Here is a 57671-nt window from a genome sequence, read left to right as displayed (position 1 = left end):
TGTTGTCGGGTCGGGAAGTCCGTTATTTACGCAGACGCAGACAACGACGACCAGTGGCGGCGGCGTATTCAATATAACGATTGGAGGTAGCCTGTTCCCTTCTTTTGCCGACATAGATTGGGCAGCGGGCGTACCCAAATTTATTCAAATCGAAATCGATCCCGCCGGCGGCACCAATTATACCCAATCTGGTTCAACGCAGTTGTTGAGCGTGCCTTATGCTTTCCATGCCAAATATTCCGATGGCCTTACCAGCTATTGGATAAAAGAAAATCTCGCCGCCCTGAAAGCTTCTCCGGGAAATACAGCCGGGGATATCGCATTCATGATGGGTTACAATGTTGCCGGAGACGGTGGTGGCGGCTACTTTGTCTGGAAGACCGACAATGTTTTCAAGACATCCGCCAGCGGATATTACAGCACCGCAAACGACGGGACAATCGTTCAGGCCAACGGAGGAAATGACAATGGGCGTTGGGTACGCATGTACGACGGGTTTGTAAACGTCAAGTTTTTTGGTGCTATGGGAACTTGGGGAAATTATACGCTTCAAATAAAGAGAGCGCTCGAATTCGCAGAACTTGTTGCTGTCGGTAGCCCTGACTATGTGGCGCACTTTCAAAGTTCGACGGTATTTGTACCCAACGGAAATTACATCATAGATACTATTGAACTCAAAGACGGTGTTTCTTTTATTGGCGAGAATATGGAGAAAACCAATTTTTACCCGACAAATGCGCCCGGAAGTTATGTAGTTACGATGGAGAAAGGACGTGTCAGGACCAATGTTTCTGATATGAGTTTTATTGGTTCCTATTCGGGTTCCGAAGGACAAAGTTATCCGTTTACGGGCAACAACCCAAAAGGATTGATGTACCTCGAATCACAGGTAAAGACGATTGCCGAGGGCGGTTTTAACGATGGTGGTTTATGGGCATCTTCTTTCAAAAATATCCTTATTACCAATTTCAAAAAAAACGGTATTTTCCTCAAAGGTTCCACTACGAATTATCAGCACCACAACAATTCAACGGTTTTTGAAAACATCCGCGTCTACAAAGGAGATCAGGAAGCCGATGTGAATGCGCTGCGTATCGAAGGTGCCAATTCGACTTTTACGTTTATCAATTGCCAGTTTGACGGCACCCGATACAGTGGCTACAGTAAAGGTAAAAATGTCTATCTGAAAGGTTATTATCCGGGAAACAACAGTCCTGTCCTACCGGCAAACATCAGTTTCGTGAATTGTACTTTCAACAATGCCGACTACGGAATTTACATTGACTACGCCGAAAACATCACGGTTGACAACAGCCTGTTCCGACTGTTGGGTTATGGCGTAGTCGTGGATGGAACGACGCGAAACTGTAAAGGTATCAGCGTTTTGAACAATCGGTTTTACAGCGCTTCCGGCTACGGTAATTTCAATCCCGGCGCAGGATATATCAAAGCCGGCGGCCGATGCATTCGTGTAACTAATTCCTATGTGAATATTAAGGGAAATTATGCGTTTTCAGAAGACATCTGCAGTTCTTGCGGCTTTGCCGACTTCTCGGCGGGCAATATTGGGGTAAATCTGGAAGGCAATACTTTTTCGATTCCAAAAGTCGGCCGTACCGATAACATTATGCAACAGCTCACCCAAAGTGGAACAACACTCGTGTGCGGACAAAACAAGATTTTGAGCGTTAACAATACCGGGACAATCAACACACTCGATTCGACGCTCAATACCGGGGAAACTATTACCATCAAAGCTTCTGCAGCGTTGGTATTTAGTAAATCTGGAGGAAATATCGCCTTTCCCGGATCTTTGACCACGCTTTCGCTCAACGCAGGAGAAATTGTGAAATTCATTAAAACCGATTCTGGATTCCAGTCGGTTTCCGTTATCCGAAATAACCCATAACCAATGAGAAATTTATATATCTTATTGTTGCTTCTTCTAGCAACATCCGCTTATCCACAGCTTCCGCAAGGCATCAGTTATCAAGGACTTGCCAGAAGTAGTTCTGGAACGATGTATCCGTTGGATACAATTGCCGTCAGGATTACCATTGTCAACCCGGGCTCGTCCAATGTCTATCGCGAAGTTCATCATCCTGATACCGATGCCTTGTCTATATATTCCCTCGTCATCGGCCAAGGCGTGCCCGAAACAGGTCCTGGACTTGTCCCGTTTGACCAAATCAACTGGTCTTCTCAGAATAAGGATGTAAGGGTTGAAATTGATTTCAACAACGGAAGTAATTACTCCCACACGACACAAACATCGTTGCTGACGGTTCCGTATGCGTTGCACTCGAAAACTGCCGAAAGCGTCCCGACCTATACGGTAAAAAACAATCTTACAGAATTAAAAGCAATGGCCGGAACTCTCAACGGACAAATTGTCTTCGTAAAAGGGCATACCAATCCCGGCGATGGCGGCGGCGGCTATTTTATGTGGAAGACGAACGACATTTTTAAAACATCAATGTCGGGAATTTTCAGCCAAGACAACAATGGCACAATCATCCAGGCAGTCATTAGTGGCCTAGCTAATGATAGCGGCCGTTGGGTCAGGCAATACGAAGGTTACATAAATGCGGCATATTTTGGGGCATTCGGAACTTGGGGCAATTACACCACCGCCTTGAAAAATGCCATTGATTTCGCGAAGTCAATAGTTTTCACAGGTGGCGATGGCTCAGATAATTTGTCGCATTTCCAGAGTAATACCATTTACATCCCAAATGGAAATTATATCGTTGATAAGATTACGCTACTAGACGGTGTATCGATTATCGGCGAAAGCATGGAAAACACGAACATTTATCCTTCCAATACATCCGGGACATATCTTGTAGACATGGAAATCGGGCGCGTCCGGACCAATGTTTCCAACCTGAATTTCATCGGTTCTTACAGCGGATTTACCAGTCCGAAAGGTGTTTTTTATCTCAAGGGAATACAAAAAACCGGCGGAAATGCCGTCGAAGGTTATGGCGATGGCGGTCTTTGGAATTGTACTTTCAAGAACATCCAAATCCGTTCGTTCGAAGGCACCGGCATTTATCTGGGCGGCGGAACTACTGCTTATAACACGCCCGACCAATTTGTGAATTTTGAAAACGTCCGCGTATCGAGAGGTCATCTTACCAACAACAGTTATGCACTTTTCATGGAAGGACAAAACGGCCAGTATACCTACACAAACTGTAGTTTTTATGGCGGTGGCGGAACCACATTCGCCAAAGGAAAACTTGTCTATTTAAAAGGTTATTCCCCTGGGGGTGGAGAAACCTGGGATCCAGCCGTTGTCACGTTCCTTAATTGTACTTTCTCGAATGCAGATTACGGCGCGTATCTCGAGTATGCCGAAAGCATTTCATTCGACAACTGCGCTTTTTCGAACCTTGGCTACGGTGTTTATCTCAATGGCGCCAATAAACCGAACAAGGCCGTAAACGTTCTTAACAGCCGATTTGACAATGCCGCCGGTTACGGATCCTACACGCCACCGTCTGGCTATGTGAAAGACAATGGTGCGTGCGTTTTTACAGACAATTCGGTAGTCAACGTTACGGGCAATTATGTTACAGCTGGAAGTTTTTGCGCAACATGCAACTTCGTCGCCGCCGGAACCAATAATATTGGCGTCGGAATCAGTGGCAATACATTCTCTTCGAACAGCCTAAATAAGACGTCTGGCGTACAAAAATCTGTTTCCAATGCCTTTGGAAGTCTTTCTTGTAAAAGAGGAACCCTCTTTTTCCTGAACACTTCTACCACAAACATTGACAATATATCTTCGACAGTGGGTGCTGGCGAAATACTGACTTTCGTCGTTACTGGCATTGGAAATGTCAAATTCAACAGAATAGCGGGTAACATTTATTTTCCTGGAACCTCGACAACACTAACAGTAAATACGGGAGAAGTTGTGCAGTTCCGAAGATCTGATCTCTCAGGCGTTACCAAGTATGAATTGGTTTCATTGGTAAAAAACAATCCTTAAAAAGTAAAAATTACCTAAAAACCACAAAATCCGCCCATCCGGCGGATTTTTTTGTTCCAGTATCGGCGGATTTTTTCGTATATTTCGATTCCCTACGCAAACACAACTAAAACATGGACATCAACATTTCCTCCCAAAATCGGGCGGATTATCTGTATGTTGAATCAAAAGGCGTAGTGGAATCGGCAGACGAACTCGTTGCCCACGCGAATTTGGTTTACGCAGAATTCCTCAAGTACAACCCGCAAAAAATCCTGATTTATCAGATGGAAACCGAGTTTCCGCCCGGGCTTTCGTCTTACCTGAACTTGGTCAACCATTACATCGATAATTTTGTCCCGGAAGTCCTTTCGGTGAAAGTAGCGGCGGTAATTCAGGAGAAATTCAAGGATATCGGCGACTTTTGGGAAACCGTATGCACCAACCGCGGTTTTCAATACCATGCCTTTACGGATTTCGACTTGGCCGAACGCTGGCTGTTGTCCGAATAAAAAAACTCCCGTTTATGACGGGAGTTTTCGGCTTAACTAACTTAAAAACTTATGCTTTGCCTGCGGCAATCAAATTGAGCGCTGATCCGGCTTTGAACCAGCCAATCTGGCCTTCATTATAAGTATGGTTGGCGACAATCGTATCAACCGTGCCATCTGCGTGCTTGAACTCGAGCGTCAGCGGAACGCCCGGCGCAAACGCGGTCAGGTTGGTGATACTGATGGTATCGTCTTCCTGGATTTTGTCGTAATCGGCTTCGTTGGCGAAAGTCAGCGCCAGCATGCCTTGCTTCTTGAGATTGGTTTCGTGGATGCGGGCAAACGATTTCACCAAAACGGCCTTCACGCCCAGGAAACGCGGCTCCATGGCAGCGTGCTCGCGGGACGAACCTTCGCCATAGTTGTGGTCGCCGACAACAATCGATGGAATGCCAGCCGCTTTGTAGGCGCGTTGCACCGCCGGCACGGCTTCGTAACTTCCGGTCAATTGGTTTTTCACCGAATTCGCTTTTTGGTTGAACGCGTTGATGGCACCAATGAGCATGTTGTTGGAGATATTGTCCAAATGTCCGCGGAAACGCAACCAAGGGCCAGCCATGGAAATGTGGTCTGTGGTACATTTTCCGAAGGCTTTGATAAGCAACTTCGCACCCGTGATGTTTTGGCCGTCCCAAGGCTCAAATGGCGCAAGCAACTGCAAACGCTCAGATTTAGGGTCAACGATGACATTTACGCCAGAACCATCGGCAGCAGGCGCCTGATAGCCCGGATCTTCCGCGTCGAAACCTTTCGGTGGCAACTCGTTTCCGGTTGGCTCGTCGAGTTTTACTTCAATGCCGTCTTCGTTGATGAGCGTGTCGGTCAATGGGTTGAACGTCAGATCACCGGCGATGGCCATGGCGGTCACCAATTCCGGTGAGCCTACGAAAGCCAAAGTATTCGGGTTGCCATCGGCACGTTTTGAGAAGTTTCGGTTGAATGAGTGAACGATGGTGTTGCGTTCTTCTTTTTCGGCACCTTCGCGGTCCCACATCCCGATGCACGGGCCGCAGGCATTGGCAAAAACCGTCGCGTTGATCTTATCGAAGATGTCAATGAAACCGTCGCGCTCAATGGTGTAACGGACTGTTTCGGAACCCGGCGTAATGGTGAATTTCGCCTTGGTCTTCAATTTTTTATCGGCCACTTGTTGGGCCAACGATGCCGCGCGGGCAATATCTTCGTAAGAGGAATTGGTGCAAGAACCGATAAGACCATATTCAATCTTGAGCGGCCAGTTGTTTTTGATGGCTTCTTCTTTCATCTTCGAAATCGGCGTGGCCAAATCCGGGGTGAACGGGCCGTTCAAATGCGGCTCGAGTTCAGACAGGTTGATTTCGATGACTTGGTCGAAGTATTGCTCCGGATTGGCGTACACTTCGGCATCGGCAGTCAAATATGGTGCAATCGCATCAGCGGCATCGGCCACATCGGCACGACCGGTTGAACGCAAATAGCGCGACATAGAGGCATCGTAACCGAACGTTGATGTTGTGGCGCCAACTTCGGCACCCATATTACAGATTGTTCCTTTTCCGGTGCACGACATAGACGTTGCGCCTTCGCCGAAATACTCGATGACCGCGCCGGTTCCGCCTTTTACGGTCAGGATGCCGGCCACTTTCAGGATGACATCTTTCGGTGCCGTCCAGCCAGACAATTTCCCGGTGAGTTTTACGCCGATCAAACGAGGGAATTTCAGCTCCCAAGCCATGCCCGACATTACGTCAACGGCATCTGCACCGCCAACACCGATGGCAATCATGCCCAATCCGCCGGCATTTACCGTGTGTGAATCGGTACCGATCATCATTCCGCCCGGAAACGCATAGTTTTCCAAGACGACTTGGTGGATGATGCCCGCACCCGGTTTCCAGAACCCGATGCCGTATTTGTTGGACACCGACGACAGGAAATCAAAAACTTCATTGCTGGACTTTTTCGCCGCAGCCAAATCTGTCTCGGCGTTTACTTTTGCCTGGATCAAGTGGTCGCAATGTACGGTCGTTGGTACGGCCACTTTGCTTTTTCCGGCGTGCATGAATTGCAACAATGCCATTTGCGCCGTTGCGTCCTGACAGGCCACACGGTCTGGGGCGAAATCCACATAATCCTTACCGCGCTGGAATGTTTGGGTTGGCATCCCTTCCCACAAGTGCGCATATAAAATCTTTTCGGTGAGTGTCAGCGGACGGCCGGTGAGTTCACGCGCTTTATCGACGCGGGCGGCCATGTTTCCGTAGACTTTCTTGATCATTTCAATATCAAAAGCCATATAAAAAGGTGTGTTTAATTCTTCCGCAAAATTAAGAAAATAAGATGGTTTACAACGATTTCGTGATTTCGAAAGATTATTTTTATCGAATATCAATTTTACCTACAAAATATTGAGCGATTTGCAGTTTTCGCTTAGAATATTTCATTATCGACATTTTCCCAATTGGTTTTTTGACAAATGCGAAATTCGACGGCTTGAAAATCACCGGATTTAGACGAAGAATGAATCTAAATTACATCGCGCTTGTCCATCATCGGCTTTTCGTAATAGCGGTACAACAACCAACTGAGCAGCACGGTGACCGACAGATAAATCGCCGTGAAAACAGCCGCCGCCATAACCGACAAGGTTTCCGTAGCCACATAGTGCTTCATTAGTTGCAACACGACACCATAATGCAGCAGGTAAATGGAATACGAAATCAAGCTGACGAAGGTAACGCCTTTGGCCACGGCCGTTCCCGACGACTGCCAGCCAGACAGCACCGGAAGGAACAACGCAATCGAAACTGAGGCGAGCGGCAAATACACGACGTTCCAGAAAAACGGATACTGGTCAATGAACAGCCCGAAGAAACCCACGCCGAACGTGTAGAAGCCAATCATCGACAACCCGAGAAATGCCCAGAGAAACTTCGTCTTTCGCCAATAATCGTTGAAACGGATCGACAGCCATGCCGCCAGTACGCCGATGAAAATCGAATCCAAACGATAGATGACCACAGACTTCACCGCGAGGTTCCATTGGTCTATCGTCGTGATTTGGTGTTGCGCATGATAGAAAATCTTGGTGATGAAAAACAAAAAGATCAACAACAGAATGACCGCCAGGAATTGCCTCGACTTGTCTTTGGGGCGCAACAGCAAAAAGAAAAGCAGCAATGCAAACGGCAAAATGACATACGCGAATTCCTCGACCGACAAACTCCACGACTCGGTGAAAAAAGGCAGCATCGGCGCGGCGAAATTCTGTAGGAAGAAAAAGTAACGCCATAAACCATCGGTTGAAACCGAAAGCGCGAACGCAATTGCGATGTTCACGACCAGAATCAAAAAGTAATTCGGGAATGTCCTGTACCAGCGCCGCTTGAGGAAATAAAAAACCGCGCGTAAATTAAAGTCATTCTCGGTAAACTGGCGGTAAATGATCCGGCCGATGAGAAACCCGCTGAGCACGAAAAAGATCTCGACACCCAAAAAACCGGCAAGCGCAAGCAGCGCCGTAAAGAGGTTGTTGCCATGTGGAAAAATCCAGGCGCAATGCCCGGCGAGCACGAGCAAAATGGCCGTGGCACGCATCAGGTCAAGCCCGAAGATCCGGTTTTGGTTTTTCGATGACACCATAGGAATGCGTTTGTTTGGCCCTGAAATTCAGGATTGGTTTTTCGAAATATCGGTACAGCAGCCAGCCGGAAGTAAATGTAAGCAGAAGATACGACAACGTAAAGGCGTGCAACTGCCAGATCGTAAAATCTGCGGTGTCGATGTAGTGTTTCATCAAAAACAAAATGAGGCTGTAGTGCATCAGATAAACGAAATACGACACCGAACCTAGAAATGCAACAGGTCTATCGAGCCATTGGGGCGCAGTTTTCCACTCGGAGAAGAACGGCAGGAAAAACGCCGAAGCGACTGAAATCAGCGGCAGGAACAACACATCGTAAAAGAACGGAAAATCCAGGATCGACAATTTTACAAAACCGACGAGCGCGGCCAAGGCGGCAAGAATCGACAATCCCGAAACGGCCAACACGTTCCGGTACTTCTTCCAATGCCCGATGCGGTTGAAGCGCAGCCATGCGAACAACACGCCCATCATGACGGCATCGACACGATAGATCGCAACCGAACGCAAAGACACATTCCATTCAGGCAAAGTGATGCCAGGATGATTCAAGTAAAAATGAATTTTCGCCATCATGGGCAACACCATCAGCACCAAAACCATATACAGGAACATCCGGTCGCGGTTCTTGGAGAAACCCACCAGGAGCAACAACACGAACGGAATGATGAAATAAGGGATTTCCTTGATGGCCATGCTCCAGGATTCGGGAAAAAACGGCAACATCGGCGCCGCAAAATTCTGTAGGAATACGAAATATTTCCACGGTTCACGGATGTCATATCCCAAAAAACTGAACACCGCCATGTTGACCAGCAAAACAAGCAGGTAATTGGGCATGATGCGCAACATCCGGCGGCGCATGAAGTTCTTGATGATGTTCCAGTTGTAGTCTTGGCGCAGGAATACGCGGTGCAAACTCCCGCCGATCAAAAAACCGCTCAGTACGAAAAACAATTCTACGCCGATAAACCCTGAAAAGTTCATGCCTTTGGTGAGTAGGTTTTTGCTGTTGGGATAAATCCAAAGGATGTGTGCGGCCAACACCAGCAGGATGGCACCGACGCGCATCAGGTCGAGCCCGAAAATTTTCTTTTCGTCGCGTGGCGTGGCTGTCATGAAAATAGTAAGTTTGTAGTCATGGCGAAACCAAAGATATACAAAATTTTAGGCGTTGTACTGTTGCTGGCCGTCGTGGCCGGAACAATCGGCTACTTGTCGCTGAGCAACCGCCACAAAGCCATCGTGAAGACAACCGTGCTCCACAAACTTCACCTCGTGGATGCGGAATGGCATGTCAACAACGCCGAATCGCACTACAAAATGGTCTCGCCTTCTTTTTTGATCGATGGGATTTACAAGTCGATGGAAGGACCGAAAGCGTCGAATTATGTACAACTATCGCAGGATTCCGCGTTGGTCTGGCTGACCGGTTTTCATGTTCGGGCGATGGATGCGAAGACCAAACAACCGGTTTCCAACGATTTCATCTGCCACATGAACGTGGATTTCAACGACGTAAAGTATTACACCGGTTTGGGATTGACCGACCGCATCGGGACGCAATACCCACGAATGACGTCGCTCTCGCATGGCATGGAAGATTTTTCGTTCCCGGCGGGTTACGGCGTGCCGATGAAAGGCAACGATCTGTTGTTTGTGACCACGCAGACGCTCAACCACAATTTGCCCGACATCAACTTCCAAGTGAAGCATGAAGTCACGATTGACTACGCCAAAAACGACCAACAAATAAAGCCGCTCATGTGCCGCACCGTTTTCGTGATGTTGCCGTATGACAAGCGCGATCCGTATAAAGAACCGACCGACCCGGGCGCCAACGAATGCATCCCGGTAGAAACCAAAAACCACAGTTACGACGACGGCAACGGGAATATGCTCTCCGGGCATTGGGTGATTCCGGTGGGCAAAAACACTTACCGCAGCAATATTGACAAGCAATTGCAAATTACGGACAGTTTGCGCCTGCACGCGGCAGCGGTACATGTGCATCCGTTCACGACATCGCTGACGTTGTTCGACAAGACCGCCAACAAGCCGATTTTCACCAGCCATGTGATAAACCACAAAAAAAGCATTGGGCTGGACAAGATTGAACAATTCTCTTCGGAAGACGGCATTTGGCTCTACAAAAACCACGAATACGAATTGGTGGAAACGGTCAACAACACCTCCGGCATCCAGCAAGACATGATGGGCAGCATGTTCCTGTTTTTTTACGACCGGGAATTGGACGACAAACTAAACGGCAAATAAGGTGACCGAAAAAAAACTGAAATTCCTGCGGATTGCCCTCGCTGTTTATGTGCTGAGCATCGGTGTGGCGTGGTGTTGTGCATTTGAAGAAGCCATTTTAAGGCATGAGACAAAATATAGCATCGCACGGATAGCCGGAATTACCAACACTATTTATTACCTGGCCGTGTGGCTATTGGCCTTGATTATCCTGATCCGGGCGCGCCTGAACCTCGGCAACTTGTTGTTTGCACTGTTGCTTGCAGCCAATAGTTTCGCGCCGATTGTTCCCGTCTTGTTCAGCGGAAAAATCTACTTGGCGATCGGCATTGTCAATAACTTGTTATTTTTCATGGCATTGTTCAAGACGTTCCAATACTTCCCGAAACCGGTAACACGTGAAGACATCGTCCATAAAGTCCGGTGGAAACCCTTTCGGAAATTGCTGCTGCTCGCACACCATGACAAATCGTGGTTCATTTTCCCGCTGATTCCCCTGGCACTCATGTTCACCCCATTCCAGGAAGTCATGCTGCCGCTGTTGGTGATCGTGATTATCGCCTACTTATACATCAACTTGTCTAAAAGTGAATCAGACCGAAATAAAGTCTTATGGCTGTTTTGGGGTGTGACCATCTATTTTGCATGCAGCATCCTAAACATGCTGTTCTACAATTTCCCAAATGAAGACGTTCAATTCATATCGAGTATCTTTTCGATCATATCCGTCATTGCGTTGTTGGTTGCCCTGACGATGAGTTTCTTCTTTTTTGACAGCTTCGATACGGGCGTCATCATCAAACGGACCATCATCAACAGTTTTATGCTGATCTGTATCGTATTCGTCTACAACGTCATGGAACATTATGTCCTACATTGGGTGTCACACCAACTCCATGTGTCGGACGCATTGGTATCGTCGATATTGTCAGGGATTCTGGTCATGGGATTCAGCCCGATGCACCACAAGTTGATGCATTTCCTGGAGAGGAAACTTAAGAAACATCCATAAAAAACCCGACACTTGGCCGGATTCGTTTTCGTGTATCAGAGTAATTTCCCAATAATAATTTCTTCTGAAATGTTCTCGGCGTCTGCCTTGTAGTTCTTGATGATCCGGTGGCGCAATACTCCAGTGGCCACGGCTTTCACATCTTCGATATCGGGCGAGAATTTGCCATTGAATGCCGCATGCGCTTTAGCGGCCAGAATGAGGTTTTGCGACGCACGCGGGCCGGCACCCCAATCCAGGTAATTTTTAACGTACTCGTTTGAAAGCGCATTGTCCGGACGGGTTTTGCTCACCAAGGTCACGGCGTATTCAATGACATTGTCGGCCACCGGAATGCGGCGGATCAGGTGTTGGAAGTCAATGATCTCCTGCGCGGTGAACAGCGGATTTATTTTCTCAGATGCGTCATTGGTCGTGCTTTTCACGACTTGCACTTCTTCGGCGAACGTTGGATAATCCAGCTTGATGGCGAACATGAAACGGTCGAGCTGCGCCTCAGGAAGCGGATACGTGCCTTCCTGCTCAATCGGGTTCTGCGTCGCCAATACGAAATACGGCAGCGCCAGTTTATAGTTGGTTCCGGCAATGGTCACGGCGCGTTCCTGCATGGCTTCCAGCAGGGCTGCCTGCGTTTTTGGTGGCGTACGGTTGATCTCGTCGGCCAGGATGATGTTCGCGAACAACGGCCCTTTGATGAATTTGAACTGTCGGTTTTCGTCGAGGATTTCACTGCCCAAAATGTCGGATGGCATCAAATCGGGCGTAAACTGGATGCGCTTGAAATCTAGCCCCAACGCTTGGGCAATCGTGTTCACCATCAGGGTTTTCGCCAATCCGGGAACGCCCACCAAAAGCGCGTGGCCGCCAGAAAATATGCACAACAAAATCTGGTCGACGACCTCGTTTTGCCCCACGATGATTTTGGAGATTTCCTTTTTGAGCTCGGCCCTTTTCTGGACGAGTTTTTCGATTGCTGCTACGTCAGACATTGTCTATTTTGAATTTTAAATGCTAAATTGTAAATGCACTTATTCCATTTAAAATTTAGAATTTACAATTTATAATTACTTCTTCAGCCAATTATTGGTGTACTCGCAATCCCGGTATTCTCCGTTGATCTTGACATACGTTTCCTTGATTTTCTCTTCAGACCAATCGCCGATGCGCTTGATTTGCTTTTCCTTGAGCGCCAATTCCTTGATGCGTGTGTAATCTTTGGCGTAATCTGCGGTGTGCACTTCGTGGCGCTGGGTCACGGTGAGCAATTTGTAGAATCGCTTGCCCGTCTGGTCTTGTTCGATCATGGGCATGGACACTTCATTTTCGGCCAAACCGGTCACTTGCCCGTACAATGCCGGATCCATTTTGGTGAGTTCGAAGCGCGTGTCCTGTGTTTTCGGGTTGATGAGTGCGCCGCCGTTGGCACGGGTTTCCTTTTCGTCGGATTCTGAACGCGCGGCATCGGCGAAGGAAATTTCCTTGTTGATGATTTTTGTGCGGATGTTCACCGCACGGTCGCGGGCTTCCTGCAAGGATTCGTCGGTGATTTTCGGCGTGATGAGAATGTGGCGCAAATCGATTTCGTTGCCCCGGATTTTCTCGACCAAAATGATGTGGTAACCGAATTCTGTCTCGAACGGATCAGAAATTTCGCCTTCGCCCAAACTAAACGCCACGTCCTTGAATTCCTTAACGAAAGGCGTTTTGCGGGTCATTTTGTAAAATCCGCCATTGGATTTCGAGCCCGGATCTTCCGAGTACAACACGGCCTTGCTGAAGAATGTGGATGTGCCGTCCTGGATGTCTTTCTTGAACTGCTTGAGCTTGTCGATGACTTTTTGTTTTTCCTCTTCGGTGACTTTGGGTTTGATGACGATTTGCGACACTTCTACTTCTGCCCCGAATTCCGGCAATTCGTCCTTCGGGATTTTCTTGAAGAACGTACGCACTTCTTCCGGCGTGATCTCGACCTCATCGATGATTTTGCGTTGCATCTGGTCGGTCAGCATATTGGTCTTGATGATGTCGAACAAATCCGTCCGGAATTCATCTTCATTGTTCTTCTTGAAATACTTTACGACCGCGTCCATGGATTTGAGCTGCTCGACCATGTAATCAATCTGGCGGCCCATACGCTCCCGGACTTCTTCGTCGCTTACCACGATAGAATCCTGCACGGCTTGGTGTGCGTACAATTTTTCTTCGAGCAATTTCCCGAGCATCTGGCAACGTGAAATGTCTTTGGTGGGAATGTTCTGGCTGCTCATCTCCAGATACGCCTTGTCTATGTCTGAATCCAAAATAATGTAGTCGCCGAGTGTGGCCACGACACCATCAATTTTTTGGCGTTGCTTCTGCACCGGCTTGTTCTCGGCCACCTCGTTCTGCGGCGTGACCTGCGCAACGGCCAGCGTTGAAAAACCAATCGCCACCAAGAGCATCAGCTTATTTGTAAATCTCATAATTCTCGTCTTTGATGGCATCATCTGTAATATCCTTTTCAAATTTCTTAATCAGTTCGAGTTTCCTCGTATTCAAAATCACTTCCTTGAGTGTCGGCTTGATGTATTCATAAGGACTGACCTGGTTTTGGCCGATCAATCCCGTAATCTTCACCAGATACCGGTCATTGCCCTGCGGAAATTGTATCGATTTCCCCGCAACGATATAGTCGTCACGATTGTCGGGCGTGATGAACGGCAACCGGCTGTATACTTGCGGCATGTCCGTCCAGACGGTATCATTTAACGCAAAATTCTTGAACTGCATGGTGTGCGTTTCCCAGAATTTCTTGTCGGACTTCCTGAAATCAAAAAACCGCGCCTTGATGGTTTCGTATTTCGGATTGTCCTTATCCAGCAAGATGTACCGCAACCTGACCAATGTGCCGTTGGTGCGGAAATTATCTTTGTTGGCGGCGTAATAGGCCTTCAACTCTTGTTCGGAAACCGCTGTATCGACGGTTGTCCTGACCACGTCTTCCAGATACGCCTTGGTGTACAAATCCACACGGTATTGGCGAATGAGCTGGTCATAGGCGGCTTTTTTCTCGTCGCTCAGGTTTAACTCGGCTTGCTTGATCAACAGTTTCTGCGATGCCCAGCGGTCCATGAAATTCCTGACGATGATCACGCTATCTGGTTTTGATGTTCCCGGCGGTACCAATCCTTTCAAGTCTTCCTTGTAAAGATAGAAATCGTTGACCCGCGCCACCGCATCGGCTTTGGCTTCTTGCTTTGTCCCGCAGGAAATGATTGCAAGTAAACCTATGACCGCCAACGCTTTTCGCATCAAGGGTGCAATTGCTGTTTCACTTTTTCAAAAACGTCCTGGTTGACCTTTACGCTGAATTCGCCGCGCAAATCCTTCACCCAGTTCTCCTCGAGGTATTGTTGGTAGTCGTTGATGACTTTGCCTTTCGCTTCTTCCAATGTTTTCGGGGCGGCCGGTTCTCTCTTGTTCACCAGCACGACGAAATAATACTCGCCTTCCTTGATGATGTCCGACACGCCGTTTTGCGATTTCAAACCTTTCGGCAAGGCATCGCTGCCTTCTTCAAAAACACCCGAATTGGCCATGACGTTCACCACGCCTTTGGTGTTGAGTTTTTCTTTGATGAAATCCGGCGTCTTGCCTTGCTTGAGGAATTTCTGCGCCTGCTTGATCACGTCCATTTTGGTAGATGACACAACCGTGGCATCCAGACGGTGTTTCCACATATAGTTGTTTTTGCGTGCGTCGTAGAATTTCTGCAGCCCGATCGTATCGGTTTTAGATTTCTCCCAGATTTCCTTTTCCATCAAATCGAACAGCAGCAATCCGTCGCGGTATTCATCGATGACGTAGCCGAATTCCGGAAATTCCTTTTCGAGATTGTCGTTATAGTAGGCGTTTAATTGCTGGTCGAGGAATTGGTCGTACGCCGTATCCACCAAACGCGCAATCGGTTTCACGGCCAATCCTGCTTTCTGTTGCGCTTTCAGATAGTCCATGAAATCGCTGCCATTGACGGCTTTGTCTTCAATGGTGAACAGCTTTGCAGTCGCTTTGGCGTCCGTTGACGGTTCCCAAGTGCCTTCGTAATACTTGTCGGTAACAGCTTTCTTGATGGCCGCGAAGGTTTTGTCGTCGCGCTTGATCTTGTATTTCTTGCGGAGTTTTTCGTTGATGGATTCGGCGATCAATCTAGAACGTTCGTCCTTCCCTACGCGGTTTTCGATTTCCGCTTTCGCTTCGTCCAAGGTTTTCAGCGGATAACGCTTGATGAGTTTCACGATGTGCCACCCGAACTGCGTCTCGAACGGTTCCGAATAATCGCCCGGATTCTTCAACCCGAACGCCACGTTTTCGAACGATTCTGAACTCAATTGCCCAGACCCAAATTTGTTGAGCATGCCGCCTTTCGGTGCCGATGACTTGTCATCTGAAAACTGCTTGGCCAACGTCTCGAAACTTTCGCCTTGCTTGAGTTTGGTGTAAATGTCATTGATGGTATTCTTGGCTTCGGTCTTGCCCTGGTCGCCGTCTTTCGAATTCGGCGTGATCATGATGTGCGCCACTTCTACTTCGCCGCGGTTCGGGCGCTCGTCCGTGACTTTGATCAAATGGTAACCAAAACGCGTCCGGATTGGATTTGAAATCTTGCCCACCGGCGTTTTATAGGCCGCCGATTCAAAAGCGTACACCATTCGGAATGACGTAAAATAACCCAAATCGCCTTTGTTTTCCTTGGCCGACGGATCTTGCGAATATTTTTCCGCGAGCGCTCCAAACTCTTCACCCGCCAGCGCTTTCTTGCGGATGTCGGCAATTTGATGATAGGCTTTGAGCGTGTCTGCCGGCGTAGCATTCTCATCGACCAAAATCAAGATGTGCGACGCCTTCACTTCCTTGAGCGAACGCTGATACGCTTCTTGCACCAACTCTTGCGTGACCTTGGAATCGGTCATGTAATTCTTAGCGAGTTGCGAGCGGTATTGCTTGAGTTCGGTTTGGTACTGACCGCCTTTCTCCAGGCCCAATTTGTAGGCTTTGTTGATTTTGAGCTTGTACCCGATGAACAATTCGAGGTATTGGTTAAGGTCTTTTTGCGATTCGTCTTTTACAAGGTCGAGGTTTTTCTTGTAAACCCGGGCGAATTCGTCGGTGTAGTAGGGTTTGTCTTCAATGGTGAATAAAACTTCCTTTTTTGCATTTTGCGCCTGCGACGCGATGCTCAGGGAAAGGATTGCCCCGAAGAACCAATGTTTTATTTTCATCCTAGGAATTTCGTTTTGACGCTCGTAGCTACGGGCGCGAATTACAATCAGCAAAAATAACAATTCAGAGGCATTACACAAGCCATCTACCTACTATTAACAAAAAATTATTAACAGCCGTAAACCCTTGATTGACGCGGGGTTTCGCCTATTTTTGCACCTTTTTTACGACATTGGCACCGCCGCGCTTTCGTTTGGTAATAATGTGCTATTTTTGCGCACATTTTCAAGCCAATGAGTTTTAAAGAAGAAATCAGCAAACGCCGGACTTTCGGCATCATTTCGCACCCGGATGCCGGTAAAACGACGCTCACGGAAAAACTGCTCCTGTTCGGTGGCGCTATCCAGGAAGCGGGCGCGGTAAAAAGCAACAAAATAAAGAAAGGCGCAACCTCCGACTTTATGGAAATCGAACGCCAGCGCGGCATTTCGGTGTCCACATCGGTTTTGGCCTTCAACTATAAAGGAAAGAAAATCAACATTCTCGATACGCCGGGCCACAAGGATTTTGCGGAAGATACGTTTCGCACGCTGACGGCCGTAGACAGTGTCATTGTGGTGATTGACGTCGCGAAAGGTGTCGAGGAACAAACCGAAAAACTCGTGGCCGTTTGCCGCATGCGCAACATCCCGATGATTGTTTTCATCAACAAACTCGACCGCGAAGGAAAAGACGCTTTTGATTTGATGGACGAAGTCGAGCAGAAACTCGGTCTGAAAGTTACGCCACTCAGTTTCCCGATCGGCATGGGTTACGATTTCCAGGGCATTTACAATTTGTGGGAAAAGAACATCAACCTCTTCAGCGGCGATTCGCGGAAGAACATTGAGGAAACCATTGCGTTTGACGATGTCCAAAATCCGGAACTCGAGAAAATCATCGGCGAAAAACCGGCGCAGAAACTGCGGGAAGAGCTTGAACTCATCGACGAGGTTTATCCGAAATTTGACCGCGACGCTTACCTCGAAGGCCAATTGCAACCGGTGTTTTTCGGTTCGGCGTTGAACAATTTCGGCGTCCGCGAACTGCTGGATTGCTTCATCGAAATTGCGCCGTCGCCACGCCCGAAAGATTCAGATACGCGCACGGTACAACCGGATGAGACAAAACTGTCCGGCTTCGTGTTCAAGATCCACGCGAACATGGACCCTAAACACCGCGACCGCCTGGCTTTCGTGAAAATCGTCTCGGGAACGTTTGAACGCAACAAACCGTATTTGCACGTTCGCCAAAGGAAATCACTGAAATTTTCAAGCCCGAATGCATTCTTTGCAGAAAAAAAGGAAATCGTGGATGTGTCCTATCCCGGCGACATCGTCGGCTTGCACGACACCGGCAATTTCAAGATCGGCGACACCTTGACCGAAGGCGAAATGATGAACTTCAAAGGCATCCCGAGTTTTTCGCCCGAGCATTTCCGCTACATCAACAACGCCGACCCGATGAAAGCCAAACAACTTGAAAAAGGCATCGACCAATTGATGGACGAAGGCGTGGCGCAGCTCTTCACACTCGAACTCAACAACCGAAAAGTGATTGGTACCGTGGGCGCGTTGCAGTACGAAGTCATCCAATACCGTTTGGAACACGAATACGGCGCGAAGTGTACGTACGAAAACTTCCCTGTACACAAAGCTTGTTGGGTAAAGCCGGACGATCCCAAAAACGAGGAATTCAAGGAGTTCCGTCGCATCAAGCAAAAGTTCCTCGCGCACGACAAGTACGGACAATTGGTTTTTCTCGCAGACTCCGATTTCACGATCCAAATGACGCAGGGGAAATACCCGAGTGTGAAGTTGTATTTCACTTCTGAATTCGACTAACTACATCTTTTTGGGAAATTTTTAAGAACAAAAGCACTTAATTTTAACGGTTTACTTTTTTATTCAATATTACATTATTACCTTTACAGCCGATTTTTACGTTATGAAAAAGAACAACTTCTTTAAATTTTACGTGCTGGCTGCCATGCTGTTATTTGACTTTGTGGTATTTGCTCAGGGCGGCCCCGGAGATGACGATGATAATGGCGATTTGGAAGGTGATGACGCACCGCCAGTACCGGTAAACGGCAAGCTGATCTGGCTGGCCATTACTGGAATTGTTTTCGCAATCTATATTTTCAGAAGTTACAACCGCAAGGAAGAAGCATAATTGCTTTCACTATAAATTAAAAACGCCTTTCCATTCGAAAGGCGTTTTTTTATGACCTGTTTGTAAAAAAAGACTCCGGAATTTCGGAGTCTTTTTCGTTTATGCCTAAACTTTAATTAACTACTTTCTTGGTCACGGCCAGTCCGTCAACAGAAGTTACTTGTACGAGCAACACCTGGTTGGTCGTCCCGACATTGAAACGGGTTTCATGCGCCATAACGTTGTGGTTACTGTACAACAATCGGCCGCGGATGTCGAATACTTTTACCGATTGCATGTCGATGGTTCCGGTATTGACGATCCAGTCATTGTCTTTGTAGATCACTACATTTGTCAAATCAAAACGTGGGTTCGATAGCGCACCGCCCGTGAAACGAAGCACGAAGCGCTCGTCAAAGGTGCCGATTCCCGTTGTAAAGGTATAACTGCTCTCTTTCAGGTTATGGATGATCTCTGCAGTACGGTCTTCCAAATACACTTCCTGCGTATCGAACAATCCGTCAAATTGCGCGAGTGTAATCGTGAAAGCACCGTCCAAGGTTGACTTGAAGCCCATCGGCACCTGATCTTGTACGTCAAATGGCGTTGGCCTGCCCTGGATCGAGAACTTCTCTGCCCCAATGAGTGAGTACAACCCGACGACGTTGCCGCCGTCCACGAATGTGCCGTCAAATCCACGATCTATATTGTAGGTTGCGCCATCGGCATACCCAACAAGTGTTTGTTTGTATGCGCCCTGTGAATTGGCGACCTCTAACCACAAGCGGTGTTTGCCGTCCTGCGCAGGGGTGGCATTTTCGCCCGGCCTGAAGAACTGATTGTTGTTTGACAGCAATCGCATCCCGTTGTTAAATGTAGCAGAACCATTGGCCAGTGCATGGATGAAGAAACCTTCCCCCGCCGCAATGTTGCCGGTTGGTATGTTGTTGTTCACGCCTGCATTCGGAGCGGCGATTGTGCCCACGCCACCGAGATAGTTGTACACTGCGTAATCGTTTTGTGTATACACGTTGGCATTGATTGGCGAGTTGTGCGTCCAGAGGTAAATCGTTGCGTCAAGAACGCCCGCGTTGGCCGGATCGGAGAACAACAAATCGGCATCTATAGCGCTCGGATATGGGTTGCCCAGTAAGTTCAGATCGGCTGTTGCGGTTTTCACCATCGGTGTGGTGATGACACCATTATTCGGAACACCTGTAAACACTCCGGCGAACGGTGCGGGTACGGTCGTAAACGAATCGGGGGCGCGGACGATGTAACCTTTTGCAGGCTGCATGACGCCCGAATAGAATTGCCAGTTGTTGATGGTCGTGTTCCACTGGTAGAATTTACCCGGATTAGTACCCGGAGAAAAAGCCGTCAACGATTGACCGACAACTGGTGAAGACCAATATGTATAGTCAAATTTCACCATCGGCGTTGAATTCCTCTTATAAATGATGTTGCCGGTGTTGGTCGCATTATTTACCTGAACCAAACTCGCCGAATCTTCAAAAGTAAGTGAGCCGCCCGTTACCGTTACTTCATTTTCTACGATGAGATTCACACCCGAATTGAACGTCACATTGCCCGACAGCACTTGAACGGCACACGCATGAATATCTGCCGTACCAGTGTAGTTTCCGTTAAAAATGGCTTTGGTATTGGCATCCGGAAGCCCGTTGCTCCATGCGGTTGTCCAGGTTGTGGTTGGGTAAGAAACCGATGCGACCGCAGAATATACCAACGGACAAACGCCGTTACCCAGAACTGCCCTGAAATACCTGATGACCGGGAACGCGCCCATCATCGCAGGTGTCAGTGTCGCCGTTGTGTTCGCGATTGGCGTCACGCCTAAGGTAAACGCCGCGTCATTGGCATATTCCCACCTGATGATGTTGCCGGAATGACCTGTCAATGTCATGGCGGTTGGTGTTCCGCCGCTGCAAATTAATTGATCGCTTCCCGGTGAACCGCCAACAGGTGCCGCATCAACATTGATGGTGATAAAGCCCGATGATGTACAGCCATTGCCGCCTGTAGCAGTAGCCGAGTAAATAGTTGTTGAAAGCGGCTTGGCATAAACTACAGAAGCCGGAACACCCAGATAAGGATCTGTCGCAGCCGCGTCATTGTATAGCCCGGTGGTAGGCGCCCAAGTCAAGGCCGTTGCAATAGTTCCTGTAATGGCAATATTGTCAATTGCCCAGCCATATCCCCAATTTGAAACGAAATTGAAGCGAATCATTACCGAAGGATTGGCCAGATAAGCACTTAAATCAACGGAGGCGTTGGTAAAATTCAATGGCGTTCCTTGAGTGGCATTGTATTGTTGCGCAACCGCCCAGCTTGCACCGCCGTTAGTGGACACTTCAACCGCAAAACTGTCTCCGCCGATGTAACGCAAATAATGGTAAAAATTCAAGGTGGCGCTGGTGTAACCAATTAGGCTGAACGCCGGAGACTGCAAAGTCGTCCTTGTAATAACGAACGGCATCAGGCTCGAACCTTGTGAATCCGCGTTCGTCAAATAAAATTGACTATTGTCGTTGCTTCGTATTGAAACGTTCCATGTGCTGCTGGCATAGGCATATGTGCTGTTCTGCAAAGTCCATTGCGAGGCCGCGGTGTCGCCATCGGTCGAGGTATTGGCAACGGTCCATCCGTTTACGGCAGCATTAAAATCCTCATTGAAGATGGGCACCGAAGAAAATGTTCCTACACTGCCATTGAGCGCTTGCACGGCGCCTTCGCAAAGCGTTATCGCACTTGCCGGAATCACGGTAACCGGCGGCGGAATAGGATTTACCGTTACGGTATGTGTGACGATATTTCGGCACTGGCTTCCACCCGATTGCAACGCTTCAAGCGTATACGTGGTTGTGGTTGTCGGGTTAAAAGTGTAGCCGCCCGCAATGGTTCCTGAAACACCCGTATTAGGCGTCCACGTGAATGTATTGTACGACGCCCACCCAGAAATGGTTACCAACGGAGTGGTTTCGCCTTCGCAAATCGTGCTCGAACTCGAGCTGATTCCCAAAGCCGGAGCCGCGGTCACTGTGGCCGTAACAGGCGTTCTTCCAGACAAACACTGTGTCGTAAATTTCCAGTTGTAAAAGCCAACGTATTGGGTGTTGTCAAAAGGGTTGCCTGTAATATTCGCAACCGTAGAGGTGTAAGGATAAATCGTTCCGGCGGTATTCATCGACAATCCAGAAGCCGGAAGCGTCCCTAAATAAAGATTGTAGTTCCCTGGCGCAAGCGGATAGTTAAAGGTAAGGGTTTGAACAGTGCTACCGCCCGATACCGTCGTCGTAAATGGAAAGGTTGCAATAGTGATGTTCGACGAATTCCGCAATACGACTTGTCCCGCCTGTCCAGAAGCAATTGGGAAAATATCAATGGAAATCAACGAGGTATCATCCAATACTGTGAAATTGCTGCTTGACTGGAAATTCTGCACGCCCGTTGTACCGGTGTGAGCGGTCGGCGACGCAGGACCCACTTTAGCGATGGCACCAAAAGCCTTTGCTTCGGCATAGTACGTCGTGGTACCGGTCAGTGTAGGTGTCGTGAAGGTGTTGCCTGTATGCAAGATCGATCCTCCCGCCGCGGCCGCGTACCAATTGATCACCGAACCCACGTTAGGTGTTGCCGACAAATTCACGGTTCCGATACCGCATCGTGTTGCCGGTGTGGTTGACGTTACCGAAGGCGGCGTACACTCTGTACAGAAAGTCTCTTCCAAAGACCAAACGCTCTTGTCTGCCGCGCCGCAATTGCCCCGCACCCAAACATAGTAGCAAGATGACGAAGCCAATCCCGTTAGGGTGGCCGTGTAAATGCCCGCACCGACACTTCCCGTAGGAACGGTAGCCGAAGTTGGTGCCGTTGCCGATGAGGACACATAATATTGATAACCCAATGCAGGATCAATCAATGGCGGCGTCCAAGTAATTGTAGCCGAATTTGACGTGATTGAAGCTGGCTGGGCCGTGACATCGGTTGGTTCGAAACAGGTTGGCGACAAGATTACATTTACGTCATCAACGGCAAGATAGCTTTGGTTGGCCGCACTGTAACCATTGAATCCGATATAGTATACACCCGTGATTACAGGTGTAAAGTCAACATAAGTTTGTTTGAATATGGTGTTGTTGATGTTTGATAAATCCATCAACGTCTGGTTCATTTGAAGTTCAGACTGGCCCGAGCCCAACTGCACCCGAAGGTTTTCGGTTTGCCCGGTCGTGGCGCCTGTGTTGTATTTAAAGATGAGTCGATAAGAAACGCCTCCTGTCAAGTTCAATCCCGGTAGGAAAAACCAGTCGTCCATGGCCAGGGCAGGGTTTTTACCAATAAACATAGCCTTTGGCGACGAGGCGAATGTTACGGTTTGTGTACCCCATTGCACCGAATCCGCATTGGTATCGACCCGCGCATAACAGCCCGGAATGGCACCGATAGCCGTAGCGTCGAAATTCTGAAAGTATGGAATGTTGAAATAGCCGCATGTGGTCGCCGTCGTAATCGTATTACTGTTGATCGGGCAACTGGCGCCGATCGCACGAATCCTATAGTAATAGGTGGTCAGGGAGGCAAGACCAGTCACCGTAAACGAAGTGACATTCCCTACCGAAAGGTTGTTGTAGCCCGCAACTATCGAAGCGAACCCGGCATCTGTAGCCACATCGATACGATAGTCGGTTGCGCCTGCCACTGCAGTCCAGTTTGCATCGAAACCATTGCCTCCAATGGCTGTAGCCGCCGTAGCGGTGGTGGGATTGGAACAAGTCGTTGCACTTGCTGTCAAAATGTTGCTCAAATCGTAGAATGGCGCACCCGTACAGTTGCTATTGAAAGGGATAATCCAGTAGTAGTAAGTCGTATCAGGCGTCAAACCTGTTTGCGTAAAGGTGGTTACGGCTGTATTGCTGACGACCGTATAGGCTGCGCCCATCGTATTGCCGACCACGGAAAAGGTTCCGTTGGGAACTTGCGCTACTGTAGGCGCAACATTGGTTGTGCTCCGGAGGACGAGATAACCGGTTGGTGCCGGAGACGCGGCCGTAAAACTATTGCCATTAATCGCCGTATTGGTGATGCCTGTACTTCCCAAAACCAATGCGGTTGGTGACGCAGTCGGCGTAGCGCACGGTGGCGCCGGCGTCCAGCGATAGCGCAATCCCAGGTCAGGATATGCCAAATCAACGGTCCTGATGAAGGAGTTGTTGGCCGTACCAGCGGTGGTATTGTTGAACCAAACCAAGTTGGCCGCCATTGAACGGTTATTGATATTGCCCGCGGCGAAGTTGTTGGACGGTCCGCGCAAACCTACTTGCGCACCCACAGGAATGTTGCTCGTTGAACTACACGCTCCGTATGAAAAGTCTATGATATTGGTAGTCTCGTGAAGCCTGATCTGGAAATTGTAATTTCCGACATTCGCGCCGCGGACGGCATCAGACCATTGAATGACAAACACTTGATTAGGCGACACGCCTTCGGTCCCGACTGCAATTGGCAACCCGTTTGAAACCAAGTCCAGACCCAACGCACTAACCGCGCCGGTGTAAGCTGTTCCCGTACTTAGTGGCGTAATCGTGCCCGCCAACGGCGCAGTCGCGCCGAAGGTAATGAAGCCATTACTGTTGATGCGACATGTGGTATAATCGGCGCCATTGAAATTAAAAGTAAACGGCAACGTGACCGCTACGACGCTATTGTCCCACGGTGCGGCAATGGCCGTTGATGGTGCAGAAAGCGGCGTATATCCCGCTAGAGATTGGCTGAAGCCATACACGCTGACTTGCGCGCGCACACTTGCCGCGGACAGTAGCAACCCGACAGCAAAAAAAATCGTTGCGATACGTGTAGGTACCAACCGCAAGCATTTGTTAATAAATGTAATCATAGACGACATTAGTATTTCGTTCTTTGCTTTCGCAAAATAATGGGCATATTCTCAGCAAAAATAAGCGAAATAAGCAGTTACAACATTAATAATCAAATATTTATTGACAAAAATTACTAACACGATTTTGAGAGGTCCAAACCTCGATGCCTTATCAGCACTGCGATTCGGAACAGTCAAATGTTAATACTGCTTATACAATTTCGCTTTTACCCGTGAAAATTAGCATTTTTAAGTATAAATGACCGTATTAAACGAAATATTTTCAGCAAAAATCGGCGACGGTTAAAAAACATCCACTAATGACAAAATAAAAAACCCTTTCCACCTACGCAGAAAGGGTTTTCTTACAAGATATTATCGATTATCTTTTGACCAAACGAAGTGTTTTGGCGTTATTCCCCTGAGAAACAATCACATTGTAAACTCCAGAAGGATAGCCCGCACCCAACTGATACGTTTGGAATTCGGAAGCCTTCACCTGGACATTGTCGAGCAACCTGCCTGTCATGTCGTAAACTTTGATGGCAAATGCATCTGCAGAAGAAGTCACGGCGCTAAATCCGAATTCTTGCGAGAACGGGTTTGGATAAGCCACGACATCAAATCCGGATTTCTCGGAAACAATTCTTGAAAGCCCCGGTGTTACAATACGGCAAGTCTTACCGAATGGCCCGTCAGGATCAGTAAGGTTGAAAATCAACCGGACTTTTACATTGTACGTTGCGCCCGGAATCAATCCAGCAAAATCGTTCAACGTGAACGAACGCGTATTTTTCGTCACTTCCAACGGCGATGCCAAACCTGGTCCGCTCACTTGGAACACATAAGCGATGGCACCTGGGTAAGAAATGGCATAAATCAACGTATTGTTGTTCGGAACCGCATAATCCTCGCACTGTGAATCCTGCAGGGAAGTCGTAGGGAACGCAGGCGTCGTCACTTGACACACGCCGCCGTATGGCAACCACGAGCCATCGGTATTTCGAACAGACACTTCTACATTGTACTGCTTGTTGTATTGCACCACAAAATCCGTAATCTGGCTCATCTTGAACTCGCGGATGGAACGCTCCAAAACAGTTGTATTGGCGATGTTTGCCGGGTCGGTAATCCTGAAACGGTAACCGGCTGCAAAAGGCACCAAATTGGCGTAAATTGCATTGGTCAATTGGGTGATGGACTGGCCACAAACCGTAAGTTGCGTGGTAGCCGCAGGCGTAGTAACCGTACAATTGTTGACGTTGTAAGGCTGCAGATAACCCGCGTAATACACGCCGATTTCAATTTTGTATTGTGTATCGAACCTATAGTTGACCAACTGCGTCAGCCTCATGACACGCAATGCCGTATCCAATTCCTGGATTTGGCCGGCAGACGGGCCGCTCATCGTGGTCACTTTCCAATGGTAACCCTGCGCGCCGGCCACGATATTGGCCACGATTTGTGTATCGATAGCAGGTAAGACATTGTTGCACTGCGCACCCTGGATCACTGTAATCTTAGGTGGAAATCCTTCGTCAATTGACCCGTCACAATCGTCATCAATCAGGTTGTAACCAATTTCTGCAGCGCCAGGGTTAATCGATGCGGCTTCATCATTACAATCATCGTCATTCACTGAATAACCTGCAGGCGCCGTAGTCGGGCTGGCCGCACAAACGTCTTCGGTAGTTGTTGTTCCGTAGCCGTCGCCGTCACTGTCTACGAAATAAGTGTAAATCGTATTTGCACCGCTGTTGTTGTCGTCGCAATCGGTATTGTTCGATACATAACCGAAAGGCGCACCGTCGCAACTCTGGATGGTTTCGAAAACGTCGCCGTAAGTATCGTTGTCAGCATCCAGATAGTAGGTAACATATGCGTTGACGCTCAAGGTCGCAGTATTGTTCTCTGTCGGCACAATTGGGCTTCCCGGAAAATCCAAGCGATCTACTGAATTGACCGTTAAGGTTTGCCCGTTGTTGGCCAATACCAAGTTGTAATCAAAACTGCCGAAGCCTGATTCGTTGGCAACCACGTTCGCTGTTCCCGGCGTTCCGTTGATGTCAAAAGTCAACACCGAAGTCACGCTCGGCAACAAGCCGGTGACGTTGAACGTGGCATCTGAACCTTCGCATACGACGGCGACAACTTGTGAAATGCTTCCGAAAGTAGGCAACGCTTGTGCGGTTGTTACTGTAATTACATCAGAATTGGCCGATGTACTGTTGGTACTGAACGCCCTGACGCGGTAATAATAGTTTGTTTCCGCGACGATTTCTGGACCTGAAACCACGTCAGAAAGCCCGTTCACCGTTTTGTTTTCGTATCCTGAAATGTAAGATGGCGTAAAGTTATTAATGGTGTGGCCGCCCAGGTTGGACACTACATCAATATTGAACTGTGTCCACTCCGTGGCCAAGGTCGGAAATCCATTCCCAGGATTGGAAGTGATACCACCGAAAATATTGGCGTTACGCACCAACGTTTTATCGAGTGTTGAAAACCCTGGTGCCGTCCAAGCCGTACCTGGATCCTGGCCAATGGTTCCGAATATATCTACAAACGACGCGGTTGAAATCTTATATAACGCCATGGCATCGTCACCGTTGTAGTTTACCGCACTGTTAGTGATGGCTGCGCCGCCATATACTGACGCGCCGCTATTTTTGTAAACGATAGTGGCGCCATTGGCCAATGTTCCGGAAAGCGTAATGGTCGTGGTAGGCGAACCGATGGCCGCTCCATTAGCATACAAACGCAATTGGTAATCTGACAAATCCACTGACGCGCCGGTGCCATTGTAAATTTCGATGTATTTGTTGCTAGACGAACCTTCCACATATTCTGAGAAGAACAAGTCTGTGGTGAGTTGCGTCGTCCCGAAATCCGGCGATGTGCTCACGTCTAGCCTGTAGCTCTCCGCTCCCGAAACGGCTTCCCAATTTGCAGTGAATTGCGTTTGCTCGATATCGGTTCCGGCGGTAGACACCGGCGCATCAAGATTGGCCGATGTAAAGGTTTGTTGGCTGCCGTATACCGTTCCCGAATCGTCGGTAGCATAGGCCTTGAAATAATAAACGGTGTTGGGCGTCAAACCAGTCAACAACGATGAAAAATCACCGGCCAAAAGGTTGCTGGCCGCTACTGGAGTACCAGTGCCGTTTGCAAAACCGTTGGTGGTGCTGTATTCAATACCGTATGCCGTTACGTTGGAACAGCCTTGTTCCAATGAACCTGAGGCCGTTGCCTGCGCCGCAGAAATGCCAGATGCCGCGCCTGTCGTTACGGACACCGCAGTATTGATTCCGCTGCCGGTCAGGACCACTTCAAATGCTTCTGCCAGTCCGCCCCCGTTTACTTCAATATTTCCATTGTACGACTGAACTGCAGTAGGGGTGAATTGCACCCAAACCACTTGGTCGTCGAGTGATGTGCCGCTATAAACAATATCCAGTGAACTCACATATGTTCCATTCTCGGTCAATGAAAATAAATAGCCTGTCGGGCCGGTCACGGTAAGGTCTGAATCGTCGAGGTTGGTACCATCGAACACGAAACTGGTCTTGACCGATGTATTGATACAAGCTTCGCCGAAAGGCGTAGGCGCGATGCCCAACGTCAGGAATGCCGAAGCACTGTCTATGGTAGTTTCTGATGCAGTTGGCCCGAAAGCAGATTCGGTGTTGGCTACGTTACGGGCTTTGAGATCGAAAGTATAGGTAGTGTTTGGAGTCAATCCGATAACTGAGACCGTTCCCCAAGCAGCAGCCGTTTGCCATACTGGGCTAACACCCAACGTACCGTCGGCCAGCACGTAGCTTCCGCCCGCCTCACGGATGGCGTAGGTAATCGTGGCGCCATTTCCGTTCTGCGCGGCATTATCGATGGTCACATCAAGTGACGTCGTCTGCGGGTTGTCCACCAAAGGCGCACCCGGGGTAATAGGATTAGCAACATTGATGAACGCCGGAACCGCATTGTACACCGTAACGTCGTCCACAAAAATATTCGCTGCGTTGCCTGCACTTGAGATACCGATAAATGTGTTACTGACCACGTTTGTACCCGCCGTCAAAGCGGCAGCTTGCAAGTCGTCGCCAACTAGGGTACCGTTGATATACAAGTCTAGACGTTGCACCGCTACAGATTGCGAAGCACCCGCGTAGTTATAGTTGATTGTGCCGGTGGACTTGTTATTTCCAACAACTTCAATGGTATAAACCGTAGCCTGATTAAAAGTAGCCGTCGATAAATTAGCATTGCTGAAAGACCCGCCTTGTCTTGTGGTAAGCGCTACGGTACCGCCCGTTTGATAGGTGAACCGAAGGCCGGCAAATACATCGGCGCTAGCAAAATCACTAGCGTTGGTGTAAGTGTTTCCGCTTCCTTGATAGAACGTCCACGATCCGCTCGTTGCCGTATTGCCTGCCGATGAGTCGCCGAAAAGTACTTTAAACGAGGTATAAAACTCAGCACTTCCCGTGTAACCGATCATTGGTGAGAACTTCGCCACAGACCCACTCGACGAAGCAGTGCCGCGTACATAGGTATCTGTCGTACCAAGCGGGTTTGACGCCGTAGCCATTGTAATTGGCCCGTTGGGAACAACCGCGCCGCCCCTGGCCCATGTGGTTCCGCTGGTAGGGTTGGGCAAGAATGTCGTGGAACCGGTAGAACTGGTGTGCGCCCCTGTTCCTGTTCCGAAATTTTGTACTGAGGTCTGAGCCGTCATGCCGCCCGTCAAAAGCGAGAGCATGACCGCAAACACCAATCGTAACCTGCTGTTTAGTAGTAATTTTTCCATAATTGTGTTTTCATTTTGACAAGTACCAAATTTACCACTAATAAGCCGTTTTGCCAGTTTTTTATGTTATCAATTTATTAACACTCGGTCAACTAAAAACAAAGGAAATAAGAAAAGCCCCTTCGGGTTGAAGAGGCTTTCTTTCGGTTATTCATTTTAAATTATCGTTTGATCACGCGGAGTGTTTTAGAGGCATCGCCTTGATTAACGATGACATTGTAAACCCCTGATGGATATTGGTCGCCCAAGGTAACGGCCTGCGCCGCTTTCACTTCCTTGGTTTCGAGCAGCCTTCCGGTCATGTCGTAGACGTTCACGGTGATGTCGCTTGACATCGCGCTGGTCACTTCCACATTGAAGCTGTCAGCGAATGGGTTTGGATAAGCCACAGCTTGGAACGCGACAGCCGATTTCGGTGCCACTCTAGACAATCCTGGCGTAACAACAGTACAAGTCTTGCCGAACGGTCCTTCAGGATCTGATTCGTTGAAAATCATTCGCACCCTGATGTTGTAGGTTGCACCAGGAATCAAGCCTGGGAAATCAGACAAGGTAAATGTCCTCGTACCGTGTGTAACTTCAAGTCCTTGTGGCGGCAGTCCGAGTCCGGTAATCTGGAACACGTAGGCCGTTACACCTGGATAAGAAATCGCGTAGATCTGCTCGTTGTTGTCTGATACGAGATAATCATTACACTGCGAATCCTGCAACGATGTAGTCGGGAACACCGGTGTGCTGACCGAACAAATGCTTCCATACGGCATATACGTGCCATCGGTATTCTTCACGGCACATTCCACGTTGTAGGTTTTGCCATACTGAACCACGAAGTTCGTGACCATGCTCAATTTGAAATCCCTGATGGAACGCTCGATCTCTTGTGTATTCAGCGGGTTGATTGGATCTGTAATCCTGAACCTATAGCCAGCAGCGTATGCCACCAGATTGGCGCGGATAGGATCCGAAATCAGGTTCATATTGCCACCGCACGAGGTCAAGACAGTCGTCACCGCCGGCGTATTCACGTTACATGAAGCCGTGTAAGGCTGCAAGTAACCCGCGTAGTAAACACCCACTTCCACTTTGTATTGCGTGTTGAAGGCGTAGTTAGCCAACTGAGTCAGTTTCATCACGCGCAACGAAGTATCGAGGGTCTGGATCTGTCCGGCAGTTGGCCCGGTCAATGTCGTGATTTTCCAACGGTAACCTTGAGAGCCGGCCACTAAGTTGGCTACCAATTGGCTGTCGATGGCCGGCAGCGTCGTGCCGCACAAAGAAGCGTGCATATTGGTCACTTTCGGCGGGAAGCCTTCGTCAATGAGACCATCGCAGTCATCATCAATGAGGTTGTAGCCAATTTCCGTAGCGTTCGGATGTACAGTGTTCTTCGTGTCGTCACAATCACCGGCCAGTGAAGCATAACCTGCCACTGGCGGTGTGCTGGCATTCACCGCGCACATGCTTACGGCCACGCCGGTTCCGTAGTTGTCACCATCGGCGTCAACGTAGAAATCAAAGTTCGCGTTTTTGGTGTTGTCGTTATCGTCGCAATCCGTATTGTTCACAGCATAGTTCGCGACAGGCGGCGTGTTGGCATCCACAGCACAAAGTGAAACTGCGCTGCCTGTTCCGAATCCGTCGCCATCGGCATCCACATAGAAATCAAATGTCGCGTGCTTGGTGTTGTCGTTGTCGTCGCAATCGGTATTGTTCAACACGTAACTTGCACTTGGCGGTGTATTGGCGTCAACGGCACAAACCAACACTGAACTTCCAGCACCATAAGTATCACCGTCGTTGTCGGCATAGAACGGATACGTTGCATGTTTGGTAATGTCGTTGTCGTCGCAATCTGTATTGTCAAGGACATGGTTGGCCGGGGCGCCGATACATGATACCGAAGGTGCCGCGTTGTTGCCATATCCGTCGCCGTCCATATCAGCATAATAGGTGACATTGGCGTTGACGTTTGTGGATTGCATCGTCGAATTAACACAAGAATTTCCGTCGGTATAGCTGTACGAAATGTTGTGCGACCCAACGCCCGCTGTTGCAGGATTGAAACTTGCTGTTCCGTTGCCATTGTCGGTGATGCCTGGGCCGGAGAACGTACCGCCCGCATGGTTGGCCGTCAAGGTAACTGCTGCAGCGTCTTCACAATATACAGCGTTAAGACCTGTAAAACTCACTTCCGGCAACGCATTGATGACATAGGCAACCGGCGTGCGGCAACCTGCGTTCAGCGAACACTCAACATAGTAAGTGGTCGTGCCCGGTGTGTTGGTATCGGCCAAACCAGAATTGGCTACGCCAACCGGGTTAAATGAAGCGCCTGTTCCAATCAGGGTTCCGCCAGAAGATACGGTATACCAGCGGAGTTCACCTGCCGGTTGATAGGTCACGTTAACGGTGATGTAATCTACGTTTGCGGTACGGGTTCCGAAGAACGTGCTGATGTTTACGGATAACCCTACGCCAAATGTCGCGTTGTTGATATCTGAAGCGGTCCAGGTTGTACCCCAAAGATCGGAAGAACCACCATAATTCACTGCTGTTTCGCTGGTTCCCCAGTTGCCGACAGCCGCTTTGTTGGCGCCCACGTTGGCGCCCGCCTTACGGAGCGACACGGTGTTATCGGTCACTTCGCCAGAAATCGCGCTGGAAGACCTAAAGCGACCAATCGTAGCGGAGATGCCCACGATGTTCGCACCGGCCGGAATGGCAAAGCCGAAATTCGACGCCACCAGCATTTGCGATGTCGCATTGGCAGTATTGAAATTGTTGTTGACCAATGCAACGGTAGTGTGGCTGTTGTTGTTAGATACCACGTTTCCTGTATTGTTCCAGGCTGTACCAGTACCGGTCGTTGCGCCCGACGCAGGGAAATCAGCACCGGTTGATGTTGATGCCTGCAAACAGGTAGAAGACACGTTCATTGGCGTGCTTGGGCTGCCCTGACAGATTTCTACACCTGCAGCTACAGGAATCGGCAAGATCGTCAGCGTTTTGTTTGATGTGGCATTGTTACAAGAGCCGTTTCCGCTTGCCGTCAAGGTAAGGGTTACGCTTCCGGCAGCAATATCGCCAGCACTTGGGGTGTACATCGCTCCAGTCAAGGAATCGGCGTCGGTGAAAGTACCGGTTCCGCTAGATGTCCAGACTACGCCATCGGTGTTTGAAGCCGATGCACCCGCCGTGATGTTCACCGCACCTGAGTTGGCGCAAGTGGACACGGCTGTTCCTGAAACAGCGGTCGGCAGAGCCAATACGTCGACGGTATATGTCGCCGTAGCCGGTGTACAGGTTCCGTTGGAAACCGTCATCGTAAGCGTTACCGTGTTTCCAGCATCGCCTGCAGCAGCGGTATAGGTTGGTGTCAACGTGCCTTGTCCGGCAGTGATTGATCCGGCGCCGTTTTCGGTCCAGACAATCGTACCGTTAGATGACGACGCGCCACTAACCTGAGCGGTTTGGTTCTGACAAATGGTCTGGGTGCCGCCTGCCGAAGCCGTTGGCGTCTTATAAAGTGTCAGTGTTTTCTGCGACGTCACGTTGCTGCATGGCGTATTGCCGTTGGCCGTTAGGGTAATGACTACACTACCGGCGTTATAATCGGCTACACTTGGTGTGTAGGTAGCCAGCGTCATCGAATCTGCGTCGGTAAATGTTCCTGAGCCGTTTGACGACCAGGTCGCGCTTGTAAAATTACTGGCTGATGAACCGGAAGTCACGTTGATTGAGCCCGCCGTTTCACACATGCTGAAGTTTGATCCGGCGTTCGCCGTAGCCGAAGCCACAACGTCGACAGTATAGGTTGCGGTAGCCGGTGTGCAAGTGCCGTTAGAAACAGTCATGGTCAAGGTTACGGTATTGCCGGCATCGCCCGCAGCAGCCGTATAAGTCGGCGTCAACGTGCCTTGGCCTGCAGTGATTGATCCGGCGCCGTTTTCGGTCCAGACAATCGAGCCGTTTGATGATGAAGCGCCGCTAACAATAGCCGCTTGGTTCTGACAGATGGTTTGGCTGCCGCCTGCAGCTGCTGTTGGCTGTTTAGACAACGTCAGTGTTTTTTGAGATGTCGCGTCACTACAAGGTGCAGTTCCGGTAGCGGTCAATGTAATGATGACACTACCCGCATTATAGTCTGCGATACTTGGCGTGTAAGTAGCCAAAGTCATCGAATTCGCATCGGCAAAAGTTCCCGAACCGCTCGACGACCAAGTCACGCTCGCCGCATTACTCGATGTTGAACCTGTGGTGACATTGATTGAGCCTTGGGTTTCGCACATGCTGAAGTTTGCACCCGCAGAAGCTGTTGGAGGAGCACTAACAGTGATTGTGTTTGAAACGTTGTTACTTGAAATGGTCGAACTACAAGTGCTCGACACAAGTGATGTTATCGTAATGGTTGCCGATCCAGCAGTGGTAAGACCAGAGACGTTAAACGTTCCTGAACCCGCTACGGTGACCGTCATGGTTGCCGTAAGACCGGTTGCAGATGGCAAGCTTCTATTGTATGTTACAGTATACGTGCCTATAGGTAAATTTGCGGCCGATCCGGTTAAGGTTACCGTGGCTGAACCTGAGCTTGCACAAACAGATGCCGTGGCCGCAGTTGATGTCAAACTATACGTCGGGCATGTGTATGAAAGATATACGACGCCATTGGCACCGTCGCCAGATGAAGATGAGCCTTCACCGCGTCCGCCGCCGCCGCCGCCAGGGAATGCACCGTCAGATGCATTAGGGCTTCCGTCGGCAGTAGCACCGCCACCGCCGTCGCCAGATCCTGAACCGCCAGCCGTTTGGTTGTCGTCATCCGAGCCGCCGTTTGAACCTGCGCCGCCAGTAGCGGTTAAAAATGCAGAGCCGCCTCCGCCGCCGCCAGCTTCGTTGCTGCCGCCACCTGAACTGCTACGAGCGTTTCCGCCAGCGCCACCAGCAAAAGAAGCCGTCGTTGCGCCAGTGATGGCTGAGGCCGTTCCGCCGGCACCGCCTGTCCTACCATTGGTCGACAAGCCGCCATTGGCCGTAATACTATTTACACCAAACGTGGCACGTGAAAAATTACCGGGAGCAGTAGTTGGCGCTCCAGCAGTTCCGCCCGTACCTACCACGACTGCAATTGTATTGCCGCCGGCAGTGCCTGTAAATGCGCCTTTCGAGTACGCACCGCCACCGCCGCCGCCAGCAGCTGATCCGGCGCCTGAGCCACCGGCACCCGCGCCGAAAGCATCCACGTTAACCGTTGTTACACCCGCTGGAACAGTAAAGTTACCATTGGATGTGAATGTTGTTGAAGTTCCCAAGTAATATACCCTTACCTGAACATGATCCAGATTAAGGTTACCAGTGGCCGCCGCAGGAACTGTACAGCGCACACCGAAATTGGCGTCGCTCAATTCTGAAGTGGTCCAGGTTCGGCCCCAAGTGTCGAAACCGTGCCCCACCGTTACCGTACCATCGCTGGTACCAAAACCAGGCATCGTTACGGCCGTTGTAAAGCTAGACCCGTTGTTCCAAGTCAGGCTGATGTTTAGATTTCGGTCGTTGGCCCGGTTGCCTTCCAGCAATACTTCGATTCCTAGAATCGTGGCGTCGGCCGGAATTCCGGTGATGCCGAATGTACCATAACGCACGGTATCTCCGTTGGCATCGAAAACGGCATATCCATTATTGGAAGTATAACCGTTCGCCGGGTTGGTGACACTGGTCACGCCCGCATTTGATGTGGGACTTTTTAATCCGCTATTGGAGATTTGTCCAAAGCCGTCGGTCGTCCACAACAAACTAAATAGTAGCATAAACAAGTACGCCAAAGCGGGTACCTGATTTGCTTTCCTCTTAAGACTCGGTGAAACACCGTTCGAAAAAGTTCGCTTGGTTTGTAAAACTGTTCTCATACGCATCGTACTTTTTGGTTTAATAAATCTGGTAAGGGCAGATTAAGTTTATCGTTCCAAAGTAACCGCGTATGAAAAGCCGCTTGAAAAATAACCGATGAAAACCCCTAAAACTCGTTTAAGGACGGGCGAAAAGTAATTCATCCGATAAAAGCGCCGTTTATCTTTCGCTAACTTCTCATTATCAATAGATTAACAGCAAATATATTCGGTGAAGTGCAATCGACGTTACCGAAACCCGATTGACTTTTCAGCAAAAAAGGCAATAAAAAAGCCCCTCCGTTTCCGGAAGGGCCTTTTCTTCTGAATTACTTCAGCTATAACCTATGGTTACCTTTTGATCACACGGAGTGTTTTAACATTCTCCCCTTGTGTCACAATTACATTGTAAACACCTGAAGGATACCTGTCACCCACTTGGAGTGATTCGATGTCAGAGACTTTGACCTCTCTGGTCTCGAGCAACCTACCTGTCATATCGTACACTTTCACGTTGATATTCGAATCGAGCGACGTAGTCACATCGATGTTGAAGTTCTCAGCAAAAGGGTTCGGGAAGGCCACGGCGTTGAATGCAACTTTTGTTGCAGCAACACGAGACGCGCCCGGAGTTACGATTGTACAAGTTTTACCGTAAGGTCCTGCAGGATCTGCCAAGTTGAAGATCAAACGGACTTTCACGTTGTAAGTAGCGCCTGGAATCAATCCTGCGCTAGCGAAATCGCTCAACGAGAATGTACGTACGTTCTTAACAACCTCAACACCTGCTGGTGGCAAGCCCGGACCAGTAAGCTGGAAGGCGTAGCCAATAGCTCCTGGATAAGAGAATGCATAGATAAGTGTTGTGTTGCTTGGAACCTCGTAATCATCACACTGTGAATCCTGGAGTGACGTTGTCGGGAATACCGGAGTAGTCACCTGACAAATACCACTGTAGGTCATGTATGTGCCATCAGTATTCTTGACTGCCACTTCTACGTTGTATGTTTTACCATACTGAACGACGAAGTTAGTAATCATAGTCATCTTGAAGTCACGTACTGAACGATCAAGCGTTTGTGTATTGGCGCCATTAACCGGATCAGTAATTCTGAACCTGTAGCCTGCGGCATATGGAACCAAGTTCGCATACACAGCGTCGCTAAGTGACGACAATGTACCAGAGCAGTTCGTGAGTTGCGTTGTAGCAGCCGGCGTAGTGATCGTACAACCTGCGCTGTATGGACCCCAAACGCCGCTCCTCAATGTAGCTACTTCAATTTGATACTGTGTAGCAAACGCATAGTTTGCCAACTGTACCAACTTCATGGTACGCAATGGCGTATCGAGTGTTTGGACCAAGTTTGCATTTGGACCATTCAGGGTAGTTACCCTCCAACGATAGCCTTGTACGTTAGCCACGATGTTAGCCAAGATTGACGAATCGATAGCAGCCAATGTCACGTTACAACCTTGAACTTGCGAACATTGTGTACTAATGACAAATGATACGCTGTTTCCGGTAGATGGTGTGATTGGACAGTTAGGTGTGACATCAGTCCTAGTGATAGAAGTGATGACCACATTTTGTCCGGCACCAGTTACCATTACATTGAAGGTAGCCACACCAGATCCGTCAACCGTTACGTTAACCGGTGTTTGTGGAACACCTGTTTTGTTGTAAGCAATTGTCGCAGTAGTGTTAGGAACCATTCCGCTCAAAGTAACTACGGCTTCTGTATTCACGCAAACTGATGCAGCTGTAGTTGAAGACAGCGTTACTTGGTTTACGTTAACAGTAGTTTCAGTAGATGCTTGCTCTTGGCAAGTTCCGCTCTGAACAACCGCCCTGAATTGGGTAGTTTGTGTCAAAGCACCTGAAGTGTAAGTAGTACTGGTGTTAGCAATTGGCGTCCAAACAGAGAATGGAGCCACTGAACTTTCCCAACGTACTACGTTACCCGTATGACCTGCAAGTGTCAAGACACCGCTAGTGTTATTCATACATATGGTTGTTCCTCCAGTTACAGCACCTCCAACAGTAGTCGGAGAAACTTTAATCAAGAAGGTAACAGCAGCACCTGTACAGCCGTCAGCTTTAGGTGTAATGGTTACCGTAGCCGTACCTACTGTAGGCGTAAACGCTGGAATGGCTGTTACACCAATTTGCGTTGCAAGACCTACCGCACCACCACCGGTAATGTCGAAGGTAACACCTGATGGTGTACCGACAAGCGCTACTGGGGTTGTTGTGATACCAGCGCACAGATCCATTGTTGCAGGAGCCGTAGCCGTTGGTACTGGCTTAACAGTAACAGTTACGTTAGCTGTCCTAGGACAACCTAAAGACGTTGCTGTAGCAGTATACGACTGTGTTGAAGTCGGCGCAGCGTACACTTGTTGTACCGCAGTACCCGTATAAGCAATGGTACCGGCAGCGTTAGTATACAATCCTGTTGTTGGAGAGAATACTGCACCTGGCATGGTTTGACAGATGATAGAACGCGTCCTACCGCTGGTGTCATTTGAACAATCAGGCCTTTGGCTATAGAAACGGATTTGTGTAGAACCGTTGTTATACCAAACCAATGGAGACGGACCAGCAGCCAAAATGGTAGTACCAGTCGAATCAGAGATTGTAATCTCATCTCCAACACCTGATGAACCAAAGGTGTACTTGTTACCCACAACCACGTTTACAACTGAGTATTCACTAGTGAAACCATTTGTTGTGACGTTGTTCACCGTTGTACCGTTACATGTTGGAACCGTATACGTTCCTGACGGCCATTGACCATTGTCTGATGCAAGACATCCGTTAACTGGCGCTGCATTGGTACGGGTCACAGACAGCAATACAGCTGCATCCTCGAGACACTTAGACGGAGCCGATGGCGTGATGGTAAATACATCCGGCAGCGGATTCACGGTCACAGTATGTGTCGCGATGTTAGAACAGCCTGAAGTGCTGTTGGTAGCCGTCAACGTGTAAGTGGTCGTCGAAGTCGGGTTAAATGTATAACCTGAATTCTCATTTCCGCTTACGCCTGTTGTTGGCGCCCAAGAGTAAGAATCAAAATCTCCTACTGTTGAAGTAATCGTAACAGGTGCTGATGTGTCGCCTGCGCAGATTGTGCTCGTAGCGCTGCTCAAAGTCAAGGCAGGTGCAGGCGTTACAGTAGCTGTAACCATTGTCCTTGCAGACTCACAAGCGTTCGATACGGTCAAGTTGTAGAAGAAGTAATAAGCGGTACTTGCGCTACCTGTCCAACCTCCGGTTACAGTGGCCACTGGGCCAGCGTAAGGGAATGTGTTGGTAAAGTCACGGATAATGTTCGTGATACCAGTGTAAGCTTTAACGATCAGCCTATATCCTGTACCAGCTGGAACAGCGATTCCGATAGGAACAGTTACCGGTGTAGAAATACCAGAGCCAGTTACCGGAATGGCAGCAGTAGCGCCAATCTCAGTTCCTGATGAATTCTGGATCGCCAAGGTGATTGTACCTGTACCAGTAGGATAGATTACAGCAGACTGAACGGTAAGTGCAGTGGAAGCTGTGAACACTACGCCATAACCAGTTGAAATGAAACTACCATCGGTACCTGGCGACGATGCCTTACCGGCGTTGGTCACAGATCCGCCTGCAGAAGCAGATACATAGTAGTTTGTTGTCGTAGTGATTACTGGTGTCGTGTAGCTGTTACCTGTAAACAACGGTGTTCCACCGGAGGCAGCAGCATACCAGTTCACTGTACCTGAAGAGGCCGTAGCGCCCAAGGTTACTGTACCAGCGCCACAACGTGAATTAGGTGTAGTACCTGTGATAGAAGGATTGTTTACCACTACGTTGAACGAAGCGTCAGCGAATCCGCCACCGTTAGCACAAGTCACACGCACAAAATAGTTGTGTGAAGCGGTCAAGGTTGGTGTAGTATAAGACGGGTTAGTCTGGCCAGAAATTGGCAAGTTTGTGTCACCGTCATACCACTGCAAGCTGATTCCTGTTACACCTGACGAATATCCGGCCACAGTCAAGGTAGCTGTACCCGATATGCAGATGTCACCAGTTGATGTAATGGTTCCTGCAACAGGAGTACCGGAACAAGCAGGAGCCTGAACCACGTTCAATACGTAGTCTTCCACTTCACCCCATGCTGTAGTCGCACAAGCGCCAGCGGCCGTATAAGCCGAGTCACTTGCACCTCTGACGCGGATGCGGGTATTGCCCGGCGTCGCCGTCATTGGCACAGTGAAGTTATACGTAACGGTTGCTCCGCCGCCAGCAGCAGTAGTAGACAAGGCTACGTTTTCTGAGGCTTCGAATACACCGTTGCGGTTCCAGTCAACCCAGATCGCACTGTGTTGTGTGCCATCTGTATTAAATGTAATTGCAGTTGACATTGACTGTCCTTGGGTTACGTTCAATACCGGAGTATCGTAGAACGTGTACCATGGTGCCACAGCTCCAGAAGAAGCTTGGGTGATGTTCGTAGATTCTGTTACGTTGGTGATGATCACATTCGTAATTGAATCTGAATCCCCGCCAGACGACGTGAATGTCGTGCCTGGAGGCGCACAATAAGTGGTAATGTTCATTTGACCTGCATTTGAAGTCACTGAACATGTACCATTGCTTGCTACCAACTTGTAGTAGTAAGCGTTACCTGCAGTACTTGTTGCTGAAGTAGCGATTGACAAGGTCTGCGTAGTAACATTCGTATACGTGTTACCACCGATTACGTCGTTTTCGTTCAACGCTGTGTACGTGCCACCTGCCGTAGTAGAGAATGTCCACTGGTAGGTAGTTGCACCCGTAGCAGTAGCGCTGATTGAAGTCGAGTTACCTTGAACAACAGTAGTTAATACTGGTGGCTGTACTGAAATCAATGGGTTGATTACAGTCAGGGTAGCAGCAGCCGATACCGCTGGTGCACATGGCGAAAGGCCACTCACCAACGCATGGTACTGATATCCATCTGCACTAGCAGAAATGCCGCTCAAGTTCAATGTAGCCGTAGTGGCTCCTGAAACGCCAGCGCCGTTAGACACCGGAGACCAAGATGTACCACCGTTGGTACTTACTTCCCAGCTGTAGGTTACAGGATCGCCAGAAGCATTTCCTGCTGCGGTAAATGAGGTTGAACCTCCTGCGCAAACAGTTTGGTTAGATGGCGAAGTAGTCACAGCCGGTGCAGCATTGATGGTCAATGTCGCATCGTCAGATGTAAACAGACCATTCAATGTACAGTGGAACACCAAATTTGGCGTCGTAGCCGAGTAACCTGAAATTTCAAGTGTATCGCTTGCAGAACCCAAGAAAGTGATTTCCGATAAGCCGGCAACCAGGCCAGGACCATCCACCACAGGGAGGAATGTTGCGCCGTTGTCGCTAGACACTTCCCAAGCGTACTCAATCGTGGTCTCAGGATCGTCTGTTGTAGCAGTAACGCTCATTTCCGCAGGACCAGCGTCGTTAGAACAAATGGTCTGGTTTTGTGGCTGAGCAGTAAAGCCAAGCGTACTTACAGTAAGTGTAGCTACGCCTGTGTCTTCAGGAAGACATGGTGAAGCTGGCGTGATGGTACAATAGTACTGATAACCATCGTTAGCGTCAGCATCAGCGGTAACCACAAGGGTTTGGCCGGTTTCTCCTGACATTGGGTTCCAAGTAGCACCACCATCAGGACTTTCGTACCATTGGTAAGTCAAACCTGTACCTGTAGCGTTAGCTGTGAACGTAACTGGCGTTGTATCCAACACAGTTGGGTTCACCGGAGAAATACCGATACCTGTCAAAACAACAGGGTTGTTCACTGTCACGGTAACTGTTTCCTGACTTTGACAACCTGTTGTGTTGTTGGTAGCAGTTACAGTATAGGTAGTAGTAACCGTCGGGTTCGCAGTTACAGTCTGGCCTGTTGAAGCGCTCAAACCTGTGGTTGGAGACCAAGCGTAAGTGTTACCCACACCTACGGCCGACAATGAAGTTGAATCGCCGTTACAAATTGTAGCATCAGCTACTGTAAATACTGGCAATGGAAGTGGTTCAATGTCGATTTCACCTGTTGTAACGCAACCTGCGTTATCAGCGGTTACTGTATAAGTCACTGGGTTTCCAGTTGAAGACTTGAAGTACAATGTAGATGCGTTGCCGCCTGTGTAGGCAGTATTCGCACCGGCATCAGTATACAAATCTGTTAACGGAGACCATACTTTTGAAACTGGAGCAGTGAAGCTCAATACCATGTTTGGCCTAGCGTTACCTGAGCCAGAAGGCGTAGTAGCGGCCAAGATGGTAGCAATTGTGCTGCTGTCAACCCTGTAGTAGTTTGTACTAGAGAAGCCAGGATCACTGTTGGTCATTTGGACGTTATAGTTGGTAGTTCCAGAGTTACTGTTGTCGTAAGCGGTCTGGATCACGATGTTGTCTGTACCGTTCCAAGTAAATGCTGAAGAGAAAGTATGGGTTACACTAGCTGGCAGACCTGTGGTAGGAATCGCTTGAGTTGTTGGGCCGTAAACCGTACCCAAGCCTGTTTCAAACGAAGTTCCAGTCAAAGTCGTGCTGGCAGTATGTTTCATAGCAATCTGGAATGAGTTCAAGCTGCCGGTAAACGAGCTACCTACCGCACTTACATTCATTCTCAGTGCAGTAATCTGCGAACCTGCCACCATACCCATGGCAGTCAATTCAGACGCCCTAATCAACATTTGGTGTTTGTTGCCACCATAGTAGTTAGAGTAAGGCGAAGGATAACCTGTCGTAGCATTAAGTGTAGTACCTGTACCCAAGTTGCCCGTAGTAACGGCGTTACCACCAGTAGCAGTCAGGGTCAGGATTTGACCTGTACACAAACTACCAGTTGAGTTAATCGAAATGGCACTAGGATACGTGTTTACCGTTACAGTAACCGTACCAGCAGCAGTCGTACAACCATTGCTGTCAACGCCTACAACTGAATAAGTAGTCGTTGAAGTTGGGTTGGCCGTAACTGAAGCTCCGGTAGTAGCAGAAAGTCCTGCAGCCGGAGACCAAGTGTAAGTCACTGCACCTGAAACGGTCAACGTAGTGTTGTTTCCAGAACAGATGGTTACGTTTGGCGACACAGTCAAAGTAGCCGGTGTAAAGATGGTTACCGAAACTACGTTAGAGTAGTCTGGTGCACCAGCGTTACATGTTACTTTCAACCTGTAGTAAGTAGTAGCGGTAATTGTACCTGTTGGCATGTCTGCATAAGCCGTAGTAGCTGCACCCATACTAATTGGGACAGTAAATCCTGCGTCAACAGAACGTTCCCACTCGTACAATGAGCCTTGACCGATAGAGAAACCGGTAGCCGACAAAGTAGTTGAACCAGAAGTACAGAATGAAGCGGCAGCTACAGAAGCTGTTCCTGCCGTTGCACCACTACAAGTCAACGTGGTGAATTCGTCGATACCCATATCTGGCGTTGTAGCCGAACGGGTTGTACCGTCGATATCTGTAGTGATACCTGCGATAGGCGTACCCAAGTTATCCAAGCCGCTGTTGCTTCCTACCTGCAAGTGCAAGTCACTTGTAGAAGTGAAGTTTGGCTGGATGTTGAGTGAAGCGGCATTTTGTCCGAATGCAGTTTGCAAAGCGGCCAAAGAAGTCGCGTCAGATGTCAGGAAGCCCAATACACCTGCGGCACCAGAAACCCAGTAATCATTGTAATCAATGTTAGTGAAAATACCGCTCGCAGCAGCACTGTTGATGGCCCACGACTTGTCAGTAGCGTTGGTGTTATCAAGTGTAGTTGCGAAGATGTTGTTCCTGATATCAAGTGATGTAGCGGTGGAGCTCACATACAAAGCAGCCGAAGCTGTTCCTGATGCGCTACCAGCGAACGTACCGTTCAGATAAACCGAGTTGTAGTACAAATTGATACCGCCGGTAGTTGTAGTACTTCCGCCAGTTGCACCAATCCTGATACCTACAATCGAGTCACCCAACAATGAATTCCAACCGTCGCCACCAAGGTTGCTGATCTGGTTGTTGCTAATGGTCAGGTTACTCGAAACGTTGCCTGTGTTTACATCAATACCTTTACCTCCGTAACCGCTAGCGCCAGAATAACGGATCGCATCGATCCTGTTGGCATCAAAAGTGGAGTTCACCACACCTGCCGCGATAAAGATACCGGTTGGGTTGGTGATGGTAGTAATGATGTTGAAGATGTTGTTCCTGCTCACGACAGCGCCAGAAGCGTTGCTCACAAACATACCACGCCATCCGATATAATCAGTTGCAGTAGCCGAACCAATGGTGTTGTCAGTGATGACCAAACCAGTTTGGCCTGCAAAACCAGCCGATGCGATACCATACTGTGACTTGATCACGGTATTGTTCACGATGCTGGTGTTGGTGTTGGCCACTTCAGCTGCGCCACCCAATGTAGAACCACTCGCCACGATACCGGCGAACGTTGTAGCAGGTGCATTACCTTTTACGATGGTGTTCTTGATCGTGTTGTTGGTAGCACCATCTGTAGCGGTACTTGCCATCCAAACCACTGCCGACGATGTGCCGGTGTTGGTGTTCTCGATAGTCAAGTCTTTGCTGGTTGAGCCATTGTTGCTACCATCAATGGTTACATAATCGCCACCGTTGATTTTCAGAATCACTGTAGCACTAGAACCAGTAATGGTTGCCGTAGTAGCTGGCTTAATGGTCAACGTGTTGGTTGAGCTAGAAGCCGGGTTCGCATTGATGACGATTGGGAATGTCTCCCCAGCAGAATAGCTGGTGTCAGTCAAGACGAAAGTAACCGGACCGGTAACACAAGCTGCGTTGTAAGCTGCAACAGCCGCAGTCAGGCTTGTATAAGTCTGGCCAGTTCCGACGTTAAATGTACCCGCCAATGTACCCAACACCAAATAACTGCTTGGTGTGGTTGGCGCTGTAGCAGCAGCCGGCGGATTCGCGGTGAAACCTGCAGCACCTGCTGAAGGTGATACAGTCACGTTGTTAGATCCGTCTTGTGCTACGACATAATAAGATACGGTGTCGCCAGAAACGGCGCTTCCACCGAATACGAAGTCATATTGGTTGCCCGATACGAATACGCCTGTAGCGGCACTGTACGCACCTGCGTTAACCCTCCAGTACAATACCGGCAATCCGGCACCTGAAGTAGGTACGCCAGAAGTCGCGTCAGAAATTGTTACTGAAAGCGTACGGGCACCTGTTGTACAAGTGTTGCCCAATGCGGTATAAGTAATTACCGGACCTTGTGTATCGGCAATGTTCTCATAAGCACCCAATGAAGGCGGGTTGTTACGGGTGGCGCCCAAAAGGTCGGTAGTGATACCGGCAATTGGCGTACCCACGCCTGTTACACCCGCTGCTTGTGGCTGCAAGTTGGTTGCAGAGTTGAAGGATGGATTAACGTTAATCGAGTTGGCGTTGCCACCGAAACCAGCAATCATACCCGCCAAATCTGTGCGATCCGAACCTATGAAGCCCATGATGCCTTGCGCACCAGAAACGAAATAATCGTTGTAGTTCATTGTGGTAAACGCACCAGCCGCGGCTGCAGAATAAACCGCATAGTTCTTATCGGTCGTTGCACCGGTATTGTCTTGCGCGTTTAAGAAGATGTTGTTTCTGATGTCGAGCGCTGTTGCGCCAGATCCCACGTACAAGCCTGCAGAAAGCGTCGCTGTAGAAGCTTGGACGTAATTGCCCACCATGTTCACGGAGTTATAGTACAAGCTAACACCACCTGTAGTAGTAGCAATTGAACCGTTACCGGTTACACCTACGCCAATACCCATGGCTGATGAGTTGCCAAAAGCAGTCCAGTTGGTACCGGTTACGCCGGCAACACTGTTGTTGCTGACCACTACATTACTGGTAGCCGAACCTGTACCGATGGTGATACCACGTCCTCCGTAACCACCTGTATTGGTAGCTGCTACTTTGGTAATGAGGTTCTTGCTCACCACAGAGTTCAAGAAACCGGCTTCCAACGAAATACCTGTTGGCTGGTCTGCTGCGGATGATTCTACTGAAATCGTGTTGTTGTCAACAGACGCATTCAGCGCGTTTCCAACTTGGATACCGAAGTTAACCGATGTTGAAACCGAAGTAACCGAGTTACCCGAAATCACCAAGTTGTCATTCGCACCTGCAGAAACAGCCGTAGTACCAAAAGCATAAATACCTTTACTTACAGTGGTAATGTTGTTGTTCTGGATGGTAACATTGTCGTTATCAGCTCCTGAAGAACCTGCAGCACCACCAACGGCAATACCGATTGATGTGGCGGCAGCACTACCTGTGCTTACGTTAAGGTTTTTCACCGTGTTGGTATTCGCTCCGGAACCTGCACCCAAACTTACCAAAGCAATTGCCGTTGGCGAAGTTGTTCCGGTGTTGGTCACAGTCATGCTCCTGTCTGTACCGGTACCATTGATTGAACCGTCGATGGTTACCCTATCGGCACCATTGAGCCTAATAAGGCCGTTAGAGTTCAAAGTACCAGATACTACACGTGCAGCACCCGTCGGATAAATCTTAACAGTATAAGGACTTCCGAAAGCATTAAGCGCATTTGCACCCGTTTCTGCCGTTGAGTCACCTGCCATCTGGATTTCGATGTTACCCGTAACCGCACTTGCGTTGATGGTCGCAAAAGCACCACCCGCATTGGTCAAAGAGGTATAATCGCAACCCGAAGCACAAACGGTTTTGATGCCCGAAATGGCACCCACAGCCGAGAACGTGCTAGGTGTTGTTGGAGGAGTCGCAGACGCTGGTGGGTTAGCCGTTAAGCCAGAAGTACCCGCAGATGGGAATGCACCAATATTTGGCGTCCCAGCATTATCTTGCGCTACTACGTAGTAATTAACGATGTCGCCAATCAATGTTGTAGCGGCACCAAAAGTAAAGGTGTATTGGTTTGACCCAATTGAGACACCTGTTACAGCCGTATAAGCGCCGCCGTTAACGTTGTAGTACAACACCGGCAATCCGGCACCTGAAGTCGGCACGCCCGAAGCATCGGTAATCGTGGCCGTCAATGTCTGGTCTACACCCACAGCGCCATTAGGCAAAGCGGTATAAGAGATGTTTGGTGCAGTCAGATCGAGCAACACACCTGTAAATTCATCAGCACCGATATCTGGTGTAGAAGCATTACGGGTATCATTGTCGAAGTCGGTTCCGAAACCTGAAATTACAGCCGCACCACTCTCAATCTGAGAAGCGATCGAACCGTCAATATGCAGGAAGTTCGAGTTGTTACCGTCAGTACTCAAGAAGTTGACAGCCTCAGAAACTGAAACTTGGTCGCGCGGCGAAATCGTACCGGCCGTGAAAACACCGGCTTTGTAGGCCGCCATGGTTTGCGCCGTACTCGTACCGTCTGAATAAATCAACCTTGTAGCACCCGGTGTACCCGCATAGAACAAGTTGTTGTTAGATGCACTGGCGTAGTTGGCCAAGGCACTTGCTGCGCCCGAACTTCTTCTATAGGCTACTGTAGTACCTGTGCCGTTTGGCGTAGAAGTGTTCACAATGACGTTGTTCCTCATGGTCAGCGTAGCGGTCGTAGCCGTTGTGCTGGTCGTGTGGAATACGCCCGAAGTGTTAAAGTTTGTACCTGTTGACGTACCGTTGAGGTAAACCGTATTGTAGTACAAATTAATTGCCGTGGAGCCAGTAGTGTTGGTTGAACTAATGCCACGAATAGCATCAGAAGTAAGGTTCGCCGCTGGCGCCTTCAAATCACCAATCAAGTTGTTGTGGGCTGTGTTTGATGTGTTGCCCGTAAACAACAAACCGGAAACCACTGGTCCCGTACTGGTTGATGAGAGGTTGTAAATCTTGTTCCTGAAAATGTTAGTAGCAGTTCCTCCAGAAATCTGGATACCATTGATAGCACCACTGGTGCCCCCGGTAGTACCTGTACTGTTCAGGTTGTAAACCACGTTACCGCTGATTTCAATAGTTCCTGTAGAACAGAAAATACCGTTGAAAGTAGCGCCGCCCACACCACCTGAAGTGGTTGAGAAGTTATAAACTTGGTTATTTTGGATTGTCTTGTTAGCACCTGAACCAAACTCACGGATACCATTAATGGTCCCGGTAGTTGGCGTAGATAAGTTGCGAACAATGTTTCCTGTGATGTTTACAGCCAAAGCCGATGACAAACTGTAGATGGCATCGAGGCTTCCCGTAGACGCAGCTGCAGACCAGCTCAAACCTTCAATGGTATTGTTGTTACAATTCCAAGTTGATGGGCTAGATGTCTTGATACCTCTCCAGCTACCGCTTGCACCAGTCCTGGTCAGGTTTGACAAGCTGTTGTTGTTGGAGTTGGCTGTTGTCGGAGAACCCGTTTCAATCATCACATGCGTGCCTGTACCAGGAAGTGTGCTATTTGAAATAGTGTTGCCGTTGATGTTCACCGTCGCGGCCGAAGCACTGTTGAGGATACCATTGAATACGCCAGAAGTTGCGGTTGAATAGTCGCAATTCGTTACCGTATTATTGTTTATGTTAATGGTATTCGCCGCAGCCGTACCGCCAATTGCATTGTCGATTGCTGTAATGGTACTGGTTGTAGCACCACCTTTGAGCGTTACGGTGTTGTTGTTGATCGTAGCATTAGCACTTGTGCCTGCCTGTCCGAAAATACCTCGAAGGGTCGTTACGTGATTCACACCTGAACCGTTGTTGTTGTTCACGGTGTTGTAAGATATGTTTACGCTCCATTGGTTGTTGGCGCGGATACCTGCAGCCGGGTTGGTTGCAGCGGCAGCACCACCATAATTTAGGATTGTGTTGCCTGTTAAAGCAGACGCACCACCAATGTCGTTATTCAAATCACCCAAAAACGTCGAAGCGTTAGGTGTTGGCCCAACGCCGGTTGATGCAGCGAAACCGTTCAAGACGATACCGTAATTGCCACTGTTGATGGCATTCGTGTAAAACTTGTTATTGGAGTTACTGCCCGAAGCTGCGGTTGGCGTCAACGACGTAGTCGCAGCCGTTGGCGTCGAGTTCACCATCAAAATACCAATTGAACCCTCGACCATAGGGCCAGATCCAGAGGCATTATTGATGCGTTGCATGTTGATGGTACAGTTTCGAATCGTGTTGTTCTGGGCACCATCGGTGGCGCTCAGTTTAAACAATCCGACTCCAAACTCCATCGTTGCCGGGTTAGCGGCGTTGCCGTCAGTAAAGGTAATCCCGTCAAGGGTTACCCAATCTGCGCCGACGATCTTGAAGATGCCGTCGGGCGTGGCACTCGCTGGAGTGGCTGTACCTGTACCTGCATTAAGTGTTACAGACCCTGAAGCGACAATCGTTACCGTGTTGGTCGAACTTAACACGGGGTTAAGTGTCGCACTACCAACGGTAAAGCCCGTCGCTGGAGCTGTTTCACTACCTGCCGCCAGGGTTAATGTTACAGGCCCGGACATTGCCGAGACAGCGTTCAAATCCGTCAGGGCCGCAGCCAAAGACGTATATGACGCCGACAAGTTAGGCGTGGTGTTGGTCGGGTTAGTGACCGTCACGCTTACTTGCGCCTGAACACCCAAAACGCTGAACATCACGAAAAATGCCAGCAGGGCCAGCTTTTTCCGCCATGTTCGTTTGGATCCAGTATCCCTACACGGATCCAAAGAATTGTAGTAATTCATCATAAATTAAAAAATTGGGTTAAAAAAAATAAGAACGTTAAGATATAAAGTTTGTTAATGAAATTAAGAGATATATAGCTAAAACCGTTAAAAATCAAAAAACATCGACAAACGGCACGCTTACATCAAAATACTATTGTTAAAAATTTAACATTTAAAAAATAGGGCCAAAAAAACCTAAACGCGTTCATGCGCCTAGGTTATTTTGAATGTCCTAAAAGTTGCTGTTTGGCTAGTAAACCAGTTTTTTGGTTACTACTGCCCCATCTTCAGAAACCACTTTTACGAGCAATACTTGCTGGGTTTCTGGAAGTTTTGTGAATGTATACTGACCTGCTCCGATGTTGTCTTGTTCGGCGATCAATCTACCGCGCACATCAAATATCTTCACAGTCTCCATCATTACGTTCGAAGTGTTGATGGTAATGCCTGATTCGTCTTTATACACCAACACAGTGTTTTCGTTGAACGATTGGTGATCGACACCTAATGAAGTACTATCAGTGTAACGCAATACAAAACGCTCTTCAAAAGTACCCGATGCAGTCGCAAATGAGTACGGGCTTGACTTCAGGTTATGAATCACGTTCAGCAATTTATCCTCGATGTAAATGTCCTGCGAAACGAACAGTCCGTCGAAATCCGACAGGCCAATTTGGTAAGTACCGGCATAAGTTGCTTTGTAACCCATCGGCACCTGATCTAGCAGGTTAAACGGCAGGGCGCGTCCTTGAATGCTATACTTATCGGTTCCTGAGATTGTATACATCCCGACCACATTTCCGGCATCAACAAAGTCACCGTCGAAATTGCGGTCCCTATCATTTGTAGCGGTTTCAATATAACCGACGAGCATTTGCTTATATGCACCTTGGTCATTGGTCATCTCAACCCAGTAACGATTCTTCTCGAGTCCGCCAGGACTATTTCCGTGAGAGTTGTTGCCCGGACGGTAGAACTGAGTATTGTTACTTTCCCTCATGCTGTTGTTGAATACTACGTTTCCGGCTGGCGCCAGGGCTTTTACGAAGAAGCCTTGACCAGCTCCAATAAATCCATTAGGCACCGCATTGTTCACCCCTGGATTTGTTGCAGCTGACGTACCGACACCACCGGCCAATGTATAGACAGCGTAGTCACTACCTGTATACTGATTGGCATTAATAGCCGTATTGTGTGTCCAAAAATACAACACGCCATCCATGGTCGTTGCATTTGTGGTGATCAAATCGTCGGCGTTCAATGCGCACGGATAAGGGTTACCGATAAGGTTCATGATATTGGCACCGGAAACCACCAACGGTAGGCTAATCACACCGTTATTAGGAACACCGTCACCAGATCCTCCATTGAAAATAGCGGTGTATGGCGTTCCGGCAGCAGGATACAACGGATAGCCTTGAGGCGCCCTGATGATATATCCTTTACCTGGCACCATTACCGAACTTGAAGGAAGTTGCTGATAGGTATTCGAAGCTGTATTAAATTGGAAATATTTATCCGCCAGCGTTAACGGAGACACCCCAAATAATGTCTGCGGATATAAAGGTGAAGACCAATAAGTATAGTCAAACATGTGCATTGGCGTAGTCGTACGCTTGTAGGTAACAAAGCCAGAGTTCACCGCCAAATCATTCACTTGGATGAGGCTCGATGTGTTTTCAAATGTAAGAGTTCCACCTGCGTCCACGGTTACGGCGTTTTGAATGGTCATAACGACACCTGGATTTACCGTTACATTAGCACCTGTCAATATCCTGATAGAGCATGCGTCAAAGTTAGCTGCCGCGGTGTAATTTGAAGCGATAATGGCCGCTGTTCCACTATTCGGGACACCATTACTCCATACCCCAGTCCACGTCGTTGAGTTAAAGGTAATGTCAGAAGTACTGGAATAAGCCGTACATGAACCGGCTGTAATCACGGCACGATAGTACCGGGTTCCAGAGAAAGTACCGATTTGAGCAGCCGTCAAAGTGGCGGCGGCGCTGGCAGGAATAGCGTTAGGCACCGTAAATAATGCATCGGTAGCCCACTGCCAACCAGTAATTGTGCCTACTGAACCAGCAAGAGTCAAATCAGAGATACTTGTACACGTTGTCTGTGATGCAGGTGATGAAGTGCCTCCCACCGCAGACGTAACTGTAACAGTAACCACGTTTGAATTAACCGGTGTACATACGCCACTTGATACCACCGCTCTGAAATATGTTGTGGCGGCGAGTGGCCCTACTGTGGCACCCAATAACGTTGCGGCGTTTCCGCCCGGAGTAATATCGGTCCAAGTTGTATTGTCTGGTGATGATTGCCATTGGATGGCTCCAGTTGAGCCAGTCAATGTCATGTTAGCCGGTGTGCCAGGACATATTGTCTGACTAGAAGCGGCAGTCCCCGCGACAGGAGCGGCATCAACATTCACCACGACGCTTACCGTATTCAATGCGCCACAGGCACCACTGGTTACAACCGCACGATAGTATGTTGTTGCTGTTAAATTGGTCGCTGTATAGGTTGCCGCGGTCGCGCCTCCAATATTCGTCCAAGTTGCGTTGTTCGGTGATGACTGCCACTGAATGGTACCCGTATGTCCTGCCAAGGTCAACAATGTTGAGTTGGTACCGCTACACACGGTAGTAGAAGCAGGCGTAACCGACCCTGCTACGACCGGCGGACTAATCGAAACAATAGCCGACGATGTATTTACTGACGAACAAACACCACTGGTGACGACTGCCCTATAATAGGTTGTTGCAACAAGGTTTGTAACTGTCAAGCTTGGGTTGACCTCTCCTGGCATGTTCGTCCAAGTCGCATTATCCGGGGAGGACTGCCATTGAATACTTCCTGTTGACCCTGTTATTGTAAAGGTCGAAGAGTTTGTACCTGAACACCTGTTCAATGTGAGCGGTGAAACGGTTCCTGCAACACTCGCAGGATCTACATTCACCACAACGCTTGCGGTATTCAAAGAACCACATGCACCGCTGGTTACAACGGCACGATAATAAGTAGTGGCCGTCAGGTTTGTCGCGGTGTAAGTTGCAGCTGTTGCCGCTGGTATATTCGTCCAGGTCGCGTTGTTTGGCGACGATTGCCATTGGATGGTACCTGTGTGACCGGCTAAGGTCAACAAGGTTGAGTTGGTTCCGCTACACACAGTGGAACTTACAGGCGTCACTGAACCCGCTACAACAGCTGGACTGACCGTAATCACAACGCTTACTGTGTTCACCGATGGACAAACCCCACTGGTGACTACGGTACGGAAGTATGTTGTCGCAGTAAGGTTGGTAGCCGTATACGTTGCGGCTGTCGCGCCACCTATGTTGGTCCAAGTTGTATTATCAGGAGAAGACTGCCATTGAATGCTGCCTGTTGAGCCCGAAAGCGTCAATAATGTGGAATTGGTTCCAGTACAAACGTTCGTGCTGGCCGGTGATATAGTACCTGCAACACTCGTCGGACTAACCGTTACGGTAACCACCGAAGAGTTTAACGTACCGCAGACAGTCGTTAGTACAGCACGGTAATAACGAGTCGCCGTTAAGGTTCCCATCTGTGCACTCGTTAAAGGTGTAGCGGTAGCACCTGCAATGTTCGTCCATGTTGTATTGTCCGGAGACGATTGCCATTGAATGGACCCAGTGCTTCCCGTAAGCGTAATGTTAGCTGGAGAAGATCCAGAACAAATCGTTTGGTTAGCAGAAGTTGTTCCCGCGATTGGAACTGGATTAATCACAAATGTAGTAGCCGTACGACAGTTAGGATTACTAGGACATCCGGCATAATATGTATAGGTTCCCGGAGTGTTTGTATCCGGCAATCCTGAACCAGCTACACCAACCGGGTTAAAGGTTGTCCCTGTACCAAGAGGTGTCACGTTCAGTGGGTTTGCATTGCTGTACCAAGCCATTTGGGCATTGCTATACAACAAGGCATTACCGCCGCCCGGAGAGCTTACGGTCCAGGTAAAAGCAGTACTTGCGGTTGTAGATACCGAACTCCAAACAGTTGTGTATAAGGTATAAGTAACGCCTGCTGTCAAGTTGATGGACATCGCCGGGAACGTACCGACGCCGGAATCATCATCGCCAACGATAAACGTTCCAGTCGCGCAACTACCTGGCGTAAACGGTCCAGTAGTAATATAACCCATGGCATCAATCGCCGGCGTAGAAGTCATATCAAAATTGTAAAGACCTGTAGCACTCACTTGGAAATCGATTGCCACGTAATTACTGGTAACCCCGGCAAATCCGCAAATGGTCGAATTCGAAACCGACGTCAATGGACGTGGTGCCACGGGGTCGACCCCAGCAGTGAGGTTCCCTGTAATTGTAGGAGCATTTTGATTAAAGCCCATACAAGTCGACGATGTAGATAACGCAACACCAGGCGCACCTGCACATATCGTCACGCCGGTCGTTACAGGCGCGGCCGGATATACGTTGAATTGGGCAGCGCTATATCCCACCGCTTCTATATTGGTCACACTGATGATACCCGTTGTAGCGGTAGGCGGCAATGTCGCTGTAATCGTCGTAGCGTTGACCACCGTCCAGGAGCTGGCGGCAACGCCTCCAAAAAACACCCCTGTAACCGCGGGTACGCCAGGTCCAGAGAAGTTAGAACCTGTAATGGTCACCAAAGTTCCAGCCGTACAGTTGTTGTTGCCCGGCGTAAAACTCGAAATAACCGGTGCCGTAACACAGGTCACTGTTGCAGCCCATCCTGGCCTTGTAATGATAAAGTCACTTGTAAAATGGAAGGTTAGTGAACCCGATGTCGAAATAACCGTTCCTGGAGAAGTTGTCCCGTAATAAGAGTCCGCCGGACATGTCGCCGCATTGAAGCCGACAGGCAATCCGGACGGTTTCAATGGTGCGCCCGTTGAATTTCCGTCGTGAATAGACAAGCCATCCCAGCCAGACTCGGTAGAGAATGAGCTGAACACCGCTTTTACTTGTTTTCCAGGTGCGGTAAATGTGATGGTTCCATCTTCATTATCCACATAAGCCGCCGCTGCACCACCGCTATCAAAAAAGTTGTAGATGTTGTTGCAGTTCATGTTGATGTTCACCGCCGGAGACGTGGTCGGCATAATAACGGTAGTTACCGTAACGGTGATGGTTGTGAACGTTCCTACTGAAGACCAGACGCTATAACGTCCTGAACAGTTTGAACGCACCCAGATGTAATATTGTGTGCCGGAGGTAAGTCCGCTCAAATTAATTGGGGAACTTAAAGAAGTACCGGTAGGTGGCGTGCTGTAATCCGGTGTCACGTTTGACGTACTGATATAATATTGGTAACCATTAGCAGGTACCGGGGATGGAGGCGTAAATGACACCGTCGCGGTTGTTGCAGTTACCGCTGAAGACACCAAAGCCGTTGGAGGAAAACAAGTTTCTGCCTCTATGTTGATGTTGTCCAGGTTAAATTGCGTACTGCCTGGGTTCCCAGCCGCCTGAAACGTGAAACCGACGTAGTAGGTACCCGATGATCCTGGCGTGAAGTTATAAACGCCTGTTGAAAGCGCAGATACACCACTATACATATTAAGGAGTATATTAATGTTTCCAGTAGTCGGTGTAAAATTGGTTGAGCCATAGTTTACATCGAAATCCGCCACTCCGTTAATAGTCCCATAGTCAAACGTCAAACGGTAAACTGTACCGCCCACCAACGATACGGGTTTGGTGAAAAACGTCGCACCCTCGGCAGCCGAGAATAAGTTACCATTTGTAATGTTGGTAAAGTAAGCGCTCGAGGTATCTGAAGAGGTACACGTCGGCAGCGGCCCATTCAAACCATTAAAGTCTTCGGTATATGGCACCGGATAAGCAGAACATTTGGTCGTGAATGTGCCCGGGACGGCAACCCAGTTTCCATAAGTACTGCCGCCACAATATGAGCGAACCCACGTGTAGTACGTTGTATTCGGCGTAAGACCTGTCATGGCTATTGGGCTTCCCGCGCCACTGCCACTCGGCGTAGCCAACGACCCCGCTGGTGGTGTAGTATTAGTAGTCGAAACAAAGTATTCATAGCCGTTGCTCGGCGGAGAACCTGGCGGTGTGAAAGTGAGGTTTGCTTGAGTGGCTTGAACGCTGCCGGCAGTAACTGCTGGTGACGTTGGATCAGAGCAAGTTGCTACTGGAGGAATACACCTAACGGTAATAGAATAACCGGCAACAGGGGTTGCGGTAGCGAATGTGGTAAAATTTACCGTCACATTTACGTCGGCACCTGTACCCAAGTAAGGAGATGCCGATGGTATGGTGGTCCCACTATAGGCTGAAAGGGGAGTAACCGTATTGGTAAAAGTCATATTCCCCTGAGAAGTAGCATTGGTATTAAATGAATTGAAAGTCAATTCTACCTGTTCCCCCGGAGCCGGGTCAAAAGTGACATTGTTAGTCTGGCTTGGACTAAAAGAGTCCGAGGAACCTCCATTATCGTAAAATGTGTAGGTTCGTCCTGATACCAACGGAAAAGTACAGTTTGTAGGTGAACCTTTTGAGGGAACAATGATCAGATTCTGTGCAGGATCCGAAGAAGTAACTGCTAAGTCGTCGATGAAAGTCGTTGCCGTACCCAAACTCGATAATTTAACATAACTATTCGCCGGAACTCCAGCGGCCACCAAATCGACAACCATATTGGTATAAGGCGTAGTACCGGCTGCTGTATAGTTCCCGATTAACACCACCCCAGTAGCAAAAGTGGGATCAGTAGAATGCTCTATTTTGAAAGAATATCCGCTCGCGGTGGACGCCCGATAGTAAAAGGAGAAAGTCCCTGGATTAGCGATAAGCGGCGTCCTTATAAAGCGCGTTGCAGTAGTAAACGTTACGGCATATCGGCCACTATAGGCATTGGCAGTAGTGTTAGACAATGTAGAAACGTTATTATCCCAACCCGCGGCCTGCATTGTGAGAGACACATTGCTCGACAATGGTGTCGACGGAATGCCCTCAAAATATTGATACGGCCCAATACATTGCGCGTCCATCTTGGAGACTGCTCCGAAAATAAACGGCAACGCAAAAAGCAAGGTCTTTAATGCGCGGTTGAGTTTAGTAGGTTTGCTTAAGCGTAAGTTTGTATTCATAATTCATTTTTTGGGTAATGCGATTCTTACTATACTGTTTATGCCTTTATGGCAATTATTAATCCTGCAACAAAGCAGGCAATGACGGACTAACTACACCGCATTATTATCATTCGGCGGATATAAATTAGTAAATAATCGACAAAAAGACGCTTTTCATCGATTAACAGCAAAATGAGGCCAAATAGCCAAATTCCGCAGCTAAACTTAGTAAAAAGTCCTGTAATAAAAATGATTTTTTGTTAATTTTTGAATGATGTTGGGGTAATATTTATCAACACAGCCGTTTGAAAATTAATCATTTAGCAATTACTCATTTGACAACAAGCGCTTTTAACATTTCGGGCCGCGGACGCCAGAAATAAAAAAACCTCCCTGGGCAGGAAGGTTTTTAAAACTAACTTAACTTAACCTATATAAAAAATATGAAAATCCTTATGCAACGCTGCTGTCGCGGTTGATAGCCTTCTTTAGGAAAGCCCTGCTCAAAATCCTGTTGGTAGACAACCCGTTGTTGATGAATTGCTTCTTTCCGGTTTTGTTTGTAGAGATTGTATTGGTAATGTTGATGCTTTCAGACACCTGAGATTGTTTTGAACCCATAAACCATGAAACCAATTCCATTTGAGAGTCGGTAGCCTCAACAGCGGCAACTGTGTTTACAGTATTAGAGAAAACTGTTTCGGCCTTCACTTCTTGACCGAACATTTTAACGCTTGACAAAACCAGCAAAACAAATAAAGCGATTACCCTTTTATTTGAAGTGATGTTTTTTGTTGCGATTGTTTTCATACTGCGTTGTGTTTTAATTACAGGTCAAAACTACACCTGCAGTTCGCTGCTGTGAAATATTTCCGATAACGCGCCCAAAAACTCGTTGAACGCATTTTTTTAACGAATTCGGTGAATTTGAACCTTTCAAAGTTGCATTTCGTCCGATACGACCCATTGGAAACGTGCATTTTACGACCAACTGCATCGTTGTCAGGACGAACAACACAACATTCGCCAAACAAAAAAGCCCTTCCGGTGCGGAAAGGCTTTTTTGACTATAATATACTTCGGTATTTAATTGATGACTTTGACCGTCGCCAATCCTCCCGTATCCGATTTGATCTTTACAATCAACACCTGGTTGGCCTCGCCTACCGAGAAACCAACATGAGAATCGTTGATGTCTTCGATGGCTTTCAACAATCTGCCCCGAATGTCAAACACTTGTACTTCCTCCATCATCCAACTGCCGCTGTTGATAAGGAAGCTATCACCTTGCTTGACAATCCGGACGTCATTAGCCAGCGAAGGATTTTCGGCACCCAATGCAGCGGCGTAAACAATTTCAAATCTTGACGTGAATTCACCAGCATCGGTCGCAAAGGTGTAAGCGCCATCGTTCAGCAGATGTTGCGAACCGGTTACATTGTCCTTAATATATATCGGTTGCCCGGTGAGGAACAATCCGTCTACGTGGTCAATCGCG

The 57671-nt window shown here is 48.7% G+C and carries 21 protein-coding genes (2 of these 21 cut by a window edge); 7 read left to right on the top strand and 14 right to left on the bottom strand.

What is annotated here, in order from left to right; genetic code table 11:
- From ACM9J1_RS08820 to ACM9J1_RS08810, 3 genes are all read left to right on the top strand, one after another.
- Window positions 1-1909 carry the 3' portion of a right-handed parallel beta-helix repeat-containing protein gene (locus ACM9J1_RS08820; RefSeq protein WP_415581668.1) on the top strand. It extends 164 nt beyond the left edge of the window, so the window shows 1909 of its 2073 coding nt (coding positions 165-2073); the start codon falls outside the window, past its left edge; it ends in the stop codon at window positions 1907-1909.
- 3 nt (window positions 1910-1912) lie between these two features.
- The gene (locus ACM9J1_RS08815) at window positions 1913-4000 is read left to right on the top strand and encodes a hypothetical protein (RefSeq protein WP_415581667.1); all 2088 of its coding nucleotides are present in this window, start codon (window positions 1913-1915) and stop codon (window positions 3998-4000) included.
- Window positions 4001-4113: 113 nt separating this feature from the next.
- Complete coding sequence (locus tag ACM9J1_RS08810) at window positions 4114-4491, top strand: hypothetical protein (protein ID WP_415581666.1); 378 nt, start codon at window positions 4114-4116, stop codon at window positions 4489-4491.
- Window positions 4492-4540: 49 nt separating this feature from the next.
- Here the strand turns inward: ACM9J1_RS08810 and ACM9J1_RS08805 are convergent, their stop codons facing one another.
- The 3 genes from ACM9J1_RS08805 to ACM9J1_RS08795 all read right to left on the bottom strand — a co-directional run bounded on the left by ACM9J1_RS08805 (window position 4541) and on the right by ACM9J1_RS08795 (window position 9271).
- Entirely contained in the window at window positions 4541-6805 is a 2265-nt protein-coding gene (locus ACM9J1_RS08805; RefSeq protein WP_415581665.1) for an aconitate hydratase, read from the bottom strand.
- Window positions 6806-7035: 230 nt separating this feature from the next.
- The gene (locus ACM9J1_RS08800; RefSeq protein WP_415581664.1) at window positions 7036-8151 is read right to left on the bottom strand and encodes an acyltransferase family protein; all 1116 of its coding nucleotides are present in this window, start codon (window positions 8149-8151) and stop codon (window positions 7036-7038) included.
- Window positions 8111-9271 carry an acyltransferase family protein gene (locus ACM9J1_RS08795; protein ID WP_415581663.1) on the bottom strand — a complete coding sequence of 387 codons (1161 nt, stop codon included), beginning with the start codon at window positions 9269-9271 and terminating at the stop codon, window positions 8111-8113. The genes ACM9J1_RS08800 and ACM9J1_RS08795 overlap by 41 nt, the downstream gene beginning before the upstream one ends.
- 21 nt (window positions 9272-9292) lie before the next feature.
- Here ACM9J1_RS08795 and ACM9J1_RS08790 point away from each other — a divergent pair, with 21 nt between their 5' ends.
- Both ACM9J1_RS08790 and ACM9J1_RS08785 read left to right on the top strand, forming a co-directional pair.
- Window positions 9293-10429, top strand: coding sequence for a hypothetical protein (locus ACM9J1_RS08790; RefSeq protein ID WP_415581662.1), 1137 nt, complete (start codon window positions 9293-9295; stop codon window positions 10427-10429).
- Between the two features lies 1 nt (window position 10430).
- On the top strand, window positions 10431-11420 hold the full coding sequence (locus ACM9J1_RS08785; protein ID WP_415581661.1) for a hypothetical protein: 990 nt from the start codon (window positions 10431-10433) through the stop codon (window positions 11418-11420).
- A 35-nt stretch (window positions 11421-11455) separates the two neighbouring features.
- Here ACM9J1_RS08785 and ACM9J1_RS08780 read toward each other — a convergent pair whose 3' ends face one another.
- The 4 genes from ACM9J1_RS08780 to ACM9J1_RS08765 all read right to left on the bottom strand — a co-directional run bounded on the left by ACM9J1_RS08780 (window position 11456) and on the right by ACM9J1_RS08765 (window position 16678).
- Entirely contained in the window at window positions 11456-12409 is a 954-nt protein-coding gene (locus tag ACM9J1_RS08780; protein WP_415581660.1) for an AAA family ATPase, read from the bottom strand.
- A 75-nt stretch (window positions 12410-12484) separates the two neighbouring features.
- Complete coding sequence (locus ACM9J1_RS08775) at window positions 12485-13882, bottom strand: peptidylprolyl isomerase (RefSeq protein ID WP_415581659.1); 1398 nt, start codon at window positions 13880-13882, stop codon at window positions 12485-12487.
- Entirely contained in the window at window positions 13866-14711 is an 846-nt protein-coding gene (locus ACM9J1_RS08770; RefSeq protein ID WP_415581658.1) for a hypothetical protein, read from the bottom strand. Before ACM9J1_RS08770 ends, ACM9J1_RS08775 begins: the two co-directional genes overlap by 17 nt.
- On the bottom strand, window positions 14711-16678 hold the full coding sequence (locus ACM9J1_RS08765; RefSeq protein WP_415581657.1) for a peptidylprolyl isomerase: 1968 nt from the start codon (window positions 16676-16678) through the stop codon (window positions 14711-14713). Before ACM9J1_RS08765 ends, ACM9J1_RS08770 begins: the two co-directional genes overlap by 1 nt.
- Before the next feature lie 234 nt (window positions 16679-16912).
- Between ACM9J1_RS08765 and ACM9J1_RS08760 the strand changes: the two genes are divergently transcribed.
- Window positions 16913-18502 carry a peptide chain release factor 3 gene (locus ACM9J1_RS08760; RefSeq protein ID WP_415581656.1) on the top strand — a complete coding sequence of 530 codons (1590 nt, stop codon included), beginning with the start codon at window positions 16913-16915 and terminating at the stop codon, window positions 18500-18502.
- 103 nt (window positions 18503-18605) lie between these two features.
- Window positions 18606-18833 (top strand): hypothetical protein, encoded by a 228-nt coding sequence (locus tag ACM9J1_RS08755; protein ID WP_415581655.1) that lies wholly within the window; start codon window positions 18606-18608, stop codon window positions 18831-18833.
- Window positions 18834-18945: 112 nt separating this feature from the next.
- Here ACM9J1_RS08755 and ACM9J1_RS08750 read toward each other — a convergent pair whose 3' ends face one another.
- The 7 genes from ACM9J1_RS08750 to ACM9J1_RS08720 all read right to left on the bottom strand — a co-directional run.
- The gene (locus ACM9J1_RS08750) at window positions 18946-24726 is read right to left on the bottom strand and encodes an Ig-like domain-containing protein (RefSeq protein WP_415581654.1); all 5781 of its coding nucleotides are present in this window, start codon (window positions 24724-24726) and stop codon (window positions 18946-18948) included.
- Between the two features lie 364 nt (window positions 24727-25090).
- Window positions 25091-29515 carry a lamin tail domain-containing protein gene (locus tag ACM9J1_RS08745; protein WP_415581653.1) on the bottom strand — a complete coding sequence of 1475 codons (4425 nt, stop codon included), beginning with the start codon at window positions 29513-29515 and terminating at the stop codon, window positions 25091-25093.
- 161 nt (window positions 29516-29676) lie between these two features.
- The gene (locus tag ACM9J1_RS08740) at window positions 29677-35319 is read right to left on the bottom strand and encodes a T9SS type A sorting domain-containing protein (RefSeq protein WP_415581652.1); all 5643 of its coding nucleotides are present in this window, start codon (window positions 35317-35319) and stop codon (window positions 29677-29679) included.
- 429 nt (window positions 35320-35748) lie between these two features.
- Window positions 35749-49080: an Ig-like domain-containing protein gene (locus ACM9J1_RS08735; RefSeq protein WP_415581651.1), complete on the bottom strand. Its 13332-nt coding sequence runs from the start codon at window positions 49078-49080 to the stop codon at window positions 35749-35751.
- Window positions 49081-49309: 229 nt separating this feature from the next.
- Complete coding sequence (locus ACM9J1_RS08730; protein ID WP_415581650.1) at window positions 49310-56191, bottom strand: T9SS sorting signal type C domain-containing protein; 6882 nt, start codon at window positions 56189-56191, stop codon at window positions 49310-49312.
- Between the two features lie 435 nt (window positions 56192-56626).
- Window positions 56627-56983: a hypothetical protein gene (locus ACM9J1_RS08725; protein WP_415581649.1), complete on the bottom strand. Its 357-nt coding sequence runs from the start codon at window positions 56981-56983 to the stop codon at window positions 56627-56629.
- Between the two features lie 276 nt (window positions 56984-57259).
- Window positions 57260-57671: the end of a hypothetical protein gene (locus ACM9J1_RS08720; protein WP_415581648.1), read on the bottom strand. 4823 nt of this gene lie beyond the right edge of the window; 412 of the gene's 5235 nt are visible here — the last part of the coding sequence; the start codon falls outside the window, past its right edge; its stop codon occupies window positions 57260-57262.

It is taken from the genome of Flavobacterium longum (assembly GCF_965137575.1).
Taxonomy (GTDB): domain Bacteria; phylum Bacteroidota; class Bacteroidia; order Flavobacteriales; family Flavobacteriaceae; genus Flavobacterium; species Flavobacterium longum.
The sequence above is the reverse complement of the archived record's forward strand: the minus strand, read 5'-3'. Positions and strand labels throughout refer to the sequence as shown.

Coding starts and splice junctions, on each gene's coding strand:
- ACM9J1_RS08760 (WP_415581656.1), top strand. CDS start 16,913: ATGAGTTTTAAAGAAGAAATCAGCAAACGCCGGACTTTCGGCATCATT.
- ACM9J1_RS08755 (WP_415581655.1), top strand. CDS start 18,606: ATGAAAAAGAACAACTTCTTTAAATTTTACGTGCTGGCTGCCATGCTG.
- ACM9J1_RS08770 (WP_415581658.1), bottom strand. CDS start 14,711: ATGCGAAAAGCGTTGGCGGTCATAGGTTTACTTGCAATCATTTCCTGC.
- ACM9J1_RS08790 (WP_415581662.1), top strand. CDS start 9,293: ATGGCGAAACCAAAGATATACAAAATTTTAGGCGTTGTACTGTTGCTG.
- ACM9J1_RS08775 (WP_415581659.1), bottom strand. CDS start 13,882: ATGAGATTTACAAATAAGCTGATGCTCTTGGTGGCGATTGGTTTTTCA.
- ACM9J1_RS08745 (WP_415581653.1), bottom strand. CDS start 29,515: ATGGAAAAATTACTACTAAACAGCAGGTTACGATTGGTGTTTGCGGTC.
- ACM9J1_RS08735 (WP_415581651.1), bottom strand. CDS start 49,080: ATGATGAATTACTACAATTCTTTGGATCCGTGTAGGGATACTGGATCC.
- ACM9J1_RS08780 (WP_415581660.1), bottom strand. CDS start 12,409: ATGTCTGACGTAGCAGCAATCGAAAAACTCGTCCAGAAAAGGGCCGAG.
- ACM9J1_RS08730 (WP_415581650.1), bottom strand. CDS start 56,191: ATGAATACAAACTTACGCTTAAGCAAACCTACTAAACTCAACCGCGCA.
- ACM9J1_RS08765 (WP_415581657.1), bottom strand. CDS start 16,678: ATGAAAATAAAACATTGGTTCTTCGGGGCAATCCTTTCCCTGAGCATC.
- ACM9J1_RS08805 (WP_415581665.1), bottom strand. CDS start 6,805: ATGGCTTTTGATATTGAAATGATCAAGAAAGTCTACGGAAACATGGCC.
- ACM9J1_RS08750 (WP_415581654.1), bottom strand. CDS start 24,726: ATGATTACATTTATTAACAAATGCTTGCGGTTGGTACCTACACGTATC.
- ACM9J1_RS08725 (WP_415581649.1), bottom strand. CDS start 56,983: ATGAAAACAATCGCAACAAAAAACATCACTTCAAATAAAAGGGTAATC.
- ACM9J1_RS08810 (WP_415581666.1), top strand. CDS start 4,114: ATGGACATCAACATTTCCTCCCAAAATCGGGCGGATTATCTGTATGTT.
- ACM9J1_RS08815 (WP_415581667.1), top strand. CDS start 1,913: ATGAGAAATTTATATATCTTATTGTTGCTTCTTCTAGCAACATCCGCT.
- ACM9J1_RS08800 (WP_415581664.1), bottom strand. CDS start 8,151: ATGGTGTCATCGAAAAACCAAAACCGGATCTTCGGGCTTGACCTGATG.
- ACM9J1_RS08740 (WP_415581652.1), bottom strand. CDS start 35,319: ATGCTACTATTTAGTTTGTTGTGGACGACCGACGGCTTTGGACAAATC.
- ACM9J1_RS08795 (WP_415581663.1), bottom strand. CDS start 9,271: ATGACAGCCACGCCACGCGACGAAAAGAAAATTTTCGGGCTCGACCTG.